The 55,777-nt window shown below is 55.8% G+C and carries 58 protein-coding genes (1 of these 58 running past the window's edge); 17 read left to right on the forward strand and 41 right to left on the reverse strand.

The genetic code is table 11. The annotated features are described in order from the left end of the window. Positions 1-369: 369 nt before the first annotated feature. Entirely contained in the window at positions 370-987 is a 618-nt protein-coding gene (locus BH712_RS02560; protein ID WP_032673833.1) for a CatB-related O-acetyltransferase, read from the forward strand. A 4-nt stretch (positions 988-991) separates the two neighbouring features. Here BH712_RS02560 and BH712_RS02565 read toward each other — a convergent pair whose 3' ends face one another. Both BH712_RS02565 and BH712_RS02570 read right to left on the reverse strand, forming a co-directional pair. After that, positions 992-2,284 carry a glycoside hydrolase family 28 protein gene (locus BH712_RS02565; protein ID WP_006810649.1) on the reverse strand — a complete coding sequence of 431 codons (1,293 nt, stop codon included), beginning with the start codon at positions 2,282-2,284 and terminating at the stop codon, positions 992-994. Between the two features lie 104 nt (positions 2,285-2,388). Continuing rightward, complete coding sequence (locus tag BH712_RS02570; RefSeq protein WP_006810648.1) at positions 2,389-3,147, reverse strand: DeoR/GlpR family DNA-binding transcription regulator; 759 nt, start codon at positions 3,145-3,147, stop codon at positions 2,389-2,391. An 86-nt stretch (positions 3,148-3,233) separates the two neighbouring features. Between BH712_RS02570 and BH712_RS02575 the strand changes: the two genes are divergently transcribed. Together BH712_RS02575 and tam are read left to right on the forward strand one after the other, a co-directional pair. Beyond that, positions 3,234-3,818: an NUDIX hydrolase gene (locus tag BH712_RS02575; protein WP_001190898.1), complete on the forward strand. Its 585-nt coding sequence runs from the start codon at positions 3,234-3,236 to the stop codon at positions 3,816-3,818. Positions 3,819-3,902: 84 nt separating this feature from the next. Then, a complete protein-coding gene (tam, locus tag BH712_RS02580) occupies positions 3,903-4,661 on the forward strand; it encodes a trans-aconitate 2-methyltransferase (RefSeq protein ID WP_000796223.1) in 759 nt (252 codons plus the stop codon). A 6-nt stretch (positions 4,662-4,667) separates the two neighbouring features. Here the strand turns inward: tam and BH712_RS02585 are convergent, their stop codons facing one another. From BH712_RS02585 to BH712_RS02615, 7 genes are all read right to left on the reverse strand, one after another. After that, entirely contained in the window at positions 4,668-5,858 is a 1,191-nt protein-coding gene (locus BH712_RS02585; RefSeq protein ID WP_006810647.1) for a cytochrome c biogenesis protein/redoxin, read from the reverse strand. A gap of 135 nt (positions 5,859-5,993) precedes the next feature. After that, the gene (locus BH712_RS02590) at positions 5,994-7,289 is read right to left on the reverse strand and encodes an ATP-binding protein (protein WP_006810646.1); all 1,296 of its coding nucleotides are present in this window, start codon (positions 7,287-7,289) and stop codon (positions 5,994-5,996) included. Continuing rightward, positions 7,286-8,026 carry a response regulator gene (locus BH712_RS02595; RefSeq protein ID WP_006810645.1) on the reverse strand — a complete coding sequence of 247 codons (741 nt, stop codon included), beginning with the start codon at positions 8,024-8,026 and terminating at the stop codon, positions 7,286-7,288. The genes BH712_RS02590 and BH712_RS02595 overlap by 4 nt, the downstream gene beginning before the upstream one ends. A 44-nt stretch (positions 8,027-8,070) precedes the next feature. Further along, a complete protein-coding gene (locus BH712_RS02600) occupies positions 8,071-9,066 on the reverse strand; it encodes an alpha/beta fold hydrolase (protein ID WP_032673831.1) in 996 nt (331 codons plus the stop codon). Positions 9,067-9,200: 134 nt separating this feature from the next. Next, complete coding sequence (locus BH712_RS02605; protein WP_006810643.1) at positions 9,201-9,641, reverse strand: GNAT family N-acetyltransferase; 441 nt, start codon at positions 9,639-9,641, stop codon at positions 9,201-9,203. Then, entirely contained in the window at positions 9,638-10,246 is a 609-nt protein-coding gene (locus BH712_RS02610; RefSeq protein ID WP_006810642.1) for a hypothetical protein, read from the reverse strand. Before BH712_RS02610 ends, BH712_RS02605 begins: the two co-directional genes overlap by 4 nt. After that, positions 10,246-11,208: an Ssp4 family T6SS effector gene (locus BH712_RS02615; protein ID WP_006810641.1), complete on the reverse strand. Its 963-nt coding sequence runs from the start codon at positions 11,206-11,208 to the stop codon at positions 10,246-10,248. The genes BH712_RS02610 and BH712_RS02615 overlap by 1 nt, the downstream gene beginning before the upstream one ends. Positions 11,209-11,356: 148 nt before the next feature. Here BH712_RS02615 and BH712_RS02620 point away from each other — a divergent pair, with 148 nt between their 5' ends. Then, positions 11,357-11,905 (forward strand): GNAT family N-acetyltransferase, encoded by a 549-nt coding sequence (locus BH712_RS02620; protein ID WP_006810640.1) that lies wholly within the window; start codon positions 11,357-11,359, stop codon positions 11,903-11,905. Here BH712_RS02620 and BH712_RS02625 read toward each other — a convergent pair. From BH712_RS02625 to sad, 8 genes are all read right to left on the reverse strand, one after another. After that, complete coding sequence (locus BH712_RS02625; RefSeq protein WP_006810639.1) at positions 11,893-12,807, reverse strand: bestrophin family protein; 915 nt, start codon at positions 12,805-12,807, stop codon at positions 11,893-11,895. The two genes, BH712_RS02620 and BH712_RS02625, sit on opposite strands and share 13 nt — an antisense overlap. Positions 12,808-13,008: 201 nt before the next feature. Next, on the reverse strand, positions 13,009-14,460 hold the full coding sequence (locus BH712_RS02630; RefSeq protein ID WP_006810638.1) for a tagaturonate reductase: 1,452 nt from the start codon (positions 14,458-14,460) through the stop codon (positions 13,009-13,011). A 117-nt stretch (positions 14,461-14,577) separates the two neighbouring features. Then, a complete protein-coding gene (locus BH712_RS02635) occupies positions 14,578-15,105 on the reverse strand; it encodes a GNAT family N-acetyltransferase (RefSeq protein ID WP_006810637.1) in 528 nt (175 codons plus the stop codon). A gap of 82 nt (positions 15,106-15,187) precedes the next feature. After that, on the reverse strand, positions 15,188-16,153 hold the full coding sequence (locus BH712_RS02640; RefSeq protein ID WP_006810636.1) for a sensor domain-containing diguanylate cyclase: 966 nt from the start codon (positions 16,151-16,153) through the stop codon (positions 15,188-15,190). 58 nt (positions 16,154-16,211) lie between these two features. Continuing rightward, positions 16,212-16,574, reverse strand: a complete 363-nt coding sequence (locus BH712_RS02645; RefSeq protein ID WP_006810635.1) for a DUF4186 domain-containing protein — start codon at positions 16,572-16,574, stop codon at positions 16,212-16,214. Continuing rightward, positions 16,574-17,500: a glutaminase B gene (gene glsB / locus BH712_RS02650; protein WP_006810634.1), complete on the reverse strand. Its 927-nt coding sequence runs from the start codon at positions 17,498-17,500 to the stop codon at positions 16,574-16,576. Before glsB ends, BH712_RS02645 begins: the two co-directional genes overlap by 1 nt. Before the next feature lie 62 nt (positions 17,501-17,562). Beyond that, the gene (locus BH712_RS02655; protein WP_006810633.1) at positions 17,563-19,152 is read right to left on the reverse strand and encodes a methyl-accepting chemotaxis protein; all 1,590 of its coding nucleotides are present in this window, start codon (positions 19,150-19,152) and stop codon (positions 17,563-17,565) included. Between the two features lie 127 nt (positions 19,153-19,279). After that, positions 19,280-20,662 (reverse strand): succinate-semialdehyde dehydrogenase, encoded by a 1,383-nt coding sequence (gene sad / locus BH712_RS02660; RefSeq protein WP_032673830.1) that lies wholly within the window; start codon positions 20,660-20,662, stop codon positions 19,280-19,282. Between the two features lie 99 nt (positions 20,663-20,761). Between sad and ptrR the strand changes: the two genes are divergently transcribed. Continuing rightward, positions 20,762-21,640, forward strand: coding sequence for a putrescine utilization regulator PtrR (ptrR, locus tag BH712_RS02665; protein WP_006810631.1), 879 nt, complete (start codon positions 20,762-20,764; stop codon positions 21,638-21,640). Here the strand turns inward: ptrR and BH712_RS02670 are convergent. Both BH712_RS02670 and BH712_RS02675 read right to left on the reverse strand, forming a co-directional pair. Continuing rightward, complete coding sequence (locus BH712_RS02670; protein WP_006810630.1) at positions 21,637-22,449, reverse strand: PhzF family phenazine biosynthesis protein; 813 nt, start codon at positions 22,447-22,449, stop codon at positions 21,637-21,639. The two genes, ptrR and BH712_RS02670, sit on opposite strands and share 4 nt — an antisense overlap. Before the next feature lie 22 nt (positions 22,450-22,471). Further along, a complete protein-coding gene (locus tag BH712_RS02675; RefSeq protein ID WP_006810629.1) occupies positions 22,472-23,260 on the reverse strand; it encodes a PhzF family phenazine biosynthesis protein in 789 nt (262 codons plus the stop codon). 176 nt (positions 23,261-23,436) lie between these two features. Here BH712_RS02675 and BH712_RS02680 point away from each other — a divergent pair, with 176 nt between their 5' ends. Then, positions 23,437-24,633: a sugar transporter gene (locus BH712_RS02680; RefSeq protein WP_006810628.1), complete on the forward strand. Its 1,197-nt coding sequence runs from the start codon at positions 23,437-23,439 to the stop codon at positions 24,631-24,633. Positions 24,634-24,728: 95 nt separating this feature from the next. Here the strand turns inward: BH712_RS02680 and BH712_RS02685 are convergent, their stop codons facing one another. Further along, positions 24,729-25,394 carry a MarC family NAAT transporter gene (locus tag BH712_RS02685; protein ID WP_006810627.1) on the reverse strand — a complete coding sequence of 222 codons (666 nt, stop codon included), beginning with the start codon at positions 25,392-25,394 and terminating at the stop codon, positions 24,729-24,731. Between the two features lie 256 nt (positions 25,395-25,650). Between BH712_RS02685 and marR the strand changes: the two genes are divergently transcribed. The 3 genes from marR to marB are packed head-to-tail and all read left to right on the forward strand — an operon-like array spanning position 25,651 to position 26,734. Beyond that, positions 25,651-26,085 (forward strand): multiple antibiotic resistance transcriptional regulator MarR, encoded by a 435-nt coding sequence (gene marR / locus BH712_RS02690; protein ID WP_032673829.1) that lies wholly within the window; start codon positions 25,651-25,653, stop codon positions 26,083-26,085. Between the two features lie 20 nt (positions 26,086-26,105). After that, a complete protein-coding gene (marA, locus tag BH712_RS02695; protein ID WP_001303241.1) occupies positions 26,106-26,486 on the forward strand; it encodes an MDR efflux pump AcrAB transcriptional activator MarA in 381 nt (126 codons plus the stop codon). Positions 26,487-26,518: 32 nt separating this feature from the next. Further along, a complete protein-coding gene (gene marB, locus BH712_RS02700; protein ID WP_006810625.1) occupies positions 26,519-26,734 on the forward strand; it encodes a multiple antibiotic resistance protein MarB in 216 nt (71 codons plus the stop codon). A 38-nt stretch (positions 26,735-26,772) separates the two neighbouring features. Here the strand turns inward: marB and eamA are convergent, their stop codons facing one another. Continuing rightward, on the reverse strand, positions 26,773-27,672 hold the full coding sequence (gene eamA / locus BH712_RS02705) for an O-acetylserine/cysteine exporter (RefSeq protein ID WP_006810624.1): 900 nt from the start codon (positions 27,670-27,672) through the stop codon (positions 26,773-26,775). A 193-nt stretch (positions 27,673-27,865) separates the two neighbouring features. Between eamA and ydeE the strand changes: the two genes are divergently transcribed. Beyond that, positions 27,866-29,083, forward strand: a complete 1,218-nt coding sequence (ydeE, locus tag BH712_RS02710) for an efflux MFS transporter YdeE (RefSeq protein ID WP_006810622.1) — start codon at positions 27,866-27,868, stop codon at positions 29,081-29,083. Positions 29,084-29,128: 45 nt separating this feature from the next. On the opposite strand, the gene zinT is transcribed toward ydeE, so the two are convergent. Genes zinT through urtA form a run of 6 tightly spaced genes read right to left on the reverse strand, consistent with a single transcriptional unit; the run spans position 29,129 to position 35,268 of the window. Continuing rightward, complete coding sequence (gene zinT, locus BH712_RS02715; RefSeq protein ID WP_006810621.1) at positions 29,129-29,767, reverse strand: metal-binding protein ZinT; 639 nt, start codon at positions 29,765-29,767, stop codon at positions 29,129-29,131. 52 nt (positions 29,768-29,819) lie between these two features. Beyond that, complete coding sequence (urtE, locus tag BH712_RS02720; RefSeq protein ID WP_006810620.1) at positions 29,820-30,518, reverse strand: urea ABC transporter ATP-binding subunit UrtE; 699 nt, start codon at positions 30,516-30,518, stop codon at positions 29,820-29,822. A gap of 9 nt (positions 30,519-30,527) precedes the next feature. Beyond that, positions 30,528-31,325, reverse strand: a complete 798-nt coding sequence (gene urtD / locus BH712_RS02725) for an urea ABC transporter ATP-binding protein UrtD (protein ID WP_006810619.1) — start codon at positions 31,323-31,325, stop codon at positions 30,528-30,530. Beyond that, positions 31,325-32,398 carry an urea ABC transporter permease subunit UrtC gene (gene urtC, locus BH712_RS02730; protein WP_006810618.1) on the reverse strand — a complete coding sequence of 358 codons (1,074 nt, stop codon included), beginning with the start codon at positions 32,396-32,398 and terminating at the stop codon, positions 31,325-31,327. Before urtC ends, urtD begins: the two co-directional genes overlap by 1 nt. Continuing rightward, entirely contained in the window at positions 32,398-33,972 is a 1,575-nt protein-coding gene (gene urtB / locus BH712_RS02735) for an urea ABC transporter permease subunit UrtB (RefSeq protein WP_006810617.1), read from the reverse strand. Before urtB ends, urtC begins: the two co-directional genes overlap by 1 nt. Positions 33,973-33,996: 24 nt before the next feature. Beyond that, complete coding sequence (gene urtA / locus BH712_RS02740) at positions 33,997-35,268, reverse strand: urea ABC transporter substrate-binding protein (RefSeq protein WP_006810615.1); 1,272 nt, start codon at positions 35,266-35,268, stop codon at positions 33,997-33,999. On the opposite strand from urtA, the gene BH712_RS24485 reads away from it, so the two are divergent. Further along, complete coding sequence (locus tag BH712_RS24485) at positions 35,263-35,448, forward strand: hypothetical protein (protein ID WP_006810614.1); 186 nt, start codon at positions 35,263-35,265, stop codon at positions 35,446-35,448. The genes urtA and BH712_RS24485 overlap by 6 nt on opposite strands. Positions 35,449-35,470: 22 nt before the next feature. On the opposite strand, the gene BH712_RS02745 is transcribed toward BH712_RS24485, so the two are convergent. Both BH712_RS02745 and BH712_RS02750 read right to left on the reverse strand, forming a co-directional pair. Beyond that, entirely contained in the window at positions 35,471-36,574 is a 1,104-nt protein-coding gene (locus BH712_RS02745) for a cobalamin-independent methionine synthase II family protein (RefSeq protein WP_006810613.1), read from the reverse strand. A 156-nt stretch (positions 36,575-36,730) separates the two neighbouring features. Then, the gene (locus BH712_RS02750; RefSeq protein WP_006810612.1) at positions 36,731-37,141 is read right to left on the reverse strand and encodes a rhodanese-like domain-containing protein; all 411 of its coding nucleotides are present in this window, start codon (positions 37,139-37,141) and stop codon (positions 36,731-36,733) included. A 73-nt stretch (positions 37,142-37,214) separates the two neighbouring features. Between BH712_RS02750 and ftrA the strand changes: the two genes are divergently transcribed. After that, on the forward strand, positions 37,215-38,210 hold the full coding sequence (gene ftrA / locus BH712_RS02755; RefSeq protein WP_006810611.1) for a transcriptional regulator FtrA: 996 nt from the start codon (positions 37,215-37,217) through the stop codon (positions 38,208-38,210). A gap of 151 nt (positions 38,211-38,361) precedes the next feature. On the opposite strand, the gene BH712_RS02760 is transcribed toward ftrA, so the two are convergent. Next, positions 38,362-38,724, reverse strand: coding sequence for a hypothetical protein (locus BH712_RS02760; RefSeq protein ID WP_000721089.1), 363 nt, complete (start codon positions 38,722-38,724; stop codon positions 38,362-38,364). 243 nt (positions 38,725-38,967) lie between these two features. Between BH712_RS02760 and BH712_RS02765 the strand changes: the two genes are divergently transcribed. Next, the gene (locus tag BH712_RS02765; protein WP_006810610.1) at positions 38,968-39,201 is read left to right on the forward strand and encodes a DUF2554 family protein; all 234 of its coding nucleotides are present in this window, start codon (positions 38,968-38,970) and stop codon (positions 39,199-39,201) included. On the opposite strand, the gene BH712_RS02770 is transcribed toward BH712_RS02765, so the two are convergent. Together BH712_RS02770 and BH712_RS02775 are read right to left on the reverse strand one after the other, a co-directional pair. After that, complete coding sequence (locus BH712_RS02770; protein WP_006810609.1) at positions 39,198-41,162, reverse strand: peptidase U32 family protein; 1,965 nt, start codon at positions 41,160-41,162, stop codon at positions 39,198-39,200. The genes BH712_RS02765 and BH712_RS02770 overlap by 4 nt on opposite strands. A gap of 80 nt (positions 41,163-41,242) precedes the next feature. Beyond that, positions 41,243-41,770 (reverse strand): helix-turn-helix domain-containing protein, encoded by a 528-nt coding sequence (locus BH712_RS02775; RefSeq protein WP_032673828.1) that lies wholly within the window; start codon positions 41,768-41,770, stop codon positions 41,243-41,245. 92 nt (positions 41,771-41,862) lie between these two features. Here BH712_RS02775 and BH712_RS02780 point away from each other — a divergent pair, with 92 nt between their 5' ends. Further along, complete coding sequence (locus tag BH712_RS02780; RefSeq protein ID WP_006810607.1) at positions 41,863-43,029, forward strand: benzoate/H(+) symporter BenE family transporter; 1,167 nt, start codon at positions 41,863-41,865, stop codon at positions 43,027-43,029. On the opposite strand, the gene BH712_RS02785 is transcribed toward BH712_RS02780, so the two are convergent. Continuing rightward, positions 43,009-43,881: a helix-turn-helix domain-containing protein gene (locus BH712_RS02785; protein ID WP_006810606.1), complete on the reverse strand. Its 873-nt coding sequence runs from the start codon at positions 43,879-43,881 to the stop codon at positions 43,009-43,011. The two genes, BH712_RS02780 and BH712_RS02785, sit on opposite strands and share 21 nt — an antisense overlap. A 174-nt stretch (positions 43,882-44,055) precedes the next feature. Here BH712_RS02785 and BH712_RS02790 point away from each other — a divergent pair, with 174 nt between their 5' ends. Next, positions 44,056-44,952 carry a DMT family transporter gene (locus tag BH712_RS02790; protein ID WP_006810604.1) on the forward strand — a complete coding sequence of 299 codons (897 nt, stop codon included), beginning with the start codon at positions 44,056-44,058 and terminating at the stop codon, positions 44,950-44,952. A gap of 33 nt (positions 44,953-44,985) precedes the next feature. Here BH712_RS02790 and BH712_RS02795 read toward each other — a convergent pair whose 3' ends face one another. After that, a complete protein-coding gene (locus BH712_RS02795; RefSeq protein ID WP_006810603.1) occupies positions 44,986-45,660 on the reverse strand; it encodes a DUF3313 domain-containing protein in 675 nt (224 codons plus the stop codon). Between the two features lie 134 nt (positions 45,661-45,794). Next, positions 45,795-47,390: an ABC transporter substrate-binding protein gene (locus BH712_RS02800; RefSeq protein ID WP_032673827.1), complete on the reverse strand. Its 1,596-nt coding sequence runs from the start codon at positions 47,388-47,390 to the stop codon at positions 45,795-45,797. 111 nt (positions 47,391-47,501) lie between these two features. Between BH712_RS02800 and pepT the strand changes: the two genes are divergently transcribed. Then, a complete protein-coding gene (pepT, locus tag BH712_RS02805; protein ID WP_006810601.1) occupies positions 47,502-48,731 on the forward strand; it encodes a peptidase T in 1,230 nt (409 codons plus the stop codon). Here pepT and tehB read toward each other — a convergent pair. After that, positions 48,728-49,321, reverse strand: a complete 594-nt coding sequence (gene tehB / locus BH712_RS02810; protein WP_006810600.1) for a tellurite resistance methyltransferase TehB — start codon at positions 49,319-49,321, stop codon at positions 48,728-48,730. The genes pepT and tehB overlap by 4 nt on opposite strands. Beyond that, positions 49,321-50,316, reverse strand: coding sequence for a dicarboxylate transporter/tellurite-resistance protein TehA (gene tehA / locus BH712_RS02815; RefSeq protein WP_006810599.1), 996 nt, complete (start codon positions 50,314-50,316; stop codon positions 49,321-49,323). Before tehA ends, tehB begins: the two co-directional genes overlap by 1 nt. A gap of 121 nt (positions 50,317-50,437) precedes the next feature. On the opposite strand from tehA, the gene ydcK reads away from it, so the two are divergent. After that, entirely contained in the window at positions 50,438-51,418 is a 981-nt protein-coding gene (ydcK, locus tag BH712_RS02820; protein ID WP_006810598.1) for a YdcK family protein, read from the forward strand. Here ydcK and rimL read toward each other — a convergent pair. The 4 genes from rimL to BH712_RS02840 all read right to left on the reverse strand — a co-directional run. Beyond that, positions 51,413-51,952: a 50S ribosomal protein L7/L12-serine acetyltransferase gene (gene rimL / locus BH712_RS02825; RefSeq protein WP_006810597.1), complete on the reverse strand. Its 540-nt coding sequence runs from the start codon at positions 51,950-51,952 to the stop codon at positions 51,413-51,415. The genes ydcK and rimL overlap by 6 nt on opposite strands. A gap of 57 nt (positions 51,953-52,009) precedes the next feature. Beyond that, positions 52,010-53,665, reverse strand: coding sequence for a glucan biosynthesis protein D (locus tag BH712_RS02830; RefSeq protein ID WP_006810596.1), 1,656 nt, complete (start codon positions 53,663-53,665; stop codon positions 52,010-52,012). Positions 53,666-53,895: 230 nt separating this feature from the next. Further along, a complete protein-coding gene (locus BH712_RS02835) occupies positions 53,896-54,669 on the reverse strand; it encodes an ABC transporter substrate-binding protein (RefSeq protein ID WP_006810595.1) in 774 nt (257 codons plus the stop codon). A 10-nt stretch (positions 54,670-54,679) separates the two neighbouring features. Further along, on the reverse strand, positions 54,680-55,777 hold the 3' portion of the coding sequence (locus BH712_RS02840) for a pyridoxal phosphate-dependent aminotransferase (protein ID WP_006810594.1). Its footprint extends 72 nt past the window's final position; the window shows 1,098 of its 1,170 coding nt (coding positions 73-1,170); its start codon lies off the right edge, out of view; its stop codon occupies positions 54,680-54,682.

Genomic DNA, 55,777 nt, shown 5'->3' on the forward strand with positions numbered 1-55,777 from the left:
ATCGCCTTTTACGGCCTGAGATAACCAACTGCTTTAGTGAATACACAATATTTACCTCAAAATTATCATGGATATGAAGAGAATGTACTCTGTACCTAATGCAAGAAACGAGAGGGAGATCAGAAATCCTAACGTATTGATTTATCAGTTAGTGGGAGTGTCATATGAACTTATTTACCACAGTAGGTGATTTAACATAATATACATTATGCGCACTAACGTCAGATAACGAGAATTGTAGTCAGACTGGTGCACTCGTTATTCACCTGTTTTAAAGCCACACGGGGCTAATCACCGTTGAAACAACGTAAACAATTAACTTATCATCACATGGCTAACCACTTACCCATGAGTATAAAGGCCCTCAGAATGACTGAAAAACACTGGTCAAAAATAGAATATCTGCATCAGACCGTTACTAACCCTAATATTCACATTAAAGGTACGCACAGCTATTACAGTGACTGTTGGGATAAAGGATTCGAGCGTTCCGTCGTGAGATATTTACTTGGGGACGAGTTCAGTCGTGACTGGGAACCCCTTGGTCGACTCGACAAATTATATATTGGCAATTTTGTTTGTATTGGCGCCGAGAGCGTGATCCTGATGGGAGGAAATAGTACGCATCGTATGGACTGGATCAGCCTATACCCGTTCATGGAATCAATAAAAGAAGCCTACGTTAGCCGTGGTGACACCATACTGGGCGATGGTTGCTGGCTGGGAATGCGGGCGATGATTATGCCTGGTGTGACAATTGGTGAAGGTGCTGTGGTTGCCGCTGGCGCTGTGGTAACAAAAAATGTACCACCCTATGCGATTTTCGGCGGCAATCCGGCCAAATTGATTAAATACCGTTTTCCTGAAGACGAGATTACGCGAATACTTGCGCTGAAATTATACGACCTTCCGGAAGAAAAACTGGTCTCCATCCAGCCATTATTGTCGTCAGGTGAAATCACCGCACTAGAAAATAGCTTACGATAACGATTTAACGTTCATAACTGTCGTTACACTCTTGTGTGATCTCCACGGCAGTCACCTGCACATCCTTAAATAGCATGCCAACCACACCAGAAATTTTTCCGAACTCTGTCGCGTCAATCACAATCCCCTCCAGCGTTAACCCGGCCACAGGACGCTCCGGATAACCTTCTATGAAAAATGCCCGCGAGAAGCATTTATTGTCTGAGCGACGCGCCGTTATATTATTAATCGTCAGTCCGCTGACCACCGTAAGACCGGCGTCTCCCTCGACACCTGCGGCCAGCTTGCGCCAGTGTTCTGGTTTATCAGCTAAATCTCCCCGGTCGCCATAGCTGTACTGCGGAAACCAGTTCAGCTGGATTAAGACCGGAAAACGCACGTCTGTAAGCCGTAAATTCTGCACGATGATATCCCGAATAAACCCGCCCCGGTTGCGGGCAGACTTAATGCGAAACCCGACGCCTGTGCCGTTAAACGCGTTATCTTCAATCAGGACGCGTTCAATGCCGCCTGAGGTTTCGCTCCCCAGCGTGATCCCGGATCCCTTATTCAGCGTACATCCGCGAATGACTATATCCCGGGCGGTACGTGCTTTTTGCGCCGCTTCGTATCCTCGTCCTGATTTGATGCAGATATTGTCGTCATTGCAGGAAACGATGCAGCGTTCGACCCGCACCTGCTCACAGGAATCGATATCGATCCCGTCGGTGCTCGGCCCCGCAGAGTTGCTGATCTGCACGCCTTCAACCTCGATATGGCGCGAATAACAGAGATGCATGTTCCAGAATCCGGACTCCCGACTGGTGAAATCACGCAGCAAAATGGTCTGACTTTCAAAGATCAGGATATTGCGCGGTCGCTGACAGTCGTAATCAACCACCCAACGCAATCCTCTGGCGCTGTAGTCCTCGACCATGCCGCTGCGCTCGTCATCTCCCCAGAAGCGTTGCCACCAAATGGCACCCTGCCCGTCTATCGTGCCCGTACCGGTAATGCTGACGTTTTCACACTCAATGATATTGATAATGCCTGCTGGCCAGCGCATATCTATGCCAGCAACCCGGGTATTAATCAGGGGGTAATCAGCCAGATCCTGGCTCCCCACGAGCTGCGCGCCAGCGTCCAGGTGAAGCGAAACACCACTTTTCAGGAAAAGTGCGCCGGTCAGAAAACGCCCTGGCGGAATAACGATGACGTCATTCTGTTGAGCGTTATCAATGGCCTGCTGAATGGCGGATGTTGACAGACGTTGCGCGGTTGGGTCCGCGCCGCACGCCAGAATGGAGATCGCTTTCATGGCTTGTCCTTAAACAGATGAAAGCCTTAGTCTAGGAATCAGCGTGACGGATAACCTTTGTCTGTTTGACAGCCACGCGCTCAGGCTGGCAAAAAAGCAGATATTTACTGGCTTGCGATCACCGCAATGCCCTTTTCTTTCATCGCCTTGACCCAGCGCTCATCCGTTGTGTCATCAACAACCAGCGTATTCACCCGCGACAGGTCGCCAATTACAAACGCCGAGGCCGTGTTGATCTTCTCCGGTGAGGCCAGTACCACCGTTTCCGCCGCTCTGCCGGAAAATGCACGTTTGATGCACGCTTCTTCATAATCTCCGGTGGTCAGCCCGGCCTCAGGATGCACACCGGTGACACCCATGAAAAACAGATCCGCATGAATATTGTTGATGCCTTCAATAGCGGCGGCACCGACCGTGACGATGGAGTGTTTATACAAACGACCGCCAATCAGGATCACCTCTATGCATGGATGGTCGACCAGCCCCAATGCGATACCCGGACTGTGCGTCACCACGGTTATTTGCAAATCGGGTGGCAAGAACGTAATAAGTTCGGAGGTGGTCGTCCCGCCATCGATGATCACCACCTGCCCCGGTGAAATGAGCTGCGCGCCCCGACGTGCCACGCGTTTTTTTGCATCCATTTTAACGGACTGACGTTCGGCAAAAGGCGCAACCGCTGAAGATGCTGGCAGTGCGCCGCCGTGGACACGCTGCAAACGCCCTTCTGCCGCCAGTTCACGTAAATCCCGGCGGATAGTGTCCTCAGATACCGAGAAAAAAAGGCTTAGCGCAGTAGACTGCACCTGGCCTTCCGCCTCCAGTTTTTCCAGAATCAACTGTTTGCGCTGACTTGTGAGCATGATTTATTCCTGATGTTGCACGATACATCTTGTATTTGCACGATGGTGCTGTTTATGATGCTCACTCTACGAGAGGAGAGCCAAACGTGCAATCAAAACGTGCAGATATACGCATCATCAACAGCGAAACGTTGTCCGACAACTGGTATAACCTGAAAAAATACACTTTTGACCTCCAGCGCAGCGATGGCGACTGGCAGCGACAAGAGCGTGAAGTGTATGACCGCGGGAATGGCGCGACGATCCTGCTCTATAATCGCGACAGCAAAACCGTGATTCTGACACGGCAGTTCCGTTTCCCGGTGTTTATCAATGGTCACGAAGAGGATCTCATTGAGGCGGCCGCCGGGTTGCTCGATAACCTTGACCCGGAAAGCCGGATTAAAGCCGAAGCGGAAGAAGAAACCGGGTTTAAGGTGACGCGCGTAGAGAAAATTTTTGAGGCCTATATGAGCCCTGGCTCCGTTACCGAAAAACTCTACTTCTATCTGGCGGAATATCATCCGCAGGATCGGACCAGCGCGGGCGGCGGCGTTAAAGCAGAGGGGGAAGATATCGACGTGCTGGAAATGACGCTGGACGATGCGCTTCGGGGTATTGAGAATGGCCAGATTGTCGACGGAAAAACCATCATGCTGCTGTATCACCTGGCCCTGAAAGGCATTTTATAATCCCACAATTAGCCAGATACCTGCCCCGGCGCAGGTATTTGCCTGTGCTATTCTTGCTGAACACCTCAACACGGAGATGCGAAAATGGCCGACTGGGATCCCTCTCTTTATCTTCAGTACAGCGCAGAGCGCACACGTCCCGCCGCTGAGTTACTCGCCCGGGTGCCGCTGGCGGACGTAACAACTGCCGTGGATTTGGGCTGCGGGCCAGGCAACAGCACCGCGCTGCTGAAAAAGCGCTGGCCTTCAGCGCAGATCACCGGCGTGGATAACTCCCCGGCGATGCTGGAGGAAGCCCGGCAGGCGCTGCCAGACTGTCACTTTGTTGAAGCGGATATCCGTCACTACAAACCTGACCAGCCTCTCAGCCTGGTCTACGCCAATGCCTCCCTGCAATGGATCCCGGACCATTACCACCTTCTGCCACACCTGGTTTCACTGCTCCAGCTAAACGGCGTGCTGGCGGTACAAATGCCTGACAACTGGCTTGAGCCGACGCACGCCCTGATGCGTGAAGTCGCCTGGGAACAGGGTTATCCCGAACGTGGCCGCGAGCCGTTGCCGGGTATCCATGCTTACTACGATATTCTGACGGAAGCGGGATGTGACGTGGATATCTGGCGGACCACCTACTTCCATCAAATGAGCTCTCATCAGGCAATTATTGACTGGGTCAGCGCGACGGGGTTACGTCCGTGGTTACAGGAACTCAACGAAAGCGAGCAGAAAAATTATCTGAAACGCTACCTTGAGCTGCTGGAAGAGCAGTATCCGCTCCAGGAGAACGGGCAGATACTGCTGGCTTTTCCGCGCCTGTTTATGGTGGCTCAGCGGGTTCCGTAAGCCGGATCAGGAACGCGCTTCCTTGAGCAACTGCTGAATGACGGCCTCCTGCTTGTCGTAGTTACCTTCGCCAAACGAGGTGTAACGCAGTTGCCCTTTCGCATCGAAATAGTAATGCGCTGGCCAGTACTGATTTCCGAACGCGCTCCAGATTTTGTAGTTATTATCCGTCACCACGCGGTACGGCAGTTGCCATTTGTTGACCGCGTTTTTCACCGATGATATCGGTTTTTCCCAGGGATATTCCGGCGTGTGGACACCAATGACGACCAGACCTTGAGACTGATATTTCTTCGCCCAGTCACGAACATACGGAAGCGTATGCTGACAGTTAATACAGTCCCAGGTCCAGAAATCGATAAGGACCACTTTCCCCCGCAAGGAGTCAGACGTGACAGGGTCACCATTCACCCAACCCGTACCGCCGTCTAATGAGGGTAACTGGCTGCTCGGCACCGCGTCAGCGACCGGTTGCAGTTTCACCTGCCTGGAGGTGGGTTGCGCAAGACTCAACAGCGCGTTTTCCAGCTTGTCGGCAACACCGTTGGCACCTTTCAATGCCGAGGTCATCCCGCTGGCGTTGAACGCAACGGCAGCTAACATCATCACCCCCGCCCCCTGACGCAAACGCGCCATCAATGCGGATTTGGCTCTCAGAGGAGCGATCAGCTTACGCCCGCCCACGACAAGCAGCCCCAGCATCAACGCGCATCCACTGCCGTAAGCGGCTAACAGCGCTCCGGTCGCGATGGCCGAGTGTCCCGCAATATTAATGCTGAAGATCGCCCCGAGAATCGGTCCGGCACAGGGGGACCACAACAGTCCAACGGCCAGCCCTGCCAGAAAAGCCGAAAGCATGCCGCGTCGCTGCATGCTGTGGGTGTTGAGAACATTTCCCGCGCTGACCGCCGGGCGGGCAATGCGCTGAGCGAACTGCGGGAAGATCAGGGCCAGCGCGGCAATACTCAGTACCAACAGCGCAATCCAGCGACCAATAACGGTGGCGTCAGCGATCCACTCGCTGGCAACCGTTACCACCATCGCGACCAACGTGAACATCGCAATCATTCCCGCCAGAAGCGCCAGAATGTGCTTGCGCTGCCCCTGAAAGCCAGCGAACAGCAGAGGAATGACGGGAAGCGTGCAGGGACTGAGCAGGCTAATCATGCCGCCCAAAAACGCGATTATCAGAAACATAAGGACCTCACATTACAGTAGCTGCGAAGGTGCAGTGAGGTCATTTCACCGTACGAATGTGTTCAGCCTGTGTGCTAAAAACTGAATTTCGTCTGCCTGGGTATCGGCGCGGGGTGCAGATACAAAAACGTACAATTAACCGCGCGGAAGGGTCACGCTTACGGTCAGTCCGCCCTCTGCCCGGTTTGCAAGATGCAATTTTCCGTCAAGCCGAGCGGTGAGCTGCGCGGCAATCGCGAGGCCTAATCCGGTGCCGCCCGTTTCGCGATTGCGCGACGTTTCAACCCGGTAGAACGGCTGTAACACCGCCTCCAGCTCTGCCTCCGGGATGCCGGGGCCGTTATCCATAATGCGGATCGCTACCTGCCTTTCATCTTCATCAATCTCTATTACCGCGCTATCGCCAAACTTCAGCGCATTATCCAGCAGATTCGTCATTACCCGGCGCAATGCCTGCGGGCGAGTGACGATCGGCAGACGCGTATTGCATGGATGAAAATGCACGTTTTTACCAATGTCCTGATAATCACTGGCGATGCTGTTAACCCACGCATTCAGCTCCAGCTTCAGCGTGGTCTCTTCCAGGGATTCTGATGACCGGGCATAGGCAATCCCCTCCCGTACCAGGCGCGACATATTATCAAGGTCGCTGAGCAACTTATCGCGTAGTTCAGGCTGATCCGCCATTTCGACCCGCAGCTTCATGCGCGTGATGGGCGTCTGGAGGTCGTGAGAAATGGACGCCAGGATCTGCGCGCGTTCACGCAGATACGTCTGTATCCGCGACTGCATCTCATTAAAAGCCTGCGCCGCCTGCCGCACTTCAACCGGCCCTTTTTCAGTCATCGGAGAATGGGCCGCCGGATCGAGGGAATCCACCGCGCGGGTGAACTGCAAAAATGGCCGGACAACCTGACGCACGGCAATCCAGGAGCAGAGCGCGACAAGGAAAAGCTGAAGAACCAGCACCACGGGTAACCAGCTGGCGACAGGCGGCATGCGCGGGATCAGATCGATGGTGAGTGGAGCACCGTCGCGGAGCGTCAGATGGGCCTGAATATGGGAAATCGGCCCCGGAACGGCCGTAAAACGCAGCGGATACTGGGAAGAAAGCGTCTCTTTCAGGGTTCGGACCGCATCTCGCGAGCGTTTATCCGTTGGTGCTGCGCCTGGCTCGCCCGGACCAAGAATATAACGATAATTACCGCGACTGAGGCGTTCCAGCCACTCTGGCCGCTCTTTGGCCGGAAGCCGGTCGAGAATGGCCACGCTGGTCGCGACGTCGTTCTCCAGATTGCCCAGCATAACCGTGCGCGCGCTGCGCATTCGTTCAACCATGACCAGCGTCAGGCTGAGCGCGTTAGCCAGCAACAGCCCGAGCAGCACAATGATCAGCAGCCGGGCCAGTAACGTGCGGGGCCACAGCGTCATTCATTAGCCTCGACGATGGTCACCGGCATGGTAAAAACGTAGCCCTCGCTGCGTACGGTTTTAATGTAGGCTGGCGTGCGGGCATCTTCATTCAGGCGCTGTCGCACGCGACTCACCAGGAGATCAATCGAACGTTCAAACAGCTCGGCGTCACGTCCCTGCGTCAGGTTCAGCAGCTGGTCACGGGTCAGCACCCGTTGAGGATGGTCGAGGAATACGCGCAGAAGACGGTATTCCGCCCCGCTGAGCGCCACAATCAGTCCCTCGTTATCAATCAGATGACGCGCCACGGTATCCAGCTGCCATTCACCGAACACCACCAGACGCCCTGCCTCGGTGACCTGAAGATTTGGCGGCATAGTGCGAAAACGACGCAGGATGGCTTTAATACGCGCCAGCAGCTCGCGGGCCACAAACGGTTTCACCACGTAATCGTCCGCGCCCATCTCCAGCCCCAGGATCCGGTCAGTGTCTTCATTGCGCGCGGTAAGCATCAGGATCGGCAGATCCTTATGCCTGCTGCTGCGCAGCTGTCGACACAGCGTCAGGCCATCATCGCCGGGCATCATCACGTCCAGCACCACCAGGTCAATATGCTGTTTGTCGAGCACGACGCGCATCTCTTTCCCGTTCGCCGCACCAGAGGCGTGATAGCCGGATTTCACGAGGTAATCGACAATCAGTTCACGAATATCCCTGTCGTCATCGACGACAAGGATGTGATCAATATGCTCCACCGCAGGCTCCTGATTAAGAGGTAACGGATTGAAAATAGCACATATCAGAGCTTATCCGCGTCGACAACTGCTTTAACAAAGTCCTGCGGATCTTCCTGCGGCGGGTTGTGGCCAACCGTTGCGCCGAAAGTACGGTGCTCATATTTTCCGGTAAATTTCCCGGCATAGGCCGCAGGTGCAGGGTGTGGCACCCCGTTATTACCGCCTTCGATGGTGATGGTCGGCACCGTAATTTTCGGCAGCGTCGCCAGTTTTTGTTCATAGGCGTCATATTTAGGCTCCCCTTTTTCCAGACCCAGACGCCAGCGGTAATTACTGAGCGTGACGGCAACGTGGTCCGGGTTATCGAGGGATTTGGCGCTGGCATTGAAGGTGGCATCGCTGAATTTCCAGTCCGGCGAAGCCTGGGACCAGATCAGCCGGGCAAAATCGTGCGTATTTTTAGCATAGCCTTCCGCACCGCGCGGCGTGGCGAAATAGAACTGATACCACCACTGAACCTCTGCCTTCGGCGGTAATGGTTGTTTCCCAATCGCCTGACTACTGATCAGATAGCCACTCACCGAGACCAGCGATTTCACCCGTTCCGGCCAGAGCGCCGCAACGATATCCGCGGTACGCGCTCCCCAGTCATAACCGGCAAACACCGCCTGTTTGATGTTCAGGGCGTCCATCAGATTAACGATATCTTTGGCCATTGCCGAAGGCTGGCCGTTACGTGGTGTTTTATCAGAAATAAAGCGCGTGGTGCCGTACCCGCGCAGGGACGGCACAATGACACGATACCCTTTCGCGGCCAGCGCGGGGGCCACTTCAGCGTAGCTGTGAATGTCGTACGGCCAGCCATGCAGCAGGATCACCGGTTGCCCCTCTTTCGGCCCGATATCGACATAACCGACGTTAAGATCGCCAGCGTTAATCTGTTTTACCTGGTTGAAGGCCGACGCGTAATCTTTACCCATCGCTTCAGCCTGACAGGACATCACGGTGCCAAGCGAAACGGTCAGGGCGACTGCTGAGTATGCGAGTTTGTTAAACATGATGTTATCTCCGGGTGAGTTCAGTTGACGGAGATATAACACCATGCGTTTGTATAAAGGATGTGTGCGGATGCGGCTTTATTGCATACCTGTGTATGTATCACAGACGCAGATACAGTGTGATACAAACCCGGCTAAAGGGTGATTCGGTACCGGACGTAATCGTCGGCTTCACCATAGTGGTCATACAGTTTGCGCGCCGGATTGTGCATGCGGGTTACCCAGTAGAGTTTTGACCAGCCTTCCCGCTTACCCTCATCGATAAGGGCATCGATAAGCGCTTTACCCGCCCCTGCGCCACGTTCGGCAGCGTCAACAAATAGATCTTCCAGATAGCAAATGGGCGCGGTTGACCAGGTCCCTTCATGCAGGACACACATGGCGAAGCCGATGACGTTGCCGTCTTTCACCACAACCCGGCAAAAAAGGGATGATGAACCTGAGAGCGCCCTGTCCCACGTCGCAGCGGTAACGGACTCGTCAAGGTAGCACTCATAAAAATGGGTATAGCTATCCCACAGCGGTCGCCACTGTGGGTAATCTTCTGCCTGTAACGGGCGTACGATGAGCGTCATGTGTTCCTCACATTATCCTTAATGCTCTTTTGGCGCATGATGCGAGCCAGCGTGGCAAGACGCTTCGAACGACAATATAGCGTGAACAGCACAAAGCCCCGACTGTTTAACACCATACGGCTAATTACCAAAGCGATCGTTGCAATGATCAGCTGCCAGCTGCTGCCGTCAGAAACGATCAGATAGTGAAACCATTGCAGTACCGTTAATGTGAGCAGGATGATAAAAATCGCTAAAAATCCTGTTAGTCCTGACGTGTATCCTCGGGCAAGGAATGCACTCGCGAGCAGCAGGAAGATAAGTATCGCTAGCGATGGGACAAAAAAACTGAGTGCATGTAGCGATGGCGACATACTGGATATTGTCTGGAGAAATGGCAGCAAATTAAACGCAAAAATCACCAGAAATAGCGGTAATAATATCGCTACCGGATAAGCATTTTGCCGTGGCAGCTCACTAAGCGGGCGTGAAAAATAACGCTCCAGTTCGGGTGAGGAATGGTTTAATAAGACATTGTCATGACGGGCAATAGCGTCCTCAATCCGTTTACCGTGTTGCAGGAGCTCGTATGAAACGTGTCCGGTTAACAAGCGCAAAATTTTCATCAAAAAACCGCCAGTGACTGGATAGTACCGATAATGTATTTACTGGTGCGAGGTATGTTCCCTGGTGCCGCAATAACTCCGCTTACGGCGCTTCCTGCAAGCGCCGCGGCACTCGTCACAACTTGACCTAATTGCCTGGTGAGCTCAATCTGAACAGGACCCGTTGGGAATCGTTTTGGATAAAAGCCTGCTCGAATAAGCGCTTTGACTTCTTTATTGCTTATACCAGGGTTTTGAGCGCGAATAATTAATTCAGTCAATCGAGCACGGTCCTGACGAGGGTAACTTTTTAGCCATTCGGTTGCTTTCAAGGACGAAACGGATTTCATTGCGCGCCAGGTAGTAACAGCCTCTTTCAGTGCACCGCCTGCGCTTGCCAGAGAAATGACATCTAAGGAAGTGGATGTCGCGACATACCAGTCCTGGGTATCCAGCCAGGCGACATTAGCACCATCATTTTCAACCAAATCATAAATTCGATAAAGACCATTCACACATTGCAGACCAGTGGCAGCCGTTCCGGCGTAGCCAATAGCGACCAATACGCTTCCCGCGCCTGCGGTAAGGGGAGTTGCTGCTGTTCCAGCGAGCATCACTCCGCCAGTTATGATCATCGCGCCACATGACAGAACGGTTGAGGCAATTTCAGTTCCCATGGAAGTAGAAGAAACTGCATCACTCAATGCTTTTCCTGCTGTGGAGGCAGACGGCAGCGAGGAGGCTTTATTCACAATAACATGCGTTACTATTCCACTTTGCCCTTGAGGATGTCGTTTGCCGGGTCGAACCAGGAAGCGTTGGGGGCCGTCAGAGTAAATGATACCCGCGTGAGCAAATTCACGATGACAATCCATGGCGGCACCAAGCGCTTTAAAATCAAAATCCGCAGCCCCAACTCCCGACATTTTCGCAAAATCGTAGCCCGGTAAGTTTTTATCAAGGTTTATCCCAGGTAAAACCATACCTTTCTCCTTTTTAAGCAGGTTAATTTCGTTAACTCGACATCGTTTACATCGTAACTAAAGTACAGTATATCGGAACAGAATGTTATTAAGATGAAAATACCAGAACACAAACAAAAGCATAACGCTCAAATATGGAGATCACCGGATGACGATACCCACGCTTACGACAGAACGCTTATTACTTAAACCCCTTGTTGCCGCCGATGCCGTCCAGATCCAGCAACGCTATCCCCGCTGGGAGATTGTCCGCTATATGGTGGCTTCAGTCCCCTGGCCCTACCCGGAAAACGGTGCAGAAAATTACGTCAACAACGTTGCGCTACCCGACATGGCCAAAGGGATTGCGTGGTTCTGGACGATTCGCCGTCGCGAAGCGCCTGACGAACTGATGGGGGTGATTTGCCTGTATGACGTGGAGGACAACAACCGGGGCTTCTGGCTTGCGCCGGAATTTCAGGGCCAGGGATATATGCGGGAGGCGAGCATTGCGGCAACGGATTATTGGTTTAATACGCTCAATAAACCGGTGTTACGTGCGCCGAAAGCGGCGGCCAACAGCCGCTCCCGACGGATTTCAGACAGCAGCGGCATGCGGCTTATCAGGACGGAGAAGAAAGCCTACGTCAGCGGCATGCTGGACTCGGAAGTGTGGGAAATCACCCGCGACGAATGGAATGCCCGTCAGGTCAGCTGATAATACTTATCCGGCATCAGTCTTTCAGGGATGTTCTCTTCATCGTTCATCTGCAACAGATCGCGCTCCATCATGTTGCAGATGGCGTCCAGCGGCAGATCGTTATCTTCCGTCCCAAACGGATCTTCCAGCTCTTCTGCCAGCGTATCCAGCGAGATAAAAGTGTACGAAATCAGCGCAGAGACAAAGGGCGTCATGTAATGCAGATCCACAACCAGCGCAAACGGCAGCATGATGCAGAACAGATACACCGTCCGGTGCAGGATCAACGTATAGGCAAACGGAACTGGCGTATTGGCGATACGCTCACAGCCAGCCAGCACAATGGACATATCATTCAGGCGGTTGTTGAGGCTGTGAAACAGGATGTCTGAAAGCTGCCCGCTACGCCGTCGCACGGCCAGCCACTCCCCCATGATCAGCAGGATACGGTTCGCCGGTGAGTTGGCGTCCATCACGTTGCGTAAATCGTCAGGCGCCAGATAGCGAGACAGCTGTTCGGCATTGGTTTCTCGGCGCAGGGTCATACGCAGACAGTTAGCAAAGGCGATTTGCAGGCGAACAAACTCGCCGAGATGTTTATCATCCGGTAAGGTGTTTTTTACCTCGCGAAACAGCGAGCGCGCCGCTATCATCAACTGCCCCCAAAGCAGACGTGCCTCAACGTAGCGGGAATAACAGGCGTTATTACGAAATCCCAGGAAGATGGCGATAGCCACACCCAGAATGCTGAACGGCGCGACGGTAAACCGAATGCCCAGCGAGGTATACCAGGGCAGCATGACAATCACGGCGATGGAAAGCAGAAAGTTAAGCAACAGTCGGGTATAGATTTTGGGAAGTACCGAACCATGCCAGACAAAAATCAGTTGCAGCCAGTGCTGTTGAGGACGAACAATCATAATCAGCTTCAGATAAGTAAAGAGCGCGGCTATTAAACGTGATCCCCCTCACGGTTGCAAGCTTGTTACTAATTCATTGCATTTTCTGACCTGCAAAGCTTTACGCGCACGGTGCTGCATGTGTTTTTTAAAAAAAGAGCCTATAGTATGTTGTAACTAAATAGGGTCTGTAAAAAACCCGGCCAACGCCGGGCATTATGATTAGCAGAGCGGTTTCACCGCATCGCGCATGCCTTTGCGTAAAATCGCATCCAGATCCTGCGCAACCTGTTCTACCAGTCCGTTCACCTGCGTCAGATCCTGCTCCCAGTGCTCGCTCACGCTTAACACCGACGATACCAGTTCACGGGTAGTGACCTGTTTATCGTGATGTTGCGTCCACAGCTGCTGGTAACGTTCAAGCCAGTGCGCATCGTCCTGCACCGGGTAACGCTCACCGTTGCGTTCGGCGCGGTAGAACGCAATCAGCGCCGCCAGGGCAAAGGTCAGGCGTGCAGGCAGTTTGCCGGTCGCCTTCTGTCCTGCCAGCAGTTGCGGCAGAATGCGGGTGCGGTATTTGGTCATCCCGTTCAGTGCAATCGACAGCAGCTGATGCTTAATGTACGGATTACGGAAACGCCCCGTTACGGCACTGGCGAAGGAGTGCAGCTCGTCGCGCGGCAGATCCAGGACCGGTATGATCTCCTCATAAATAGCCTTTTCTACGAACGCGCAAATCTCCGCGTCGTTCATGGCGTCCCCTACCGTATCCAGCCCGGCCTGAAAAGCGACCGGGACCAGCGCCGTGTGCGCGCCGTTGAGGATCGCCACCTTACGCTCTTTATACGGTTTGATATCGTCAACAATCAGGACATTGAGCGGGTATTTATCCAGGCGCAGTTCCGCTGCAAGTGATTTTGGCCCCTGAATAACAAACAGATAGAAGTGTTCAGCCGTGTCGAGGAAGCCGTCGTGATAGCCCAGACCGGCCTCCAGCTCTGCCACCTCATCACGCGGATAGCCGGTAACAATGCGGTCAACGAGCGTCGAGCAGAAAGTGTTAGCGTCATTCAGCCAGGCAATGAATGCCGCCGGTAGCGCCCACGCCTGTGCATAGCGCAGCACCAGTTCACGCAGGGCATCGCCGTTGTAGTCGATGAGTTCGCAAGGAATGATGATCCAGCCTTTATCCGCTGCCCCGTTAAAGTGGGTAAAGCGTTCGAACAGCAGACTCGTCAGTTTGGCCGGATAGCTGACCGCTGGCGCATCGTCAAACTTATCGCCCGCGTGATAGCTGATGCCCGCCTCCGTGGTATTGGAAAAGACAAATCGCATGTCCGGGTTATGGGCGAGCTTCAGAAATTCATCGTACTGGCTGTAGACGCTGATTTCACGATTCACGGAACGAATAAGACGCGCATCGCTTACCGCTTCACCCTGCTCATTCAGACCACGAATAATCGTGGTATAGAGACCATCCTGGGTACTCAGCGACGGGGGAAAATCGCTCTGGATTGGCCGCACAATCACCACACCTGAATTGAGATCGGTATGCTCGTTTAAGAGGTCGATTTGCCAGTCAACGAACGCGCGCAGGAAGTTACCTTCGCCGAACTGGATGATACGTTCAGGATAGCGCGCACCGGGGAAATCACGACGGTTGAGTGTGTTCACAATGGAGGTCCTTTATGATTAGTCATACAGCCTGATAAGATTGGTGTGATAACTTATCAAAACTTCACGACCAGAACCCCTGTCTGGATCAACACATGGCGCAATGGTGAAAAATAATCACAAAAATTTATAAAACACCGAGGTTGCCGTCATGTCCCCGTTCGGCATCAGGGCGTAGCGTGGGATCTCCCCCATCTTTTGCCAGCCCGCACGTTGGTAAAACGTCTCTGCGCCGCTGCCAGTCGACGTATCAAGCACCAGCACCGTAAGGGCTTTTGCACGCGCAACCGCCTCAAGGGCTTCCATCAGCGCCATTGCTGCCCCTTTACGGCGCGCCTTCTCATGAACCAGCAGTTTCGCGACATCTGCGCGGTGCGGCTGGTTTTCAGGCTGATCGGTGATCAGCTGGACCGTGCCAATCAGCCCCTGCTCCTCATCGAAACAGCCCAATACAGTGCGCTCGTTGCGCCCGACGCTTTCTGCGACGCTGAGCCAGAACGTATGGGCTTTCCCGGAAGAAAAAGGCAGCATAAAGCTGACGGAGGCGCCGCCGTTGACACAGCTGACGAGAATATCGTTCAGGGCAGTGATGTGGGTAAGAATGTCCTGTCGGGAGAGAGGTTTAATCAGCATGGGAGAGTTCATCGCGCGTCCTTAGGTTGAATCTCTCCACTTTGCTATTAACATTTTCGTAACGCAATAAGCGATGACATAGGACTTCGTTATGTCATTTTTCGCCGTGATGCTGCCGCTTCATGGCGTACATCTGCGCATCCGCATGCTTTAACCACGCCTGCATATCGTTCCGGTGATGATCGAACTCGCTTAACCCCCAGGAGAACTGTAACGACCAGGGATGCAGCTGGCGCGCGTTGTAATTTTCCGTTTGTTCAACAAGATACTGCATGGCGATCCAGGCGCCAGGCTCATCGGTATCCGCAAACAGTACCGCGAACTCATCTCCCCCGAAACGTACCAGCAGATCGGCCTCGCGGAATGAGGAACGCATCAGGGCGGCCATCGCTTTCAGGGCTTTGTCGCCCTCCTGGTGCCCGAAGCGATCGTTAATGGTTTTGAAATGGTCCAGATCCAGCCAGCCAAGCGTTAACGGTTCTGCCCGACGCTGCGAAACCGACAGCGCAAACTGCGCAAACTGGTTAAACCCGCGACGGTTAAACAGCCCCGTAAGCTCATCGGTCGTGGCCGCGCTTACGGCTGCAAACTCATCCTCTGCCAGCGCGCTGAGATCGGCCAGTACGGCGGAATCCGCCGCCGAAAACTCACGCGGTGCGTAATCAATGAGACACAACGAGCCTACGCACGCCCCGTCACGTAAACGCAGCGGGTAACCGGCATAAAAGCGCACGCCAGGCTCTCCCGCCACCTGCGGGTTGTCCGCAAAGCGTTCGTCCCGCAGCGTATCCCCCACCACCAGCGGCGCGTCCCCCAGGATCGTATGACCACAAAACGAGAGTTCGCGAGGCTGGCTGACGGGCACCCGGCCATCGGCAGACTTCACGATCACGGCGTGATCATCCACCAGCGTAATCATCGCCAGCGGCACCCTGAAAAAGCGTGTTGCCAGACGCGTCAGACGGTCAAACGCGGGATAATTGTCGATCTCAAGCAGACCGGACTCGCGCAGTGCATTCATGCGCTCCGTTTCATTAACGGGAATCAAAGGTGCTTTCATAACGTCTCCTGACGCTGAGCATTAGTAAAAGCGTAGCTTAAACAGAGACATTGTCAGTTCATGAGGCACGATTTACCTCAATGACCAGCCAATGATGGATCACGTTGACGATATACTGTTGTTGCTGCGCATTCAGCGGCACGCCCTGCGGGATCGCATGCCACTTAGCCAGACAGCCCCGACAGCAGGTTGCCGTGGCATGCTGGGCGATAAAGACCGGATGGCCACGCATCGGCGTCTGCTTACCGTCATTTACCGGCTGTGCAGGTGCCAGTCGCGCGGCGACAAAATCGGCGGCATGCCGATCGATAGTCTCCGCGCCTTTATCCCAGCAGTATTGCCGCTCTTTCGTTCCTAAATGAAAACGCGAACGAAACGTGGAGCGGGCCAGGCGCGCGAATAAAGGGTCTAACGTGGACATTAATATACGGACCGTCCAAGACGTTTGGTCAGCTGCTCCAGCGCCGCCACGCCTGCCAGTGAATTGCCGGTTTCGTCCAGTTCCGGGCTCCAGACGGCAATCGCCATCTCGTGCGGGACAATCGCCACAACCCCACCGCCAACGCCGGATTTGGCCGGCAGCCCCACGCGCCAGGCAAACTCTCCTGCGTTCTGATACATTCCGCTGGTCGCCATTAAGGCGTTGATCTGCCGGGCCTGCATGGGGGAGACAACGTCCTCACCCAGATGCGGGGCATGGCCCTGATGCGCCAGAAACAGAAAAGTCTGCGCCAGTTCGACACAGTTCATCTTCAGTGCGCAGTAATGAAAATAGTTTTGCAGAACCGTGGCGACATCATTATGAAAATTGCCGAAGGACTTCATCAGCCAGGCAATCGCGGCATTACGTGCAGAGTGTTCAAACTCAGAGCGCGCGACCACCGAATCGTAGGCAATGTCCTGCACGCCGGAAAGCTGACGCACAATTTCGAGCATCCGCTGGCGCGGCGCGCTCAGCCGACTTTGCAGCATATCGCACACCACCAGCGCCCCGGCGTTAATAAACGGGTTACGCGGCTTACCCTGTTCGATTTCCAGCTGGAGAAGGGAGTTGAACGGCTGACCGGACGGATCTTTGCCTACCCGCTGCCAGATCTCCTGCTCGTCATACTGGCGCATGGCGGCAACCAGGCTGAGCACTTTTGAGATCGACTGAATCGAAAAGCGCTCCAGCGCGTCTCCCGCCTGAAAACGCTGCCCGTCGATGGTACAAATGGCGATACCAAGCTTATTCCCGCTGATCGAGGCCAGCGCGGGAATGTAATCGGCAACCTTACCCTGCCCCAGTAACGGACGAACCTGCGCCAGAATCTCGTCCAGCATCTCATTATGGATGACCGCAGCCACACTTTGCTCCTTGCCCTCAGGCTAAAACGGGCTGCGAGTATAACAGAGGCTTATACATCACGTCAGGCAGGGAGACGAAAACGCGAGACGGCCTGTAACAAAAGATCTGACTCCTGATGCAGACGCGCAGAGGCATTCGACGCTTCGCTAACCAGCAGATCTGTCTGACGCGATACCTGATTCAGCGCCTGAAGCTGACGGGTCATCTGGTGAATACTTTCCCCCTGATTCAGGGTGGCAAGCGAAATGTCATTCAGCAGGCTGCTCAGATTCGCCACCAGCCCGGTAACCTGTTGCAGATTATCTTCCAGACGGTTTACCACCTGGGAACCTTCTTCAATACCCTGTAGCGAATGGTTGATCAGCGCCTGGATGGTTTGCGTAGAGTGACTGCTTTTTCTGGCCAGCAGCCCCACTTCTCGGGCGACTACCGCGAATCCGCGCCCCTGCTCCCCCGCATGGGCGGCTTCAATGGCAGCATTGAGGGCCAGAATATTGGTCTGAAACGCCACGCTGTCGATCATCGCGACGATCCCGCGCATCTCTGAGGATCGGTCGACGATCGTCTGCATCGAGCCATTCACCGCAGACATCATGTGCTCCCCGCCGACGGCAGCCTGTCGGGCCTCATCGGCACGCGAGCGGGCAAGTTTCGCATACCCCGTGTTCCCCTCAACGTGGTTTTCGAGATCGGCAATATGCGCCGTCACCTCCTCCAGCTCTTTGGCCTGCCGCGTAGACTGCTGATAAAGCTTCTGATTTCCCTGGGCAAGTGACCCGATATTCTCAACCATGGCGGTGGTGGCCTCGCTGACCTGAGTCACCAGTTGCTGTAGACCGCGCTGCATGGCGGTAATACTGCCGCTGAGCTGGCTGATTTCCCGGTTGAAGCGCACAACGTCAGGCGGCGTGCCGGACAAATCTCCAGCCGCAAGCAGGTTTATATGCACGATCATACGGCGTAGCGGGGTTATCACCCATTTTGCCATGCCGAACCAGACGGCAATGGCAATGGCCACCAGCACCAGCGGCGCACACAGGAACAGTCGTTGCAGCCCTGAGAGTTGTTCCATGAGCGACTGACGCCCCTGTATCGCCTGCTTCTCACTTCGCTGCTGATAGCGTGCGAAGTTGTCATTAAAATCGGTCTGAAACGCCTGGGCGGGTACGGCAAAAAAGAGATCAATGCTATTGGTTTTCACCAGCCCTTCCGCCTGCTCCCTGATGGCGCTATAGAAAAGCTGATAGCTATTGACCAGCGCCTCGTCTTGCGGCGGATTAAGCGCGAGCCAGCCTTTCCACGCCTGCTGTGACGCCGCCAGGGATTTTTGCGCCTCGTCCATCAGGCTATGCCAGCTCCCTTCTGAGCCGGTCTCTTTATCCTGCATGAAGTACACGCCAGCGCGGTTGAGCAGATCGCTTGCCGCCAGCAGGGAAACGCGCGCCTGATCCAGCCTGCTCTGTTGCTGCCAGGCCAGCTGATTGCGCTGTTCGTTACGCTGGGCTTGATTCAGGGAGGCGGTCAGCAGGAAGGAGGAAGAGAGTTGCAGGGCGGAGAAAAGGCCAATAATACAAAAGATGCCGGTCAGCAGGCCAAACTGACGAGGAATAAAGCGCTGCGCAAGACGGCGAAAAATTTGCGTTAGGTTCATAATTTTCTTCTGTAACAATACGTTAGACGCGAGCGAGTCTACGAAACGAAAATGACAGAACCATTGCAGAATAATGACAGGAAACGGGAATTGCCGGGCAGCGTATTTGCCTTACCCGGCAACAACATTACACGCGATCCTTCCACACCGTCTGCACATTACAGAACTCATGCAGACCGAAATGAGAAAGCTCCCGTCCGAAGCCGCTCTTCTTCACGCCGCCAAACGCGACGCGCGCATCGCTGGCGCTGTAGCCGTTGATAAACACCCCGCCGCACTCCAGTTCGCGAGAGAAGGTTTCAGCCAGCGCATCGTTCGCGGTAAAGACCGTCGCCGATAAGCCAAAATCGCTGTCATTAGCCAGCTGCAAGGCGTGCGCCGCATCTTTCGCGACGGTAATCGCGGCCACCGGGCCAAACAGCTCCTGACGGAAGGCCGTCATCTCTGGGGTGACGTTCCCGAGTACGGTTGGCGCATAATAGTTACCGCTCCCGGCAATCTTCTCTCCGCCCAGCAGCAGGGTCGCCCCTTCCGCCAGCGTAGCCTGCACTTGCTGATGCAGTTCATCGCGAAGATCACATCGCGCCATTGGGCCAATATAGTTATCTTCTTCTTCCGGTGCGCCCATCTTCAGCGCCGCGACCGCGTCGACAAAGCGCCGGGTAAAGACGTCCGCCACGCCCGCTTCCACAATAAAGCGTTTTGCCGCCGCGCAAACCTGCCCGGTATTCTGATAACGTCCGGCCACGGCCGCGTTGACCGCCAGATCCAGATCGGCATCGTTCAGAACGATAAACGGATCGGAACCGCCCAGCTCCAGCACGCATTTCTTCAGCGCCGCGCCCGCCTGCGCGCCAATCGCCGCCCCTGCCCGAACGCTGCCGGTCACGGTCACCGCCGCGATACGACGATCGTTAATCGCCTGGCTGACGCCGTCATTTGTCGCGTTCACCCAGCCAAAGACCCCCTCAGGGAAACCGGCATCCGCAAACACCTGCCCGATCATCTCCGCCGAGCCGAGCACATTCGGCGCATGTTTAAGCAGATAGCTGTTCCCTGCCAGCAGGATCGGCACCGCACCGCGCAGCACCTGCCACAGCGGGAAGTTCCACGGCATCACCGCCAGAATCGGCCCCAGCGGGCGGTACTCAATCACCGCATTTTCGACCTGGGTAGATTCCGGGTGCAGCATCGCCGGGCCGTGTTCAGCGTACCAGTCGCAAAGGCTGGCGGACTTCGCTACCTCCGCACGCGCCTGCACAATCGGCTTACCCATCTCCCGGGAGATTGTCTGCGCCATCGCTTCCGCACGGCTACGCAGCGCCGTACCCAGATCGCGAAGTTTTTGCGCCCGGTGCGCTACGCTCTCGCGTCGCCACTGGCGAAAACCGGTATCCGCCTGCGCAATGGCACGTTCAACATCCCAGGACGTGGCCCACGGGTAAGCAGCCAGCGTTTCGCCGGTAGCCGGATTGACAGAAAGGGCATGGGTAGCAGATGAATAAGTCATGATGTTCTCCACGTAATAACAGTTGATTGATTGTGGCCTACTCTGCTATTTCTTAAAAATGAATAATACTCACCACCTTATTCACGAATCGAGAACGGTATGGACTTAACACAGCTTGAGATGTTTAACGCCGTCGCACTGACCGGCAGCATTACCCAGGCGGCGCAAAAGGTGCACCGCGTGCCGTCAAACCTCACCACCCGCATCCGACAGCTTGAGGCAGATCTCGGCGTGGAACTGTTTATCCGTGAGAATCAGCGCCTGCGGCTTTCCCCCGCCGGGCACAATTTTTTGCGCTACAGCAAGCAGATCCTGGCGCTGGTCGACGAAGCACGGATGGTCGTCGCCGGGGATGAACCGCAGGGATTATTCTCACTCGGCGCGCTGGAAAGTACCGCCGCCGTGCGCATTCCGGAAAGTCTGGCGCGGTTTAATCAGCGCTATCCGCGCATACAGTTTGCGTTGTCCACCGGGCCTTCCGGTACGATGATTGACGGCGTGCTTGAGGGGACGCTCAGCGCCGCCTTTGTCGACGGGCCGCTCTCGCACCCGGAACTGGAAGGGATGCCGGTTTACCAGGAAGAGATGATGCTGGTCACTCCTGCGGGCCACGCGGAAGTGTCAAAAGCCACGCAGGTGAGCGGCAGCGACGTGTACGCCTTTCGCGCCAACTGTTCCTACCGCCGTCATCTGGAGAGCTGGTTTCATGCCGACCGCGTCACGCCGGGAAGGATCCACGAGATGGAGTCCTACCACGGAATGCTCGCCTGCGTGATTGCGGGGGCAGGCATCGCGCTGATGCCCCGCTCCATGCTGGAGAGCATGCCGGGGCATCATCAGGTGGCGGCGTGGCCGCTGGCGGAAAACTGGCGCTGGCTCACCACCTGGCTGGTGTGGCGACGCGGGGCAATGACCCGCCAGCTTGAGGCGTTTATCGCGCTGCTGAACGAGCGTCAGCCACCAGCGCCCCGTTGTTAACGTTGAACGTAGTCCTGGAGTCGAAGGAAAATTTTTCCCTTCATATACAGCGTGGCCTGTCCGCCAATCAGCACGCGATCGCCCTTCAGCTCACAGCGCAAATCCCCGCCGCGCAGGGAGACCTGGCGGGCCGACATCTGCGTTTTACCGAGCTTTTCGCTCCAGTACGGGATAAGCATGCTGTGGGCTGATCCCGTCACCGGATCCTCCGGCACCCCTTCCCCCGGGCAGAAGAAGCGGCTGACGAAATCATATTCATCACCCGGCGCCGTAACACAGACCATTTTCCCCAGCGGAAGCATAGCCGCGATATCCGGGGTCAGCGCCTCCACCTGCTGCTGGCTGTCGAGCACCACCATGTAATCGCGCCCCACACGCACCTCTTTTGCCGCGTTAATGCCCAGTGCGCTGAACAGCGCTGCCGGTGGCGTATCGACAACCTCGGTTGACCACGCCGGGAAATTAAGCGTCAGCCAGTCACCGCTACGTTGGACCATCAGTTCGCCGACAAAGCGCGTGGTGAAGGTAATTTCCGTATGCGGATAATCCAGATATTCGAAAATAACGTGAGAAGCCGCGAGGGTTGCATGGCCGCAGAGGTTGATTTCATCCTGCGTGGTAAACCAGCGCAGCTCAAACCCGTTGTCCGTTCGGACAAAGAACGCCGTCTCTGACTGATTATGCTGCTTTGCCATCTTCAGCAGCGTCTCATCTGGCAGCCATGCTTCCAGCGGACATACCGCCGCCGCATTGCCGCCGAACGCCCTGTCGCTGAAGGCATCTACCAGATAAAAATCAATTTCCTGCATCGTTTGTTCCTCTTAGATTTACTCAGCGCAGAAATACTGTGCCCTTCAGATACAGCGAGGCCTGACCGCCCATCCGCACGCGGTCGCCCCTGAGTTCGCAGCGGACGTCCCCGCCACGGGCTGAAACCTGACGGGCAAACATCTGTGTTTTGCCAAGCTTTTCACTCCAGTACGGGATCAGCATAGTGTGCGCGGAGCCGGTGACAGGATCTTCCGGCACGGCCACGCCCGGCGAGAAGAAGCGACTGACAAAGTCATATTCCCCTTCATCCCGGGCGGTGACCGCCACTTTATGCTCGCCCGGCGTCATGGCGGAGAAATCCGGCTTAATGGCTTCAACCTGCTCGCGGTTATCCAGCACCAGCACCCAGGCGCGGCCTTTTCGGGCCTCGACATAGTGGCTGATACCGAGTGCGGAGAGCATCTCCGGTGGCGGCGTCTGTGCCTGCGTTGGGCAGGCCGGAAAATCCAGCGTCATCCAGTCACCTTCACGGCTGACGGTCAGGCGACCAGAGGCGGTGTCAAAATGAATGCGTGAGTCCGGATAACCCAGTTCGTTAAACAGAACATACGCCGCGGCAAGCGTGGCGTGACCACAGAGATTCACCTCGGTAAGCGTGGTGAACCAGCGCAGCTCAATCCCCCCTTTGGTGCACACAAAAAAAGCGGTTTCCGACTGGTTATGCTGTTGTGCCATCCGCAGTAACGTCTCATCCGGCAGCCACGCGTCGAGCGGGCAAACCACCGCCGGATTGCCGCCAAAGGAGGACGCGCTGAACGCATCTACCAGATAAAAATCAATCTCCTGCATCGTGTTACCGCCTGTTTTTGTTGTGTTGTTCTTTATCTTCAATGAAAACAACCTTGTTCGCTACCGCTGCATGAAGGTAAATTTTGTGATTCACATCACATAACGGTTGAGTTTTCGCCGTTTAAAGCTTTAAGATCGTCTCCTCATCTTTCAGGTAACGAACCCCAGATATCCCTATGACAACACACACGGTTTCCCGCAGGGTCGCGTGGCTACGCGTGGTCACGCTCGCCATTGCAGCGTTTATTTTCAATACAACGGAATTTGTTCCGGTTGGACTGCTGTCCGACATCGCCGCCAGCTTCCATATGGAAACGGCACAGGTTGGCATCATGCTGACCATTTATGCATGGGTGGTTGCCCTGATGTCGCTGCCGTTTATGCTGCTGACCAGCCAGATGGAACGTCGTAAGTTACTCATTGGGCTGTTTGTGGTGTTCATTGCCAGCCATGTGCTGTCGTTTATGGCGTGGAACTTTACCGTGCTGGTCATCAGCCGCGTCGGCATCGCGTTTGCCCATGCCATTTTCTGGTCGATTACCGCGTCGCTCGCCATTCGTCTGGCCCCGGCGGGGAAACGTGCCCAGGCGCTGAGCCTGATCGCCACCGGAACGGCGCTGGCGATGGTGTTAGGTCTGCCGATTGGGCGCATAGTGGGACAATACTTCGGCTGGCGAACCACCTTCTTTGCTATCGGCATGGGGGCGCTGATCACCCTGGTGTGTCTGATCAAACTCTTGCCAAAACTGCCCAGCGAACACTCCGGCTCGCTGAAAAGCCTGCCGCTGCTGGTGCGCCGTCCGGCGCTGATGAGCATCTATCTGCTGACCGTGATTGTGGTGACCGCCCATTACACGGCCTATAGCTATATTGAGCCGTTTGTTCAGGTTGTGGCGGGCTTTAGCGCCAACTTCGCCACCGTTCTGCTGTTGATCCTGGGTGGTGCGGGGATTATCGGCAGTATCCTGTTCGGGAAGCTGGGCAATCAGCACGCGTCTGCGCTTGTGAGCAGTGCGATTGGCCTGCTGCTGGCGTGCCTGCTGTTACTGCTGCCTGCGGCAGGCAGCGAAAGCCATCTGGCGATCCTCAGCCTGTTCTGGGGCGTGGCGATCATGATTATTGGTCTGGGGATGCAGGTTAAAGTGCTGGCGCTGGCTCCGGACGCCACGGACGTGGCAATGTCGCTCTTCTCCGGGATATTTAATCTGGGGATTGGGGCCGGGGCGCTGGTGGGAAATCAGATCAGCCTGCATGTGTCGATGTCGGCCATTGGCTATCTCGGGGCGATTCCGGCGCTGATCGCGCTGATCTGGTCGGTGCTTATCTTCCGTAAATGGCCGGTCGCGATGGAAGAACAGACCAGCCACGGTTGACGTTTGTTGTGCCGGGTGGCGGCTTCGCCTTACCCGGCCTACATTATTACGGACTTGTAGGCCGGGTAAGGCGAAGCCGCCACCCGGCAATGTTTTCAATGATACGTCTTAACAATTTCCAGCACGCCGTTAATAATAAACTGCACGCCCATACAAACCAGCAGGAAGCCCATCAGACGGGAAATGGCCTCAATACCCCCCTTGCCCACCCAGCGCATAATCGCCCCGGAACTGCGTAATGATCCCCAGACGATAATGGCGATAAGCGCAAAAATGATTGGCGGCGCAACGGTAATAACCCAGTGCGGAAAAGTGGTACCATCCCGCACCGTTGAGGCGGAACTGATGATCATCGCTATCGTCCCCGGCCCCGCCGTGCTCGGCATGGCTAACGGTACAAAGGCAATGTTGGCGCTCGGTTCGCTTTCAAGCTCCTCCGATTTGCTTTTGGCTTCCGGTGATTCGTGCGCTTTTTGCGCCGGGAACAGCATCCGGAAACCAATAAAGGCCACGATCAGCCCACCGGCAATACGCAGACCGGGAATCGAAATCCCAAAGGTATTCATCACCAGCTGCCCGGCGTAATACGCCACCATCATAATGGCGAAGACATAGACGGAGGCCATCATCGACTGCTGATTGCGCTCCGCGCTGTTCATGTTCCCCGCCAGCCCCAGAAAGAGAGCCACCGTCGTTAACGGGTTCGCCAGCGGCAGTAATACCACCAGCCCAAGTCCCACTGCTTTAATCAAATCCAACATAATGCACCGCAGCCCTTATCCTTATTCAACACCGCAATTATAGGGGGAAATCTTCGTCCTGAGCCATCCGCGTAGCGTAACCATTCTTGTCTCGCGCAACCAATAACCCCAGATTATGTATATGATTTAAAAGCGTACAGAAAAAGTTCCTGAAGCGTTTTAGCATTTCGTGGCATCGGCTGATCCATTCAGTTGACTTATACTTGCCTGAGCAATAATATCTGCCGTGACTAAACTACTTGCCGGGGCAACCATTGTGAAAAACACCAGTGACCTCTTTAACGACATAATCCCACTGGGTCGTCTTATTCACATGGTTAATCAGAAAAAAGATCGCCTGCTCAATGACTACCTGTCACCGCTGGATATCACCGCAACACAGTTCAAAGTGCTGTGTTCCATTCGCTGCGAAGTGTGTATCACGCCGGTTGAGCTGAAAAAGGTGCTCTCTGTCGATCTGGGTGCGTTAACCCGCATGCTGGATCGTCTCGTCTGTAAAGGATGGGTAGAACGAAGCCCTAACCCCAATGACAAACGTGGCGTACTGGTGAAACTGACCAGCGATGGCGCGGCCATGTGTGAGCAATGTCATCAATTAGTAGGACAAACACTGCACCAGGAACTGACAAAAAACTTAACGGCAGATGAAGTGGCAACGCTTGAGCTTTTACTCAAGAAAATCCTGCCGTAAACAGAAAAAGAGGTATGACGATGTCCAGACGCAATACTGACGCTATCACCATTCATAGCATTTTGGACTGGATCGAAGATAACCTGGAATCTCCACTCTCTCTTGAGAAAGTGTCAGAGCGTTCAGGTTACTCAAAATGGCACCTGCAACGGATGTTTAAAAAAGAGACCGGCCATTCATTAGGACAATATATTCGCAGCCGCAAGCTGACGGAAATTGCCCAGAAGCTGAAAGAAAGCAATGAGCCGATCCTCTATCTGGCGGAACGCTACGGATTTGAATCGCAACAAACCCTGACGCGTACGTTTAAGAACTACTTTGACGTGCCGCCTCATAAGTACCGTATTACCAGTATGCCGGGTGAATCCCGTTATCTGTATCCGCTAAAACATTGCAGTTAATCATCGCCTGTTAAGACGTAACCGAGGAAATCATGAAATTTATCGCCTCCGCCGCCCTCACCTTGCTGGTGCTGGTTTCCGGCCAGAGTTTCGCGGAGCAAACCCCCTGCGCGGGGCAGCAAAATAATCGTGGCACCATGATTATGCCGTCCACGCAAAACCAGTCGCCCTGGGACTTCAATCACATGGGCGCTGGCAGCGACAAATCCGACGAATTAGGCGTGCCGTATTACAACCACGACCTGTAATTCGTTTTTGCCCCGCTCAGGCGGGGCTTTTTTCTGCCTTAACCCCGCACCCGCGTCGCCTGACGCACACGCAAGCCAAAGACGTTGATATACAACCCGGCCATAATCAGCCCTGCGCCACACAGTTGCAGCGCGCTGAGCGTTTCGTCCAGCAACAGCGCGGCGCTGGCAAGCCCGACCACCGGTACCAGCAGCGATAACGGCGCCACGCGCCAGGTTTCATAGCGCCCGAGCAGCGAACCCCAGATGCCATAACCCACGATTGAGGCAACTAACGCCAGGTAGATCAGCGACAAAATGGTCGTCAGGTCGATCTCAACGAGGCTTTTCAGCATTGCCTGCGGGCCATCCAGAATAAACGACGCGGCCATAAACGGCACAATGGGGATCAATGCGCTCCAGACCACCAGCGACAATACCGGCGGACGCGCCTCGTGCTGCATTATCAGCTTGTTAAAGATATTGCCGCACGCCCAGCTCAGCCCCGCCGCCAGGGTGAGCATAAAGCCCAGCAGGGCGACATGCTGACCGTTGAGGCTGCCTTCTATCAGCACCAGCACGCCAAAGACCGCAAGGCTAATGCCCGCCAGCTGTTTGCCCTGCAAACGTTCGCCAAAGACAAACGCGCCGAGAATGATGGTAAAGAACGCCTGCACCTGAAGCACCAGCGAAGCCAGGCCCGCAGGCATACCGAATTTGATGGCGCAAAAAAGAAACGCAAACTGACCAAAGCTGATGGTGAGGCCGTAGCCCAGCAGCAGCTTCAGGGGAATTTTCGGGCGGGCGACGAACAGCAGCGCCGGAAACGCCACCAGCAGGAAGCGCAGAGCCGCCAGCATCAGTGGAGGCATGTTGTGCAACCCCATTTTAATGACCACAAAATTGAGTCCCCACACCACAACAACCAGCAACGCTAACAGCCCGTCTTTCCGCGTCATTTTCCGCCCCTGAATTATTAAAATTTTGTTAACACTTCAAGGTAACAGAAAAAATAGCCCGGCGAGAAGATCATTAATTCTGGTACCGGGAAGAAGCACTCGCGGATAAATTGGGTGCTATACAAGCTCCCGGTCCCGTGATAATCCTGTAATAACACAACAAAAAAAGCATAAGCATTTGTCGGGCAGGAAAATGAAACCATCAATCAGGCGCTCAACCGCAGCGCTGCTGGCATCGTCATTGTTATTAACAATTGGCCGCGGCGCAACGCTGCCCTTTATGACCATATATCTCACACGCGTGTACGATATGAGCGTGGAGAATATTGGCTATGCCCTGACCGTGGCGTTGACCATTGGCGTGGTGTTTAGCCTGGGGTTCGGCATTCTGGCGGATAAGTTCGACAAAAAACGCTATATGCTGATCGCCATCGTGGCCTTTATCGCCGGGTTTGTGGCCATTCCGCTGGTGAATAACGTGACGCTGGTGGTGCTGTTCTTTGCCCTGATCAACTGCGCCTATTCCGTCTTCTCAACGGTGCTGAAAGCATGGTTTGCCGACGTGCTGACCTCCAGCGAAAAAGCGCGCGTTTTCTCACTCAACTACAGTTTCCTGAACATCGGCTGGACGATCGGGCCGCCGATCGGCACCCTGCTGGTGATGTACAGCCTGCAACTGCCGTTCTGGCTGGCGGCCTTCTGCGCCGCACTGCCGCTCGGGTTTATCCATTTCTTTGTGCAGAAAAGCATAGCCTCAGACAACGTTGAGGAGAAAATGCCATGGCAGCCCTCAGTGCTGCTGAAAGACCGGGCGCTGTTCTGGTATACGCTCTCCGGCCTGCTGGCGTCCTATGTGGGGGGATCGTTCGCCACCTGTATTTCCCAGTATGTCCTCGCCGCACATGCGGACAGTGATTTCGCAGAAAAGGTGGTGGCCGTTGTACTGCCAGTCAACGCGGCGGTAGTGGTCAGCCTGCAATACGCGCTTGGACGTAAGATCACCGCCAGCAATATCCGCCCGTTAATGACTGCCGCGACGCTCTTTTTCATCCTCGGGCTGGGCGGGTTTATGCTTTCGGGTGAGAACCTGATTTACTGGGGAATTGCGGCGGCAATCTTCACCCTTGGGGAAATAATCTATGCGCCGGGCGAATACATGCTGATCGACAATATCGCCCCGCCGGGCATGAAGGCGAGCTACTTCTCTGCGCAGGCGCTGGGCTGGCTGGGCGCGGCGGCGAACCCGATGATCACCGGACTCATCCTGACCCATCTGCCGCACTGGTCATTATTTATCATTATGATGGCCGCCATCATTGCGGCCTGGCTGATGATATTGCGCGGGATGCGCGTGAAAAGTGAAGAGAGCGTGTCGGGTGGTGCTGCGCTTACCCGACCGACAAAACCCTAATCTCAGGCCGGGTAAGGCGAAGCCTTCACCCGGCAAAACCAACGCCTAGTGGTGCAACATCTCCTCCACCACCTGCTCTTTGTACATCTCATTCGGGTAGTAGGTCGGCCAGTTATCCATCTCTTTCAGCAGCGCCTCGTGGGAGGTGTTGCCCATAAAGATATGGAAGTGTGAAGAGGCCTTCGGCCCGATGATATGGTCGCTGAACTGCACAAACTTAGGCGCCTGGCTCGCGTTATCCTTGCACTCAAACAGGTAGCGCACCCCTTTTTTCCCCGAGGCGTAGGTCAGAATTTTGTAGCCGCTGTAGTCGTAGCGGCAACTGCTCACCGTTTTGCCTCTGTGGAATTCCATCACGTTGTTTTCAATTCCAATCGCGTCCACGTCCGTTGCGTACCCCTTGCGGTAGTAGGCTTTCACCTCGGCAGCGGATTTTTCCCCCTTCTGCGCTTTCTTTTCAAAAACCGGATCCAGCGAACCATCAAGCAGGAAGGGATAAACGGACTGCCAGGTCCCGTCCCAGTCAGACAGCGTCCTGTCCCTGACGTCTTTATCCTCAAAGACGCCGTTTGCCGCCTTCTGTTCCGCCTCCGTCATCTGATGTCCGTGCGAATGGGCAAAAAGCGAGCCACTTACCAGCAGCGTTCCCAGAGTCAGCGCAATTTTTCCAAGTTGTGCAGCCACAGCAAAATCCTCATTCCGTTTTATAAGAATGAGGATGTTATATTATAACATTTCAGATCGCAACCAGCCCGCGAACGCCCTCCTGCGCCATATTCTCCCCGCGTCCCTGCTGGACGATGCTGCCGCGCGACATCACCAGATAGCTGTCGGCCAGCTCCGCCGCAAAATCATAAAACTGCTCCACCAGCAGGATCGCCATATCCCCCCGGTTCGCCAGGCTGCGGATCACCTGCCCGATCTCTTTGATCACCGACGGCTGAATACCTTCCGTGGGTTCATCCAGAATCAGTAACTGTGGACGACTCGCCAGCGCCCGCCCAATCGCCAGCTGTTGCTGCTGACCACCGGAAAGATCGCCTCCGCGACGGTGCTTCATCTCTTTCAGCACCGGGAAAAGCTGCCAAATTTCCTCCGGCACGCCCCTCGCGTTTCGCGCGGAGAAGCGCGACAGCCCCATCAGCAGGTTTTCTTCTACGGTCAGACGCGGAAAAATCTCCCGCCCCTGCGGAACATACGCCACGCCGGACTGTACCCGCTGGTGCGGTTTACTGTGGGTGATGGTTTTCCCCTGCCAGACCACCTCCCCGGTTTTCACCGGGATCAGCCCCATCAGGCACCTCAGCAGCGTGGTTTTACCCACTCCGTTGCGCCCCAGAAGGCAGGTGACTTCCCCGACGCCCGCCTCAAAGCTCACCCCGCGCAGTATATGACTGCCGCCGTAGTACTGATTCAGTTCGTTAACCCGTAACATCACCGCTCCTTAGCGTCCCAGATAGACGTCAATCACCTGTTCATTGGCCTGTACCTCGCGAAGCGAGCCTTCCGCCAGCACGCGCCCCTGATGCAGCACCGTGACGTGATCAGCGATGGTCTCGACGAAGCCCATATCGTGCTCAACCACCATCAAAGAATGCTTGCCTGCCAGGGTTCGGAACAGCTCGGCAGTGTATTCCGTCTCTGCGTCCGTCATGCCAGCGGCGGGTTCGTCCAGCAGCAACAGGTGCGGATCCTGCACCAGCAGCATGCCTATCTCCAGAAACTGCTTCTGTCCGTGTGAAAGCAGCCCGGCGCGGCGATCGCGCTCGCTGCCAAGCCGCAGTAAAACCAGCATCTCGTCAATGCGGTCACGCTGTTCGCTGCTGAGCGTGGCCCGCAGGCTCGCCCAGACGGACCTGTCGGCTTTCATGGCGATTTCGAGGTTTTCCCCTACGGTCAGCGCTTCAAACACCGTCGGCTTCTGAAACTTACGACCAATCCCCTGACGGGCAATGGCCGCTGGCTCAAGGGCTGTCAGATCGATGGACTGATCGTAAAGGGCTTTTCCACTTTTTGGCCGGGTTTTGCCTGTTATGACGTCCATCAGCGTGGTTTTACCGGCCCCGTTAGGGCCAATGATGCAGCGCAACTCGCCAACGCCGATATTCAGCGAGAGGTCGGTCAACGCCTGAAAACCGTCAAAACTGACGTTAATGGCCTCAAGCTGCAATACCGGATCGGTCTGCTCGCGGTAACGGTCGCCCGGTAGCTGCCGGGTAAAGAGTCCTTCAGAGGGCTGCATTAATTCTCTCCCTTACGAAACAGACCGAACACGCCGCGTGATAAAAACAGCGTTACGGCAATGAAAATCAGGCCCAGAAACAGCTGCCAGTACTCCGGCATCGCCACGGTGAAAAAGCTCTTCGCACCGTTGACCAGCGCCGCGCCAATCACCGGACCTACCAGGGTGCCGCGCCCGCCCAGCGCCACCCAGATGGCCGCTTCAATCGAGTTGGTTGGCGACATTTCACCCGGGTTGATAATGCCCACCTGCGGAACGTACAGCGCCCCCGCCAGGCCACACAGCACGGCGGAAAGCGTCCAGACCAGCAGCTTAAAGCCGCGCGGATCGTAGCCGCAAAACGTCAGACGGTTTTCCGCATCGCGCACCGCCGTCAAAATGCGGCCAAATTTACTCTTCGCCAGCGCATAGCCCGTGCCCAGGGCCAGAAGCAGCAGCACTACCGTCGCGAGGAACAGCGCGATCCGCGTCGTCGTCGCCGTAACGGAAAACCCGAGCAGCGTGGTAAAGCCGGTAAAGCCGTTATTGCCGCCAAAGCCGGTTTCATTGCGAAAGAACAGCAGCATGCCTGCATAGGTCAGCGCCTGGGTCATGATGGAGAAATAAACCCCTTTGATCTTCGAGCGGAAAGCAAACCAGCCGAAAACCAGCGCCAGCAGACCGGGGATCGCCACGATTAATACCAGTGCCCAGGCAAAATGCTGCGTTCCCCACCAGAACCAGGGCAGTTCGCTCCACGAAAGAAACGACATAAACGCGGGCAGCCCGTCGCCCGCCGCCTGGCGCATCAGGTACATCCCCATCGCATAGCCGCCGAGGGCGAAAAATATGCCGTGCCCCAGCGAGAGCATTCCGGCATAGCCCCAGACCAGATCGAGGGCCACGGCAACAACCGCGTAGCAGAGGATTTTGCCGATGAGCGTTAACATCCACGTGGAAATGGCCAGCGGATGCGTTGCGGGCAACAGCGCGAGAAAAGGCAGCACCAGCAGCGCCGCAACCAGCAGACTGCCGAAGATTTGTGCGGTGCGCGGTGCACTGCGCGCCAGTGTTAAGGTCAATGGCTGGCTCATCAGTCTGTCACCCTCCCTTTAAGTGCGAATAACCCCTGCGGACGTTTCTGGATAAACAGAATGATCGCCACCAGAATCAGGATTTTGCCCAGCACCGCGCCCATCTGCGGTTCGAGAATTTTATTGAAGATCCCCAGACCAAAGGCCGCCGCGACGCTACCGGCCAGTTGGCCGACGCCGCCGAGCACCACCACCAGGAACGAATCGATGATGTATCCCTGGCCCAGCTCTGGTCCCACGTTCCCCAACTGGGACAATGCCACGCCGCCCAGCCCGGCAATGCCGGACCCGAGGCCAAACGCCAGCATATCCACCCGTCCGGTCGGCACGCCACAGCAGGCCGCCATGCTGCGGTTTTGCGTCACCGCCCGCACGTTCAGGCCCAGACGCGTTTTATTCAGCAGGAGCCAGGTGAAGAACAGCACCAGCAGCACAAACCCGAGCACCACAATGCGGTTCCACGGCAGCGTCAGGTTGGCGAAAACCTGCACCCCGCCGGACAGCCAGGCCGGGTTCGCCACCTCAAGGTTCTGTGCGCCGAAGGTCATGCGCACCAGCTGGATGAGCATCAGACTGATCCCCCAGGTGGCGAGCAGGGTTTCCAGCGGACGGCCATATAGATGGCGGATCACCGTCCGCTCCAGCACCATCCCGATACCTGCCGTCAGGCAAAACGCCACCGGCAGCGCCACCACCGGATAGAGCGCCAGCCACTGAGGCATCCACTGCGCCATCATCTGTTGCACCATCCAGGTGGCATACGCTCCGAGCATCAGCATCTCGCCGTGGGCCATGTTAATCACCCCCAGCAGACCGTAGGTGATAGCCAGCCCGAGCGCGGCCAGCAACAGTACCGACCCCAACGACAGGCCCATAAAGGCCTGACCCAACAGTTCGCCCCACATCAGACGGTGCTGAATACCCTCAAGGCTCTCCGCAGCGGCGGCACGTACCCGTGCGTCCGGCTCGGTTTGCGCCCGGGTAAACGGCGCGAGCGTGGCCTGAACGTCCGGATCGTCGGACTGTCCCAGCAGCTCAACCGCGTTAAGGCGTACTTCCGCCTGCGGGCTAGCCAGCTGAAGGTTTGCCAGCGCCAGCATGAGCGACTGCCGGGTGACATCGTCCGTTTCGCTATTGGCCCGCTGTTGCAGAAACCCGAGCATATCCGGCTGGGCGTCACGCTGAAGCTGTCGTGCGGCATTGCGCCTTTCGGTGACACTGTCACTGACAAGCTGATGCGTCGCCAGCGCCGTGACCGTTAACACGCGCAGCCGGTTGGTCAGCCGCACGGCTTTGGTCGCTCCTTCAGCGCGTTTTGCCGCGCCCAGGGCAACCATTTGGCCGTCGATGCGGGTAAATGCCTGTTTCTGGCTGTCGGTGTAGAGGTTTTCCTGTTGCAGCGCCTTAAGCAGCGGCAAACGTGCGGGTTCCGGCGTGGCTGCCCACCGGGTGAGCATGGCGGTCTGCTGACTGCGGGTGGCGGCAACGAAATCATCGGCATCCGATGCCTGCGCCATCCCTGGCAGCAGTCCGGTAAGCCACACAATCGCAATAATCATGCGCATGGCGTTCATGACGTCTCTCCCTGGTGTGGCGGCTTAGTTGCTGGCAGTTTTCATCGGCTGGTCAGGCTTTTTGTCATTCCCGGCGATAAACGGGCTCCACGGCTGAGCGCGTACCGGCTGTTCGGTCTGCCAGACGACGTTGAACTGGCCGTTGCCTTCAATTTCACCAATCATGACGGGCTTATGCAGGTGGTGGTTGGTGGCATCCATGGTCAGCGTAAAGCCGGACGGCGCGTTGAACGACTGGCCCGCCATTGCCGCGCGCACTTTGTCCACGTCGGTCGTCCCGGCTTTTTCAACTGCCTGCGCCCACATATGAAGGCCAACGTAGGTCGCTTCCATCGGATCGTTGGTCACGACGGTATCGGCATTCGGCAGCTTATGGGCTTTCGCGTAAGCTCTGTAGGCCGCGACAAAAGTCTGGTTGGTCGGGTTATCAACGGATTCGAAGTAGTTCCACGCCGCCAGGTTACCCACCAGCGGTTTGGTATCAATGCCGCGCAGTTCTTCCTCGCCCACCGAGAACGCCACCACCGGTACGTCCGTGGCTTTCAGCCCCTGGTTCGCCAGCTCTTTATAGAAAGGCACGTTGGAATCACCGTTGATGGTGGAGACCACCGCCGTTTTACCGCCTGTGGAGAATTTCTTGATATTGGCAACAATGGTCTGGTAATCGCTATGACCAAACGGGGTGTAGACCTCTTCAATATCTTTATCCTCCACGCCTTTCGAGTGCAGGAAGGCGCGGAGGATCTTGTTCGTGGTGCGCGGGTAGACGTAGTCCGTTCCCAGCAGGAAGAAGCGTTTCGCGCTGCCGCCGTCTTCACTCATCAGGTACTCCACCGCCGGGATCGCCTGCTGGTTCGGTGCCGCACCGGTATAGAAGACGTTAGGTGACATCTCTTCGCCTTCATACTGCACCGGATAGAACAGCAAACCGTTAAGCTCCTCAAAGACCGGCAGGACCGATTTACGCGATACGGAGGTCCAGCAGCCAAACACCACGGCGACCTTATCCTGGCTCAGAAGCTGGCGGGCTTTTTCGGCAAACAGCGGCCAGTTGGAGGCCGGGTCAACCACCACCGGCTCCAGCTTTTTCCCGAGCACGCCGCCTTTGGCATTGATTTCGTCGATGGTCATCAGGGCGACATCTTTCAGGGGTGTTTCTGAAATGGCCATCGTGCCGGAGAGAGAATGCATAATCCCGACTTTAATGGTCTCGGCGGCCTGGACGCCAAAGCTCATCCCCATGGCGACCACGGAGGCGGACAAGGCGAACGCTTTAATAAAGGTACGACGGTGCATATTTTCACTCCTGAAAAAGAAAGCTGTGCGAAGACGTCCGTTACCGCCCGGACGCAGAAAAAAGTAACGCCAGTTTCAGGAGAGCAAAAAGAGTGCCAGGTTGCAGAAGCAGGATTTTTAAAGGGGATGACGCAAGGAACGGCGGGAAACGACTCAGAATGGTATAGCGCTGCACTGTAATAATGCAGCGCTATGGACAACGTTACCAGACGTCGCTGGCGATTTGCGTGACCAGGCGAACTTTATCCCACTGCTGGGCTTCGCTCAGGCTGTTACCCTCTTCCGTGGAGGCAAATCCGCACTGCGGGCTAAGGCAAATCTGCTCTTTCGCTACGTATTGTGCGGCTTCTTCCAGACGCGCTTTCACCCCTTCCGGGTTCTCCAGTTCGCCGTGCTTGGTCGTGATCAGCCCCAGAACCACCTGCTGTTTACCCGGGCGGATAAAACGCAGTGGCGCGAAGTCGCCGCTACGGTCGTTGTCATACTCAAGGAAGAACGCGTCGACGTTCACCGTGCCGAACAGCACCTCCGCCACCGGCTCATAGCCGCCTTCGGAAATCCAGGTTGAGCGGAAGTTGCCGCGGCAGACGTGCAGCCCGATGGTCAGGTCATCCGGTTTGCCTTCCAGCGCTTTATTCAGCACCCGGGCATAGATGCGGGCAAGTTCGTCTGCATCATCACCGCGCTCGCGGATCTGGCGGCGCTGGTCATCCGAACAAAGATAGGCCCAGACGGTGTCATCCAGTTGCAGATAGCGGCAGCCCGCGTCGTAAAATGCCCGAATGGCATCGCGCCAGGTGGTCGCCAGATCGTCAAAGTAGACGTCCAGATCCGGGTAGACCGTGGCATCAATATCCTTGCGCCCACCGCGGAAGTGCAGCACGCTCGGGCTAGGAATGGTCATCTTCGGCTGTGCGTTACCGCTGATGCTTTTGAGGTAGCGGAAATCGTCCAGCATAGGATGATCGCCGAAGCCCAGTTTGCCCGTTACGCGCACGCCGTGGGCTTTGGTCTGCACCCCGTTGAACTGAATGCCCTGCTGGGAATCATAACGCTCCACGCCCTGTAGCCCGTCGAAGAAGTCAAAGTGCCACCAGGCGCGGCGGAATTCACCGTCCGTCACCACATGCAGGCCGCAGGCGCACTGCTGCTCGACAACATGGCGAATGGCCTCGTCCTCGACCGCGCGAAGCTGCCCGGCATCGATCTCACCGCGGGCAAATTGCAGACGGGCCTGTTTAATGGCATCCGGGCGTAAAAAACTGCCGACTACATCGGCGCGGTACGGGGCGTGGTGTCGCTGCATGGAAATCTCCTCTGTCTGTCGGCGTTAATTGCCCACAGTGATAATTCATCTCTTGAAGTTTTAGACTTCTGGATGTCTAAACGTCCTGAAAAGATGTCATACCGGCCCCCTGCCGACAAACGAGAAAATTTCATCTGTGTTGAAATAAATTCATGTTCACAGGGCGGATGATGCGGAACCTGCAAAGGCGAACTCCTCATCTTCCCAGCCGGTCATGCCCCCGAGCATAATTTTGACCGGCAGACCCAGACGCGCCAGCTTCAGCGCCGCCCGGTCCGCCCCGTTGCAGTGCGGGCCTGCACAATAGACGACAAACAATGTCTCTTCCGGCCACGCTTTCATCCGCTCTGCGGTGATCTGGCTCCAGGGCAAATGCAGCGCCCCGGGCAGGTGCCGCCGGGCAAAATGCTCAGGTTTTCCGACCACGTGCAGCAGAACAAAGTCCTGCTCACCGCTGGACACGGCGTGATGCACATCGGCGCAGTCCGTCTCAACGCTCAGACGACGCAGAAAATGTCCCACGGCTTCCTGCGGCTCAGCAGCCGGAAATTCAGTAACATAGCTCATGAATCTTCCTCATTTGGGGTGTTTGTGTTAACACTACTCTATCCCTTAATTCAGCCCATGAATGCGTCCGCCTATGCCAGAAAACAGCAAAAAGATGACAAACTTAAGTCATCCCTCTCCGCGCGCCGTCGTGCTGGCCTATGACGGTTTATGTACCTTTGAGTTTGGTGTGGCGGTAGAAATCTTTGGCCTGCCGCGCCCGGAAATGGGCGAGGAGTGGTATCAGTTCGCCGTGGCGAGCGTGGATGACGGCGAACTCCGGGCAACGGGCGGGATCCGGATTATTGCCGATGGCGATCTGCGTCTGCTGGAGACGGCGGATGTGGTGATTGTTCCCGGCTGGCGAGGGCTGGACGAACCCGTACCCGAGGCGCTCTGCCAGGCGCTCCGCGCGGCGCATGCGCGCGGTTGCCAGCTACTCTCGATCTGTTCTGGCGTTTTTGTTCTGGCGGCATCAGGTCTGCTTAATGGCCGGAAGGCAACCACCCACTGGCGCTACACGCAAGCCCTGAAAACACGCTATCCCGCCATTACCGTGGTCGAAGATGTCCTGTATCAGGACGAGGGCGATATTCTCACTTCCGCAGGCAGCGCCGCGGGGATTGATCTGTGCCTGCACGTGGTGCGACGGAATTACGGTATGGAGGCGGCAAACCGCGTGGCGCGTCGACTGGTGATCCCGCCCCATCGGGACGGCTCGCAAACCCAGCAACTTAGCCGACCGGTGGCCCAGTTGCGGGAGAGCCAGCGTTTGGGCCAGCTGTTTGACTATCTTCACCAGCATCTGGCTGTTTCCCATACCGTCGAATCGCTGGCCCTGCGGGTTGGTATGAGTCAGCGCACCTTTCTACGTCGTTTCCAGGACGCAACCGGAACAACGCCCGCGCGCTGGTTATTGACTGCGCGATTGCAGCGGGTAAAAGATTATCTCGAAAACAGTCGACTCAGTATCGACAATATTGCGGAACAAACCGGATTTGGGCAAAGCGCCACGCTGCGCCACCATTTCCGGCAGCAATTTGCGCTTTCGCCCGCGCAATATCGCAAAAAATTTTTGCAGCCGGGATGATAAACAGACAAAAAAAAACCGCCATAATCTGGCGGTAAATGCTTGCATGGATAGATTTGTATTTTGGTATCTACGCTCCGGTATTCCATACCGGAATGCGGATCACCTGCAATCTATCACTGTGAGCCTCAACGAAGCATAAACGAATCGATTAACCCGCTTTGGTATTAATTTGCAGATAACGCATCAGCCCCTGCTCTGCGCTCTGGCGGGCATCATCATTAATCGCTTCGAGATAAAATGCGCGAGAGACCCCATACGGCGCCTGCTCTGAAGGATAAACGGCGAACTGGAAGGTCTTACCCCTCGCCTTATTGGTACAGCCCAGTTCCCAACGATCTTCACTGACCTGGGTGCTATTACATTCGACACGTCCGTAATCGCTGGTTAAATACGATCCGACACGGCTTTTTGCTGACTGAATATATTCTGGTTCTTCATTTGAATAGATGCTGGCCGCAGCACCTGCCGCAACCACTACGCCCAGAAGTGATAGCACAATTATTTTTTTCATTTATTCGATCCAATCCTTAGCCAGAAAAGTCTTATTGTAAATGATTTCCCAACAAATCTAGTTGTTCTTTGCATACCAGAAATGGGAGTTTACAACGTCAATATAGCTTTTAAGAATAGTCTTATGTGCGTTTAATTGCGACCACAAATTTTGACAGTCTTTTTTCTCAAATTTAAAGAGTGTAATAATTACTCTATGAAATTATCCCTACGATGACCGTAGCGTATTTTCGGGGGCTAAAGGATGTTCAGAAAAGGGTTTTCACTACTCATGCTGATCGGCGCGCTGTTCTCAGGACAAGTGATGGCGGAGCACAAAGGACATAAATTTCTGTATGTGAAAAACGCCGACCATCAGCTTCGACATGAAGCTGACAGCGACGAGTTACGCAGTGAGGCCGAGGAGTCTGCGGAGGGGTTGCGCGAACACCATGCCTGGCAGAAATCGCGCAAACCGGATACCCACTTTCCGGGTTAGCTGCCTTTACGCTTCGGCAGGGTTTTCATCAAATCGTCCGGGCTGACGGACGCCACAATGCTGCCCGGTGGTGGCATTTTAAAGATGTGATTCTTCATCTTGCCGATAACGTGCATTTCACACGGACGGCAGTCAAACTTCAGCGTCAGCACTTCATCGCCATTCACCAGCTGCATCGGCGTCGCTTTCCAGCTTTTAATATTGCCTTTCGCCTGTTTCGGGCAAAGGTTAAAGGCAAAGCGCAGGCAGTGTTTGGTGATCATCACCGGGACATCGCCCTTCTCTTCATGCGCTTCATACGCGGCGTCAATCAGCTGCACGCCGTGACGATGATAAAACGCGCGCGCCTTGTGGTTGTAAACGTTCGCCAGGAAGGAGAGATGGGTGTCCGGGTAGACCGGCGCAGGCACCGCTTCGGCCTTACGGCTGCCGCGCGGATAGTTAGCCAGACGGGCTTCATCCAGCATCTCGGCCGTTTCACGGCGGAACTGGTTCAGCAGGCTGTTCGGCACAAACAGCGCATCCGGCAGGTTCACCTCAATATTACGCGCGTAATAGATGGTCTGCCCCAGCTTCGCCACGCCATCCTTAAGGCTGTTGAGCGCTTTCTCCGCATTGTTCGCCACCTCGAACAGGCCGTCGAGGGTATGCGTGACGCTGATACCGTCTTCACAGGTCATGGTCAGGATCAGCTGCTCTTCCCAGCCCCCCAGCGCGATATCCACCGCAATGCGGCGCTCGCTGGAGGTTTTGAGCAAGGCCTGCTGCCAGTTGTGGTCCAGGTTACGGTTCAGCGCCGCGTTGGGACGCGCTTTGTAGAGATCGGCTGGCATTTCGTTCGGCCAGACGCGATAGCGATTTTCGCCGGTTTTCTCCACCGTATTGGCGCGGAAACCCACCACTTCACGTTTGATCATCACGTTGAGACCATCGCCGTTCGCCAGCGGCTCTGTCACCTGAACGTCAAGATGGTCTTTCGCCACTTTCAGCACTTCACCTACCGGCAGGCCGATAAACTTTGGTGAATCAAACGCGCCGATATCCCCTTTGCGCGCATTGACAAAATAATCCGTACTGCCGCGGTGGAAGGTTTTATCCGTAGACGGAATAAAGAAATGCTCTGTACGTCCGGCGGAGGCGCGCGCCAGATCCCCGCGATCGTCGATGATGGTATCCAGCATCTGGCGATAATGCGCGGTGATATTTTTCACATAGCTCATGTCTTTGTAGCGCCCTTCAATTTTGAAGGAGCGTACCCCGGCGTCGATCAGCGCGCCGAGGTTCGCCGTCTGATCGTTATCTTTCATCGACAAGAGGTGTTTTTCGAACGCCACCACGCGGCCCTGATCGTCTTTCAGGGTATACGGCAGACGGCAGGCCTGGGAGCAATCTCCCCGGTTAGCGCTGCGCCCCGTCTGGGCGTGGGAAATGTTGCACTGACCGGAATAGGCCACGCACAGCGCGCCGTGGATAAAGAATTCAATCGTCGCGTCGGTTGCCTGGTGGATATCGCGGATCTGATTGAGGTTCAGCTCGCGCGCCAGAACAATCTGCGTAAATCCGACGTCCGAGAGAAACTTCGCCTTCTCAACGGTGCGGATATCGCACTGGGTGCTGGCGTGAAGCTCAATCGGCGGGATATCCAGTTCCAGAACGCCCATATCCTGAACGATCAGGGCGTCAACGCCGGTCTGGTAGAGATCGGTGATCAGACGCTGCGCAGGCTCCAGTTCATCATCATGAAGAATGGTGTTCAGGGTCACGAACACCTTCGCCCCGAAACGGTGGGCAAACGGTACCAGTTCGGCAATGTCGCGCAGGCTGTTGCTGGCGTTATGACGGGCACCGAAGCCAGGGCCGCCAATGTAGACGGCATCTGCACCGTGAAGAATGGCTTCACGGGCAATGGCGGCGTCGCGGGCCGGGCTTAGCAGTTCAAGATGATGGGAGTGCAGGCGCATACTTCGTCGTTATCCGTTATGGTCAAAATGGCGGCTATTGTAGTCAGAAGTCTGTGTCAGTGAAACCGTTTTGCGACGCTTTAGCGGGGATAATGGATCAGAGAGTGAAAATGCACCGTCCGGGCGCTGCTGTTGCGGTACGCGTGCGGTTTATCGCCAGCAAAACGCGCACCCGAATCAGCTTGAATCGTCCGCCAGATACCGTCGATTTGCATGTCCAGAACACCGCTTATCACTACCACGTGTTCAATCACCCCGGCTTCGTGCGGCGTGGACTCGCTCAGCGCGCCGGGCGACAGCGTGATGGAGAAATGGTCAAACTTAAGCTGGTCGTCCCAGGGGAAAAGCGGTTTCACCACCATCGCCTGCTGCTGCGGATCGAACACCGCCTGCGGGTCGCTCTCTGGGGTGATAAATGCCGAAAAAGGCACGTTCAGCCCGGTTGCGATTTTCCACAAGGTAGAGACCGTCGGGCTGGACTCGTTGCGTTCGATTTGCCCAAGCATCGCTTTCGATACGCCCGTCTCTTCCGCCAGTTTCGACAGGCTCCAGCCCCGCGCCTGGCGCAGCGCTTTCAGTGTGGTTGCAAGGTGTTGCGTTATGTCCATGGTTCCTCCCGTTGCGACAAAGCATACCACTTGTACGCTATAGCGCACAGTGATACCTTACCCCGGACGTTATAACGCACAACGGAGTTTTCATGCGATCGACTACCTCTCTCTTTCCTGCCGTACTGGCCGGTTTTGTTGCCGTGCTGGTGGGTTATGCCAGCTCTGCCGCCATTATCTGGCAGGCCGCGGCCGCGGCTGGCGCCAGTTCACAGCAAATCGCAGGATGGATGACCGCGCTGGGGCTAGGAATGGGGATCAGCACGCTGGCATTGTCGTGGTGGTATAAAGCCCCCGTGCTCACCGCCTGGTCGACCCCCGGCGCGGCGCTGCTCGCCACCAGCCTGCAAGGCGTCACGCTGGCGGAAACCATCGGGGTCTTTATATTTGCCAATGCACTGATTCTGCTGTGCGGCGTCACCGGCCTGTTTGCCCGATTGATGAAACTGATCCCGCATTCGCTTGCCGCCGCCATGCTGGCAGGCGTGTTGTTACAGTTTGGCCTGAAGGCATTCAGCAATCTTGAGGGTCAAGGTGTTCTTTGTGGCAGTATGTTGGCCGCCTGGCTGGTGGCTAAAGCCGTGGCACCCCGGTACGCCATTGTCGCCACGCTGCTGGTCGGGATCCTTGTGGCCTGGGCCGGAGGTGACGTTGTCACGGATAAGATGACATTATCGGTAGTGATGCCGGAATTCATTGCCCCTGCGTTCACGTTCACCAGCATGATTAGCATCGGCTTACCCTTCTTCCTGGTGACCATGGCCTCGCAGAATGCGCCCGGCTTCGCCACCATGCAGGCATCGGGCTATCCGCTGCCGGTCTCACCGCTGATCGTTGCCACCGGCGGGCTGGCGCTGCTGTTGTCTCCCTTCGGCGTTTATTCTGTCTGCATCGCCGCCATCACCGCCGCCATCTGCCAGAGCCAGGACGCCCATCCGGATGCCAGTAAACGCTGGCTGGCCGCGGCGGCGGCTGGCGGGTTTTATCTGCTGGCTGGGGTGTTCGGCGGGTCAATTTCCGGGCTGATGGCCGCCCTGCCGCTGAGCGGGGTCCAGACGCTGGCCGGGCTGGCCCTGCTCGGCACTATCAGCGGGAGTTTGTATCAGGCACTGAACCATGAAGCAGAACGTGACGCGGCAATCGTCACCTTCCTGATGACCGCCAGCGGCGTCACGATCCTGGGGATTGGCTCCGCCTTCTGGGGGCTGGTGCTGGGTGGGATCTGTTACGCCGTCCTCTCACGCCTTCGCCGCGCGTAGCTGTGACGGCGTAATGCCGGTCATGCTGCGAAAACGGTTACTGAAATGGCTGGCGGAGTTAAATCCGCAGGCCAGCGCGATGTCGGTGAGCGGCGTGGTTGTGTGCTGCACCAGCGCTTTGGCCTTCTCCATGCGGCGCTGCATGACGTACTGATGCGGCGCCAGCCCCATCGACTGGCGGAACATCCGCGCAAAATGATACTCACTGAGTGCCGCCTGGCCTGCCAGTTCCGCCAGCGTTAAGGGTTGCGCCAGATTTTCTTCGATAAAGGCCAGCACGTTACGCAGCACAAACGGCGATAACCCGCCGGTCACCACCGGCAGCTTCCACTGCACGCTGGAATAGTGCTGGACCAGATGCGTCAGCAATAAGGTCGACGCGGTGCTCAGGGTGAGCTGATTGGCGTTCTGCTGCCAGTCGCAGCCGAGCAAAAACTGGCGATAAAGGGCGGTGATTTTCGGATCGCTGCCGAAGATTTTTTCCTCCAGCGTCAGCGATAGCGGACGTTTATCCCAGATTTTCTCCCCCACATCCCGCAGATGTTCATCGGTACAGTAGAGGTGCACGAACGACAGGTCATCACGAATATCCCACGTGGATTCGCTCTCTTCCGGCATCAGACAAAAACGGTCCGGCCCGCCGCCATTTTTCCAGCCACCCGGCGTTTTTTGATAGCTTTCATAGCCATCCGCCACGTACAGGCTAAGGGTGTGATGGTTGCTTTTCACGGTGATCGTGTCGTGCTTGTTGTACCACGCCGCCAGTTGAATGCCAGTATTGAGCGCGACGGTTTCCCGCAGCACCGCATTTTGTTGGCGTAACGTTTCAAAGGTGTCGTAAACGAGAGACATGGCCGTAAACAGGTGATTAATCAGACTGTCAGTCTAAGAAGTGTTGCAGCCTGTTACCAGCGTTCGCATGAGAAAAAAGCGCAAGAATTTGCAAGTCCGGCGCAAACCGATGAAAGCCGCTTTCCTTCTCTTTCGCCACACTGTTGTTTTTCGCGGTATGAGAAGAGAGAAACCATGAACGCATTACTCTATGGGCTGGTCGTTGTGATCTGGGGCACGACCTGGATCGCCATTTTTTTGCAACAGGGGCCGGTTGCAGCGCCTGTCTCCATTTTCTGGCGCTTCGCCGTGGCCAGCGCCACGATGATGATCGTCCTGGTCGCCCTTCGCCGACTGCGCAGGCTGGCGCTGCGGGATCACCTCTACTGCATGCTTCAGGGCTGCTGCGTTTTCTGTTTCAACTTCTGGTGCTTTTACACCGCCGCCGCCCATATCAATACCGGCCTTGAGTCGGTGATTTTCTCAATGGCCGTGCTGTATAACGCCATCAACAGCTTTATCTTCTTCGGTCAACGTCCACCCGCCCGGTTTTGGACGGCGGCAGCGCTGGGGCTTATCGGGATCATTACCCTGTTCTGGAACGATCTGCTCGCCAGCGGCTGGAGCGCGTCGTTGCTTACGGGCATCGGGCTTTCCGCTCTTGGCACCTACGGCTTCTCGCTGGGGAATATGATCAGCATGCGTCATCAGCGAAACGGGCTGGAAACCATGACCACCAACGCCTGGGCGATGCTGTATGGCACCGTCGTGATGGGCCTTATCGCTCTCTTCAGGGGCGAAAGCTTTATGCCGGAATGGACGGTGAGCTATATGGGGGCGCTGCTCTATCTTGCGCTGTTTGGCTCGGTGATTGCGTTCGGCGCCTACTTTACGCTGGTGGGCCGCATTGGTCCCGGTAAAGCCGCATACAGTACCCTGCTGTTCCCGCTGGTGGCGCTGTCGATTTCAACGGTGTATGAGGGCTACGTGTGGCATCTCAATGGGATCGTGGGCCTGCTGTTGATTCTGGGGGGGAATATGGTGATGTTTACCAAACCAGAAACCTGGTTCCGGCGCCTGCGGACGGCATAAAAAAACGGCCTGCGAACAAGCAGGCCATCATCGTTATTTCGCCGTCGGATGAACGTCAAACATGGTGGCATCGGTCGCCATGTCATCCACAACCTGTTTCAGGGTTGCGAAGCCCATCGGCGTATTTTCGTTTGCCAGCTCTTTCCCTTCGCCTTTACGAACAACCTTAACAACCGGTTTGTTCGTGGCCGCGTCAATTAACTCACCCTCGAAGAACAGATGCGTATCCATGGTGCGATGACCAGTTGCCATCTGCGTACCCGCGACCAGTAGCGCCACTGGCACGACCTCATAGAACTGCAAACCTTCTTTGTCTGAACTCACACCCGTGATGGCACCGCGGAAGATCAGGCTATGTTTGCCTGGCGTCGTCACAATCGGCTTACGCTGGCCAATCGCGGTTTTCAGTTTGTTATTGGTATAACTCAGCAGCTCATCAAGCGTTTTTTGCCCAATCTGGGTGGACGGTTGTGGCTTTGGATAATACGAGATCGGCGTCCAGATAATGCTGTCGTAATTCGCCGGGTTATATGAAGGATCAACCCAACGCAGCGTCGGTTTACCCGTCGCAGACGTTGTCTGCTGCAAGCTGGAATAGTCTTTTAAAAAGCCTGAATACTGTTCGGGAGCCGCGACTTTTGACGCACAGCCAGCCAGCGCTAACAGACCAGAAAGCACTGCCACTTTAAAAAAAGGATGAGTACGCATTATGGTATTCCATGTTATCTGCAAGTATGCATTTGAAGTTATAACAAAAAACCGGGCGATGTGTTGTGGCAAAAAATGACGAAGACAGCACAAATAGTGAAAAAATGCCCGGACGGAGGCCGGGCGGTGAAATATTACTCTTTCAGATCGACCTGCCAGAACAGATGTTTGCCAAAGGGATCGATTTCATAGCCTGTGACCTCTTTACGGACTGGCTCAAAGATTGTCGAGTGGGCAATCATTACCGCCGGCATTTGATCGTGCATCATCTGCTGCGCCTGCTTGTACAGCGCCACGCGTTTTTCGCGATCGGTTATCGATTTTGCTTCGGCAATCAGGTCATCAAACGGCTTATAACACCATTTCGCCGAGTTCGACCCGCCGTTGGCGGACGTACAGGTAAAGAGCGGGCCGAAGAAGTTATCCGGATCGCCCGTCGCCGTTGTCCAGCCCATCAGCGCGGCCTGATGCTCCCCGCCTTTCACGCGCTTCAGGTATTCGCCCCATTCGTAGGTCACGATTTTGGCCTGCACGCCAACTTTCGACCAGTCCGCCTGGATCATCTCCGCCATACGCTTCGCGTTCGGGTTATAGGGCCGCTGCACGGGCATCGCCCACAGTTCGATGCTGACGCCATAGGCAAATCCCGCTTCCGTTAACAGCGCTTTCGCTTTTTCAGGATCGTAATCGTAATCTTTCAGCGCACTGTCGGCACTCCAGACGCCAGGGGGCAGCAGGTTTTTCGCCGCCGTACCGGTGCCGTGGAAGACCGCCTCAATGATGGCGGGTTTGTTAATCGCCATCGCCAGCGCCTGGCGCACTTTTACGTTGTCCAGCGGCGGCTTTTGCGTGTTAAACGCGAGGAAACCGGTATTCAGCCCGGCCTTGCTCATCAGGTTGATGTCTTTGTTCGCCTTCATACGCGGCAAATCCGCCGGGTTCGGGAACGGCATCACCTGACATTCGTTCTTCTCCACTTTGGCAAAGCGCACCGAGGCGTCCGGCGTGATGGTGAACACCAGACGATCCAGCTTCGATTTCCCCTGCCAGTAGTCCGGGAAGGCGGTAAAGAGGATGCGGGAATCTTTTTGATACTGTGCGAGCTTAAACGGCCCGGTGCCAATCGGCTGCATATCGACCTTTTCCGGCGTGCCCGCTTTCAGCATGGCATCGGCATACTCCGCCGACAGGATGGAGGCAAAGTACCACGCCAGATCAGCGACAAAAGGCGCTTCCGGGTGCGCCAGAGTGAAGCGCACGGTGTGATCGTCAACTTTATCAATGGCGGTAATCAGGCTGCCGAACTCCAGACTTTCGAAGTTGGAATAACTGCCGTTTGAGACGTTATGGTACGGATGATTCACATCCTTCTGGCGCATAAACGAGAAAATCACGTCATCCGCGTTGAAGTCGCGCGTCGGCGTGAACAGCTTATTACTGTGGAATTTCACTCCTTTGCGCAGATGGAAGGTGTAAATCTTGCCATCCTCGCTGACTTCCCAGCTTTCCGCCAGGCTCGGCACCAGTTCGGTGGTGCCCGGTTTGAAATCGACCAGACGGTTATAAACCGGTACCGCGCTGGCGTCCACGCTGGTTCCCGAGGTATAGAGCTGAGGATTGAAGTTTTCCGGCGATCCTTCAGAGCAATACACCAGCGTTTTTGCCGCGACGGTGGAACTGACCGTCAGCGCAGCAAGCGCCAGCGTTATCATTGTGAATGTGCTTTTCATCATTTATTCCTGTCTTTTTAATTCGACGGCTAATTACTTCTTTTGCCATTCCATAAATAACATTAAAGTGTTGACGCAAACACATGAAAAATAAATACAGAAGGAAACACTATGGGCTCAGAACTCTCCAGACAATTAACCCAACGCTTTTTCCGCTATCTCGCCATCACCAGCCAGAGCGATCCGAAAGTCAAAACGCTGCCCTCCACCCCGGGCCAGCATGAGATGGCGCGGGAGCTGGCGAAGGAGCTGGAAACGCTGGGGTTAGACGATATTGTGATTGATGAGTTCGCCACCGTTACCGCCGTAAAAAAAGGCAATGTTCCCGGCGCGCCGCGTATTGGTTTTATTACCCATATCGACACCGTCGACGTCGGTTTATCCCCGGATATTCATCCACAAATATTAACGTTTACGGGGGATGATCTCTGTCTGAATAAAGAGAAAGAGATCTGGTTGCGCGTAAAAGAGCATCCGGAAATTCTGGCTTATCCTGATGAAGAGATTATTTTCAGCGACGGAACCAGCGTATTAGGCGCAGATAATAAATCCGCCGTCACGGTGGTGATGACGGTGCTGGAAAACCTGACCGCTGAGCACAAGCATGGCGATATTGTGGTGGCGTTTGTGCCCGACGAAGAGATTGGCCTGTGTGGTGCGAAAGCGCTGGATCTAAAGCGCTTCGACGTCGATTTTGCCTGGACCATCGACTGCTGCGAGCTGGGGGAAATTGTTTACGAAAACTTTAACGCGGCGGCGGCGGAAATTCGCTTTACCGGCGTCACGGCCCACCCGATGTCCGCCAAAGGCGTGCTCGTCAACCCGCTGCTGATGGCAACGGATTTCATCAGCCATTTCGACCGCCAGCAAACCCCGGAGTGCACCGAGGGGCGCGAGGGTTACATCTGGTTTAACGGCATCCAGGCCGGGCAAAACGAAGCGGTACTGAAAGCCAACATCCGTGATTTTGACAAAGAGGGATTTGCCGCCCGCAAGCAGCAGATTGCCGATGTGGCGGCGCGAATTGCCGCACAGCATCCCACGGCAAAGGTGGAGTATCGCATTGAGGATACCTACAGCAATATCAGCAATGCGATTGGCGAAGACCGCCGCGCGATCGACCTGATGTTCGAAGCGATGGAATCGCTCGGCATCACGCCCAGGCCAACGCCGATGCGCGGCGGCACGGACGGCGCGGCCCTGTCAGCCAAAGGTTTGCTCACCCCGAACTTCTTCACCGGCGCCCATAACTTCCACTCGAAGTTTGAGTTTTTACCGCTGTCGTCGTTCGAGGCGTCCTATCGCACTGCCCTGCAACTCTGTCTGCTGGCCGCGCGTTAAGCGGGCTTGCGTGCAAGCATGGTGGCGAAGCGCAGCTTGATACGGTTCCCGTTGGCATCGGTACGGTGGAGTTCCCCCACCTCTTCGTTGTACTTGATCAACTCCCAGCCTTCGTAATAGTGGCTCAGTTCACCGGTTTTGAAGGCAAACGGGAAGCCGACGGTGCACGGATAGTCCTCCGTGTCCATCGCGGCAACAATCAGGTTATAGCCGCCCGGTTTGGTGCAACCCTGCATATTGGCGATAAGACCAGGGATGGTTTTCGCTTCAAGGAACATCAACACGACGGTGGAGAGAATAAAGTCGTATTCGCCATCAAAGGTCAGGGTGTTCAGATCCTTAATCGCCGTTTTCAGGTTCGCAATCCCTTCCGCCGCCTTAATGCGCTCGATGTTATCGATGCTCATCGGATTTTTATCCCACGCCGTTACGTCATAGCCGTTGGCCGCCAGGTAGAGGCTGTTGCGGCCATTTCCGCAACCGAGATCGAGCGTTTTACCCGGCTTAACAATGCCCGCGCTATAAAGCACCTCTGAGTGGGTGCGGGTCAGACCATATTTCTCAGTAAAGTAGTTTTCATCGACAGTCATTATTTTTCCTCAGATTGCATAAGCAGTGCCTTATCAGCGCGCACCAGAAGTTTGCCCTGCATCAGCAAGATAAAAGTACGGACCAGCAGCATCGCGATGATGGCGTTGGTGAAAATAAACAGGGGAACCGCGAGGGCATGAAAGAACCCTGACGGACTGCTCTGCCCAAGATGTAAACCGGTGGTCGCCAGCGCCGACACCCCGAACGAGAAGCTCCAGAACGACGCGTTGAACGGCTGCGACAGATACCACGGCATCAGACGCAGCATAAACAGGAGTTGCAACAGACCATAGCCGAAAAGCATTTTGGCGAAGGTGTCCGCTTCGCCGCCGTTGACGCTAAACCAGGCGCTACAGGCCACCAGGGCAGGCGCAAGCTGGATCCCGAGCGAGGTACGAAGCGCCGCGGGCAGTTCGCCCGCGCTGCGCAGGCGTTGCAAAATGACCGGCTCCAGGCTCAGCCAGGAAAAGACCCCGGCGCCAAGGAACACCAGCCCCGCATCGTGGAAACCCAGCGCACCGCAGGCCATCGCGCTGATAAAATTGTTCGCTACCGTCGGCAGATACAGTCCTGGCGTCGTGGCCTCTTCCGGATGCTTACCGCGCCATAGCCCGGCGCTTTGCCAGGCGGCATACGCAAGCTGGATCACCACGCCCACGCCAAACAACCCCAGCGCCACCGGGCGATACCACGGCACAAAGCCGATGGCCACCAGCAGCGTTGTGGCAGGAAAAAGGCTGACAAAACTGCTCATTACCGGATGTCGCATCTCGGACAGCACGCTATGTGGAAACCGTACCGCACGGGTAAGAAACGCCACGCTCAGAAGGAACCACATCGCCACCGCCAGCGCCACCAGGATCTCGCCCGGCCAGCGCGTCACCGGCCAGATGGTACCGGCGTAACGCCAGGCGAACCCCATGCCTATGGTCCCGAGGACCATACCGAAATACCCGGCGGGCAAGTTAAGAACGCGTTGGTTTTGGTTATGCATTTTTTTTAAACTTTAAAATGTATTTTAAATGCCATTTTAAGGGGTTTCCTGAGCGGACGCCAGCACTTCGAAAAGCCAAAAGTTTGCTACGTTTAGTGAAAGGCTTTTCAGGGATAACGCGATGACAAAATATCGGCTAAGCAATGAAACCCGTCTCTGGCGCTGGCAGGACGGATCGACGCCGTGCACAACCTCCCTCAGACAAATTATTGCCGTGAAGGATTTTAACGATGTGACCCGCGGGACAAAAGGTGGTTGGGTTGAGGATGAGAACGCGCTCGCCCAGGACGGGGATTGCTGGGTTTACGATGAAAACAGCGTGGTATTTGCCGGGGCCAGGATATGCGGTAATGCCCGCCTCACCCAACCCTGCATCGTAAGCCACCGCGCACACGTTGGCGGCAACAGCTGGCTTGACGCGGCAGAGGTGAGTCACGGGGCGATAATAAGTGACAACGTCACCATTCAGCATTCCAGCGTACGCGGGGAATGCCGTATCGCCGGTGATGCGCGGGTGCTGCACAATAGCATGGTGATTGCAGCCAAAGGGCTGACGCCCGACCGTGAGCAGATCCTGCAAATTTATGACAGAGCCACGGTCAGCCAGTCGCGTATTGTGCATCAGGCGCAAATCTACGGCGATGCCATGGTGACCTGGGCCTTCGTTGAGCACCGCGCGGAGGTGTTCGATCGCGCCATTCTTGAGGGCAACGCGCTTAATAACGTCTGGGTGTGCGACTGCGCCAAAGTGTACGGCAACGCCCGCCTGCTGGCCGGTTCAGAGGACGATGCCATCCCGACGTTGCGGTACAGTTCACAGGTTGCGGAAAATGCTCTCGTCGAAGGCAACTGCGTGATCAAACACCACGTGTTGATAGGCGGTGAGGCGTGGTTACGTGGCGGGCCGATCCTGATTGATGACAAGGTGGTCATTCAGGGGCGGGCGCGTATCAGCGGCGATGTGCTGATTGAGCATCAGGTGGAAGTAACGGACGATGCGGTTATCGAGGCGTTTGAGGGTGAAAGCATTCACGTCCGGGGATCTAAAGTGATCAACGGCGACACGCGGATCACCCGAACGCCGCTGCTGGGGGCACTATAGCGGGAAAATCCTGGCATAAAGATTCACATCATCGAAGCGGCCGTTGAGCATTTCCGCTTCCCGCATACAACCTTCCAGCGTGAATCCGTTGCGCTGCGCCACCCGGTTACTGCTCTGGTTATCCACGCGACATTTGATCACAAAGCGGCGGATCTCGCCGCGCTCAACGTAATAGCGCATAAACGCCTGGAGCGCCTGAGAGAGAATGCCCTGCCCCTGATGCGCTTCGTCGAGCCAGTAGCCGATGTATCCGGCCTTATTCGCAGGCTCTATCGCGTTAAATGAAAGCACGCCCACCAGTTCATCCTTCATGAAAATCAGGAACATTTTGGCGTAACCGCGCTGGTGCAGCATCTGGTTGCTCTGCACGTTGCGGCGCGTGTCCTCTTCGCTGCCGACATGTTGCGCCCAGTCGAAGGCGGTTTGCAGCCAGGTTTTGTTTTTGATGACGAGGTTGTGCAGATCGAAGGTATAGCGCTCGTCGACGGCGCGAAGCTCGATTTCCTGGTTAATGGGGATAATTTCTGAAGTCATAGTGCCTCTTAATTGCCGGGTGGCGGCTTCGCCTTACCCGGCACAATCCCAAAATGACTAGCGCATAATCCGGTCGTCAACGTAGTTACGTTTGTCCGGTGCGGGCGGGAAGTACTGGTACAGCCAGGTCTCGCTGATGGCATCGCCCTGACAGCGCAGGAACAGGCGCATATCCACCGGCTCGGTGGAGTCAGAGGTTGGATACCAGTCAAACAGAATGCGATACCCGTCGAACGGTTCGACATAGAGGATCTCCACCTGCTTCGCTTCACCGCTGGACAGGGTGATCACCGGCTCAATGCCCTTCGGCGCGGCGGCCTTCAGATCGCCCCCGACGAAGTCAATGGCAAAGCGACGGGCCCACACTTTCGGGTAGTTTTCACCCGGCGCCCAGCCTTCCGGGAAGCCGCCCATACCGGTACGGGTGGCGTAGACGTTAGCCAGCGGCGAACGCACCGGTGGCTGTGCGCTCCAGTAAAGACGGTATTTGAAGTCCAGTTCATCGCCCGCCTGCACCGGTTTCTCCGGCTGCCAGAAGCAGACCACGTTATCGAGCGTCTCGCCGGTTGTCGGGATTTCCATCAGCGCAATGGCGCCTTTACCCCAGTTGTTGCGCGGCTCGACCCACAGGCTTGGTCGCTTGTTATACCAGCCCATCACGTCCTGATAGTGTGAGAAGTCACGGTCAAGCTGCAACAAGCCGAAGCCTTTCGGGTTTTTATCCTGATAGGCGTTAAATTGCAGCTTTTGCGGGTTGTTCAGCGGTCGGCAGATCCACTCCCCGTTTCCGCGCCACATCGCCAGACGGTCTGAATCGTGGATCTGCGGATGAATGGTGTCACACATGCGGCGTTCGTTATTGCCGCAGCTAAACATGCTGGTCATCGGCGAGATGCCAAGCTGCTTGATGTCTTTGCGCGCGTAGAGGTGGTTTTCAACGTCCATGATCACCTGGCTCTTCTCACAGTGGATCACAAACTTATAGGCACCGGTAATGCTCGGGCTGTCCAGCAGCGCATAGACGGTAAAGGTGGTATCACCCGGCTTAACGGTTTCAAACCAGAAGGAGGTGAAGTCCGGGAACTCTTCCGGGGTGTCGGTAAAGGTATCTACCGCCAGACCGCGCGCGGAAAGGCCGTACTGGTAGGTATCATCCACCGCGCGGAAGTAGCTCGCGCCCAGGAACGAAACGATATCGCGTCGGGCCAGCTCTGGCGCTTTAAAGACGCGGAACCCGGCGAATCCGAGGTCGCTCTGCCCTTCAAGCTGGCGGGTATCCACGCCCGTATCGCCGTAGCTGAACAGTTCAGGCCGGAAGTGAATTTCACGCGCCTGCGAGGTCGTTTGATCCAGCGAGAACATGCGCACGCGGCGGCGGAACCCCATCCCCATATGGAAGAACTGGGCGTCCAGCTGTCGGCCTTCAATGTTATTCCACAGCGACTGCTTCTCATCGTAACGGATGGCGTTGTACGCCTGCGGCGTCATGGTCGCCAGCGTTTCCGGCAGCGGACGTGGCGCACCGCCCCACGGGGTTTTCGCCAGATCGTGCGCCATGGATTGCAGAACAGAGAAGTCAAAGCGGCGGCTCTGACCGTCTGCAATGTCGGAATCAGCAGCATACGCCGCCTGGGAAAACAGAGAAGCAAGGCCAGAAGTGCCGCTCAGGGCAGCCATTGCCAGGGAACCTTTGAGAAAACGTCTGCGATTCATGCCTGAGAAAACGTCCTTATGGTCGTGTGAATGAGTTTCGCGCGCAGCGAAATGACGGCAAGAAAGAACGCACAGCCTAAACAAAAACGGTTAAGAATCCAATTGTTGGCGGGTGATTATCTGAACAAACCGAGAAATATTTTCTGTCGACCAGAACGGCCTGAAAAAGGGGTAAAGTTATGTATAAAAATGCCCCGGTGCGACATCGACAACCGGGGCGAATGAGGCGGTTATTTTACGCTGACATCGATACCCGGAAAGTACTTATCAGCCAGTTTCGCGATCGTGCCGTCGGCACGTACTTTATCAATTGCGGCATCAAGCTGCTTTTTGGTGGCTTCATCCCCCTTACGCAGCCCAAAGCCGATCCCACTGCCGAGGATAGTGTCGTCCGACACCGGTTTGCCGATAAAGCCAAACCCTTTACCCTGCGGCTTGCTGAGGAAACCGGCCTGCCCGGCCGCTGACATCACCAGCGAGGCATCAATACGGCCATTCAGCAGATCTCCCCAGGCCATATTCTGATCTTTATAAGACACCACGGTGACACCGTGCTTCTCCCAGTGCTCTTTGGCGTAAGTTTCCTGAATTGACCCCTGGAGAACGCCGATGGTTTTGCCCTTCAGCCCTTCCGGCGTGGCCTCTACCGCAGAACCGGCTTTCCCCACCAGCTGGGAGGGAATGCGGTAGATCGGCTGGGTGAAATCAATGCTCTTGCGACGCTGTTCGGTGATGTTCATCGCCGAGTTGATGGCGTCGAACTTCTTCGCCACCAGACCGGGGATCAGCGCATCAAACGAGGTTTCTACCCAGCTGCACTTCAGCGCGGCGGCCTGGCAGATGGCATTTCCCAGCTCTACGTCAAACCCTTCCAGCTCCCCTGACGCATTGCGGCTTTCAAACGGCGGATATTCCGCTTCCAGCCCGTACCGCAACTCGGTGGCGGCAAACGACGAGAATGAACACAGCAGACCTATGCCGACAACTAACGCGCGTAATTTCATCTTAAATTCCTTAACGTGGTGTAACCCGACACAGGGCTTGTGCACCTGCCCGTAACGTCGCCTCATCTTTCGCAAAAGAGAGACGGATCAGTTTATTGTCCGTGCCATCGGCATAAAACGCCGACAGCGGAATGGTGGCAACCCCGCCCTCAACAATCAGCCTTTTCACCATCTCACTGTCGCGCTCGTCGCTGAAGCCGCTGTAATCCGCCAGCAGGAAGAACGAACCGGCACTCGGAAGCAGCCTGAACGGTGAGTCAGCGAGCAAACTTTGCAGCAGATCGCGCTTGCGCTGATAAAACGCCGCCAGCGACAGCCAGGTTTGCGGATCGGTCATGTGTTCGGCAAACGCGTACTGCATTGGGGTATCGGCAGAGAACATTAAAAATTGATGGACTTTACAGATCTCATCCATCAGCTCCGCGGGTGCCACACAATACCCCACACGCCAGCCGGTGACGTGATAGGTTTTTCCGAAAGAAGAAATAATCACGCTGCGCTCCGCCAGCTGTGGGTGCGTCGCCATCCCGTGATGCGGTTCGCCATCAAAAACAACGTGCTCATACACTTCGTCAGACAAAATGATGATGTCGGTGTGACGCGTCAGCGCGGCCAGCTGGTGCAGATCGGCGGCTGAAAACACCTGTCCGCTCGGGTTGTGTGGCGTATTAACGATGATCATCCGCGTGCGCGGGGTAATGGCCGCCCGCACTTCATCCCAGTTCACGGCAAAATCCGGTACCGTCAGCTTAATGGCTACCGGCGTCGCCCCTTGCAGACGCACAATCGGCGCATAGCTGTCAAAGGAGGGTTCGAAATAGATCACCTCATCGCCAGGATGAACCAGCCCGCTGATGGCCGAGTAAAGCCCTTCGCTGGCGCTGGCGGTCACCAGCACCTCATTCGATGGGTCATAGTGTGTGCCATAGAGCGTGGCAATTTTGTCCGCAATGCGCTCCCTGAGCGGTTGCAGCCCGGTCATGGACGCGTACTGGTTATGCCCTGCCTCCATGGCGCGGGTCACGCCGGTGATAAGTTTTGGGTCGCAGGAAAAATTCGGCGCACCCTGAGAAAGGTTGATGGCGTTATGCCGGGCTGAAAGCTGGCC

It is taken from the genome of Enterobacter hormaechei ATCC 49162 (assembly GCF_001875655.1).
GTDB classification, from domain to species: Bacteria; Pseudomonadota; Gammaproteobacteria; order Enterobacterales; family Enterobacteriaceae; genus Enterobacter; species Enterobacter hormaechei.

Bases quoted from the DNA above. Each gene is read 5' to 3' on its own strand.
- BH712_RS02560 (WP_032673833.1), top strand. From the start codon at position 370: ATGACTGAAAAACACTGGTCAAAAATAGAATATCTGCATCAGACCGTT.
- BH712_RS02565 (WP_006810649.1), bottom strand. From the start codon at position 2,284: ATGAAAGCGATCTCCATTCTGGCGTGCGGCGCGGACCCAACCGCGCAA.
- BH712_RS02570 (WP_006810648.1), bottom strand. From the start codon at position 3,147: ATGCTCACAAGTCAGCGCAAACAGTTGATTCTGGAAAAACTGGAGGCG.
- tam (WP_000796223.1), top strand. From the start codon at position 3,903: ATGGCCGACTGGGATCCCTCTCTTTATCTTCAGTACAGCGCAGAGCGC.
- BH712_RS02585 (WP_006810647.1), bottom strand. From the start codon at position 5,858: ATGTTTCTGATAATCGCGTTTTTGGGCGGCATGATTAGCCTGCTCAGT.
- BH712_RS02590 (WP_006810646.1), bottom strand. From the start codon at position 7,289: ATGACGCTGTGGCCCCGCACGTTACTGGCCCGGCTGCTGATCATTGTG.
- BH712_RS02600 (WP_032673831.1), bottom strand. From the start codon at position 9,066: ATGTTTAACAAACTCGCATACTCAGCAGTCGCCCTGACCGTTTCGCTT.
- BH712_RS02605 (WP_006810643.1), bottom strand. From the start codon at position 9,641: ATGACGCTCATCGTACGCCCGTTACAGGCAGAAGATTACCCACAGTGG.
- BH712_RS02610 (WP_006810642.1), bottom strand. From the start codon at position 10,246: ATGAAAATTTTGCGCTTGTTAACCGGACACGTTTCATACGAGCTCCTG.
- BH712_RS02615 (WP_006810641.1), bottom strand. From the start codon at position 11,208: ATGGTTTTACCTGGGATAAACCTTGATAAAAACTTACCGGGCTACGAT.
- BH712_RS02620 (WP_006810640.1), top strand. From the start codon at position 11,357: ATGACGATACCCACGCTTACGACAGAACGCTTATTACTTAAACCCCTT.
- BH712_RS02625 (WP_006810639.1), bottom strand. From the start codon at position 12,807: ATGATTGTTCGTCCTCAACAGCACTGGCTGCAACTGATTTTTGTCTGG.
- BH712_RS02635 (WP_006810637.1), bottom strand. From the start codon at position 15,105: ATGAACTCTCCCATGCTGATTAAACCTCTCTCCCGACAGGACATTCTT.
- BH712_RS02640 (WP_006810636.1), bottom strand. From the start codon at position 16,153: ATGAAAGCACCTTTGATTCCCGTTAATGAAACGGAGCGCATGAATGCA.
- BH712_RS02645 (WP_006810635.1), bottom strand. From the start codon at position 16,574: ATGTCCACGTTAGACCCTTTATTCGCGCGCCTGGCCCGCTCCACGTTT.
- BH712_RS02655 (WP_006810633.1), bottom strand. From the start codon at position 19,152: ATGAACCTAACGCAAATTTTTCGCCGTCTTGCGCAGCGCTTTATTCCT.
- sad (WP_032673830.1), bottom strand. From the start codon at position 20,662: ATGACTTATTCATCTGCTACCCATGCCCTTTCTGTCAATCCGGCTACC.
- ptrR (WP_006810631.1), top strand. From the start codon at position 20,762: ATGGACTTAACACAGCTTGAGATGTTTAACGCCGTCGCACTGACCGGC.
- BH712_RS02670 (WP_006810630.1), bottom strand. From the start codon at position 22,449: ATGCAGGAAATTGATTTTTATCTGGTAGATGCCTTCAGCGACAGGGCG.
- BH712_RS02675 (WP_006810629.1), bottom strand. From the start codon at position 23,260: ATGCAGGAGATTGATTTTTATCTGGTAGATGCGTTCAGCGCGTCCTCC.
- BH712_RS02680 (WP_006810628.1), top strand. From the start codon at position 23,437: ATGACAACACACACGGTTTCCCGCAGGGTCGCGTGGCTACGCGTGGTC.
- BH712_RS02685 (WP_006810627.1), bottom strand. From the start codon at position 25,394: ATGTTGGATTTGATTAAAGCAGTGGGACTTGGGCTGGTGGTATTACTG.
- marA (WP_001303241.1), top strand. From the start codon at position 26,106: ATGTCCAGACGCAATACTGACGCTATCACCATTCATAGCATTTTGGAC.
- marB (WP_006810625.1), top strand. From the start codon at position 26,519: ATGAAATTTATCGCCTCCGCCGCCCTCACCTTGCTGGTGCTGGTTTCC.
- eamA (WP_006810624.1), bottom strand. From the start codon at position 27,672: ATGACGCGGAAAGACGGGCTGTTAGCGTTGCTGGTTGTTGTGGTGTGG.
- ydeE (WP_006810622.1), top strand. From the start codon at position 27,866: ATGAAACCATCAATCAGGCGCTCAACCGCAGCGCTGCTGGCATCGTCA.
- urtE (WP_006810620.1), bottom strand. From the start codon at position 30,518: ATGTTACGGGTTAACGAACTGAATCAGTACTACGGCGGCAGTCATATA.
- urtD (WP_006810619.1), bottom strand. From the start codon at position 31,325: ATGCAGCCCTCTGAAGGACTCTTTACCCGGCAGCTACCGGGCGACCGT.
- urtC (WP_006810618.1), bottom strand. From the start codon at position 32,398: ATGAGCCAGCCATTGACCTTAACACTGGCGCGCAGTGCACCGCGCACC.
- urtB (WP_006810617.1), bottom strand. From the start codon at position 33,972: ATGAACGCCATGCGCATGATTATTGCGATTGTGTGGCTTACCGGACTG.
- urtA (WP_006810615.1), bottom strand. From the start codon at position 35,268: ATGCACCGTCGTACCTTTATTAAAGCGTTCGCCTTGTCCGCCTCCGTG.
- BH712_RS02745 (WP_006810613.1), bottom strand. From the start codon at position 36,574: ATGCAGCGACACCACGCCCCGTACCGCGCCGATGTAGTCGGCAGTTTT.
- BH712_RS02750 (WP_006810612.1), bottom strand. From the start codon at position 37,141: ATGAGCTATGTTACTGAATTTCCGGCTGCTGAGCCGCAGGAAGCCGTG.
- ftrA (WP_006810611.1), top strand. From the start codon at position 37,215: ATGCCAGAAAACAGCAAAAAGATGACAAACTTAAGTCATCCCTCTCCG.
- BH712_RS02760 (WP_000721089.1), bottom strand. From the start codon at position 38,724: ATGAAAAAAATAATTGTGCTATCACTTCTGGGCGTAGTGGTTGCGGCA.
- BH712_RS02765 (WP_006810610.1), top strand. From the start codon at position 38,968: ATGTTCAGAAAAGGGTTTTCACTACTCATGCTGATCGGCGCGCTGTTC.
- BH712_RS02770 (WP_006810609.1), bottom strand. From the start codon at position 41,162: ATGCGCCTGCACTCCCATCATCTTGAACTGCTAAGCCCGGCCCGCGAC.
- BH712_RS02775 (WP_032673828.1), bottom strand. From the start codon at position 41,770: ATGGACATAACGCAACACCTTGCAACCACACTGAAAGCGCTGCGCCAG.
- BH712_RS02780 (WP_006810607.1), top strand. From the start codon at position 41,863: ATGCGATCGACTACCTCTCTCTTTCCTGCCGTACTGGCCGGTTTTGTT.
- BH712_RS02785 (WP_006810606.1), bottom strand. From the start codon at position 43,881: ATGTCTCTCGTTTACGACACCTTTGAAACGTTACGCCAACAAAATGCG.
- BH712_RS02790 (WP_006810604.1), top strand. From the start codon at position 44,056: ATGAACGCATTACTCTATGGGCTGGTCGTTGTGATCTGGGGCACGACC.
- BH712_RS02795 (WP_006810603.1), bottom strand. From the start codon at position 45,660: ATGCGTACTCATCCTTTTTTTAAAGTGGCAGTGCTTTCTGGTCTGTTA.
- BH712_RS02800 (WP_032673827.1), bottom strand. From the start codon at position 47,390: ATGAAAAGCACATTCACAATGATAACGCTGGCGCTTGCTGCGCTGACG.
- pepT (WP_006810601.1), top strand. From the start codon at position 47,502: ATGGGCTCAGAACTCTCCAGACAATTAACCCAACGCTTTTTCCGCTAT.
- tehB (WP_006810600.1), bottom strand. From the start codon at position 49,321: ATGACTGTCGATGAAAACTACTTTACTGAGAAATATGGTCTGACCCGC.
- tehA (WP_006810599.1), bottom strand. From the start codon at position 50,316: ATGCATAACCAAAACCAACGCGTTCTTAACTTGCCCGCCGGGTATTTC.
- ydcK (WP_006810598.1), top strand. From the start codon at position 50,438: ATGACAAAATATCGGCTAAGCAATGAAACCCGTCTCTGGCGCTGGCAG.
- rimL (WP_006810597.1), bottom strand. From the start codon at position 51,952: ATGACTTCAGAAATTATCCCCATTAACCAGGAAATCGAGCTTCGCGCC.
- BH712_RS02830 (WP_006810596.1), bottom strand. From the start codon at position 53,665: ATGAATCGCAGACGTTTTCTCAAAGGTTCCCTGGCAATGGCTGCCCTG.
- BH712_RS02835 (WP_006810595.1), bottom strand. From the start codon at position 54,669: ATGAAATTACGCGCGTTAGTTGTCGGCATAGGTCTGCTGTGTTCATTC.